Source organism: Clostridium intestinale DSM 6191, from assembly GCF_900130055.1.
In the GTDB taxonomy this organism is placed as follows: domain Bacteria; phylum Bacillota; class Clostridia; order Clostridiales; family Clostridiaceae; genus Clostridium_T; species Clostridium_T intestinale.
The window spans coordinates 57,672-115,342 of the sequence record NZ_FQXU01000005.1; the positions used below are offsets into that span (position 1 = coordinate 57,672).

Consider the following 57,671-nt stretch of genomic DNA (forward strand, 5'->3'; position numbering starts at 1 on the left):
ATAGACTTTGTCATAAGATTTTTGCTTATGAAGGTAGTGGGAAAATTAAAGAATATACAGGTAACTTTAGTGATTATTTAATTAAAAGAGAATTAGGTAATACTGAAGCTCCAGATTCAAAAAATTCATATAAGGAAACTAAGAAGGAAAGAGTAAAAAATAAAGATGAAAGACCTAAGTTTTCATTTAAAGAACAGAAGGAATACGAACAAATTGATGAAGTAATAGAATCAGTAGAAAATAAAATTTCTAAGGTAGAAAAAGATATAGAAAATACCGTAACTGACTATGAAAAACTTCAAAAACTTATAAAAGAAAAAGAAGAGCTTGAGTTAGAATTGGCTGAAAAGTATGAGCGCTGGGAATACTTAAATGAATTAGCTCAAAGAATAGAAGAATATAACTCAAATAAATAGAACTGGATATAAATCCAGTTCTATTTATTTTAAGCTTCTAAGGTTTCAAACCTTTGAGATATAAAGTTAAATTCATCTTCATCAGTTATCTCACCATAGGTATCTTCTTTAATACCAGCATAAAGATATAAAATATATCTGTCATTAATATCCCTGATATTTTCTATGATGATATATTCTTGATCTTTTTCACAGTCCTCTAAGGTAGCTAAAACCTTAAATTTATCCTCTTTTCCAGTATCATTGTTGGTTAAATCTAAAGTAAAGTTATCATGAACTCTAACATTTAACTTATTATGGTCACAGGATTTTATATGAGAATTTCTTCTGCAACTAGTACAAGTTTTGAAAGAACACTCAACTACACAATTAAAACAAGCACATTTTGAGCAGTTTTCTAATTGAGTAAAAGTTTCTCTATTAGAAGCCTTATAGGAATTGATTTTCCCTTCATCAGGAGAGGTAAATCTACTAAAGAAACCTTTTTTATTAGATTTTTGTTCCTCTTCTTCTAAAAGCTTCATGTAGTCTTTAAGAACTTTTCCTTTAGCATAGAACTTTTTTCTTTTTAAAAAATCCTCAGAGAGGAAGGGAGAAATGTTGTCAATAGCATAATATATGTCAGTGTATATCTTTCCCCATCTTTCCTTCTCCTTAGTAATTATTTCAAAGTCACTTTTCATCTGCTTCCCACCAAACTAATAAAATTAAGCATTATTATTTTTATATTTTTCAAGTTCTAAATCTAAATCAGTTTCGTCTAATTTTTCAAATTCAGATTCAAAATCATCAACATCTCTTAATTCTCCAAGACCTGTAGCTAAAGATTCTTTTCTTTGAATTTTTCTCTCTATAGCATCAAGTTGAATAGTGTTAGTTTTTGTTTGAACATTTGCAAGTATTTCATTAACCTTTTGAGATGCTTCAGCAGTAGAGTATCTAGCAGCAGCTTCATCTCTATATTGTCTAGTTTTTGAAATCTCTTCTTCTAAAGCAGCTAGGTTTTTCTTAATAGTATCTGCCTGTGATTTAGCAGCTTCATAGCTTTCTTTAAGAGAAGTCACTTTTTTATCAGCCTCAAGTTTTCTTTGAAGAGCACGTTTTGCTAAATCTTCATTGTTTTTGGAAAGAGCAAGCTTTACCTTATCTTCATAATCCTGAACTTCTTTTTCAGCTGTGTCTAATCTTTTCTTTATTTCGTGAGCATTTCCTATAATTTGAGCTGAGTTTAGTTTAGCTTTTGAAAGCTGATCTTCCATATCTCTAAGTTTTTGATCTAATAATTCTATTGGATTTTCCACCTCGTCTAATGCATTGTTAACTTTTGCTTTAAAAATATTTGATATTCTTGTAAATACTCCCATGATAATTGTTACCTCCTAAAATTAAAATTTAATCATTTTTATAATGTAAATTACTAAAAAAACTACCGCTATTGCAATTATAATCTTTATAAAAAATGCAAAAGGGTTACTGCTTGAATATCCTCTAAAGGGACTAAAGTAACTAGAGGATGAGACTCTTCCAAATATAGGAATGCTCCAGGATGATCCACCACTAGAACCGCTGTTACCAGATGAATTTGTTTGGGAACTACTTTCAGTTTTTTCTTCATCTTTAGGTTTACTAGTGGAAAAGCTTCCAGACTTAGTCCCACTTGATGATGAGTTTGAAGAAGAACTACTTGACCCCGATTCATATTTTGATGGTGAATCAGTAGTACTGCCACTGCTTTTTGAGGAACCGCTACTTCCAGAAAATGATCCTGATTTAGTTCCACTAGATGAACTACTAGAGCTTGATTTTGAGCTAGAACTGGAACTTGACTTAGAGCCAGAACCTGAACTGCTAAAGCTTCCTGATTTTGTGGAGCTTTTGGCCTTTGAAGCACCAGTAGATTTACTAGAAGATTTAAAAGAACCACTTTTGGATTTAGCTGCTGCATAAGCAGACTCACCCTTAACTCCATTTTCAAAAACATTTCCAACATCTAAAGATATTGAAGTGAAAATAAAAATGAAAGTTAGTACAAATGTTAGGATTAAACTTTTCTTTCTATTATTTTTGATATGCCCACCCCCTAATTTATCTCCTTAGAAGAATTATCCATGAGAATATTATATGGTATTATATAACCTTTAACAAGTTTGTTAATATTGCTTTTTGAAGTAAAAAAACTCCACACACCCTAAATAATTTAAATAGCTCACTAATTCTCTATAAAACTAAAAATATCTTCTATTTACTATTATGATTCAAGATTAAATCTAATGAAAATATTTATATTTAAATTATAGCATAATAAATTATATTAATTAATGAAGAACATATTAATTGTAATAAGGATAAAGCTGATTTAAAATAATAATGTAAGTAGTTATGAACAAGTTTAGGAGTGATAATATGAATAACGAAGAAAATAACTCAATGTCTATGGCAGACCTATTAAAAGATTACGATGTCAAAAAACTTAATGTGGGAGATATAGTAAAAGGAGAAATCCTATCTATAAATAATGATGAGGCTATGGTTAATATAAATTACTATAGAGATGGTATTGTTAGACGTAGTGAAGTTTCTCACGATGAAGTTGAAGTATCAGAGGTATTAAATGTAGGAGATACAATAAACTTAATGATAGTAAGCTTAGATGATGGAGACGGAAATGTTTTATTATCTAAAAATAAAGCAGATGAAATTATAGCTTGGGATGAAGTAAAAGCATCCTATAAAAACAATGAAACTTTAACTTTAAAGGTTAAAGAGCAAGTAAAAGGCGGAGTTGTAGCTTTATATAAAGGTATAAGAGTATTTATTCCAGGCTCACAAGTGTCTAGAGAAAGAGGTGTAGAACTTTCTACCCTTGTAGGAAAAGAGCTAGAAGTAAGAGTAATTGAATTTGATAAAAGGGATAAAAAGGTTGTAGCTTCAAGAAGAATTTTAGAAGAAGCACAATATAATGAAGAAAAGAAAGCTTTATGGAATTTAGTTAAAAAAGGTGAAAAAAGAGAAGGAAAAGTTACTAGAATAGCTAAGTTTGGAGCTTTTGTAGATATTGGTGGAATAGAAGGATTAGTGCATATATCTGATTTAGCTTGGGGAAGAGTTAAGAGAGTAGAAGATATTGTTTCTGTTGGAGACGTAGTTGAAGTTTACGTTGGAGATTTTGACAAAGAGAAGGAAAGATTATCTTTAGCAATAAAAGATATTAAAAAAGATCCATGGGAAGACGCAAAAGCAACTTTAAAAGTTAACGATGTTGTTACTGGAAAAGTAGTTAAGTTCTTAAACTTTGGAGCCTTTGTAGAAGTTTTACCTGGAGTTGAAGGGTTAGTTCATATAAGTGAAATAACAGAAGAGAATATAGCTAAACCATCAGATGTTTTAACAATAGGTGGAGAAGTTAAGGTGAAAATATTAGATATAAATTCTGCTGATAAAAAAATGAGCTTAAGTATCAAAGAAGCCGTAGAGAAGTCAAGAGAATATGAAAAATTTAATGATGACTTTGAAGGTGAAAGTTTAGCAGGTTTATTTAAGGATTTTAAATTCTAGTTTTTAATATATTTTAAAATGGCCCTTGCAATAACATTATATTGCAAGGGCCATTTGTATATCTTACATTAAAGCTTCTCAATTTTTAGCATATTAGTTCCACCAACATGAGTAGTTGGCATTCCAGCGGCTACTAATATATTATCACCTGAGGTAGCAAGCTCAAGGCTTGAAGCCACTTTTCTTGCTTCACTTAATATTTCATCTGTGGTACTAAACATATCACAGGTTTCAGGAATTATTCCAAAGTTTAAGGATAAGCTTCTTCTTACTTTTTCGTAAGGAGTTATTGCAACTATAGGGCAACTTGGTTTGTATTTAGATATAAGTTTTGCTGTAGCACCACTTTTAGTTGCAGCAACGATAGCTTTTGTAGGCAATATATTTGAAGTTCTACAAGCAGAGTAACTTATTGCATCTTCAAAAGCTAATAAAGAAGGTTCTCTTAAGTTGTTAGTGAATGATACATAGTCAAAATTAGCTTCAGTTTCTAAAGCTATTCTACTCATGGTTTTTGCAGCTTCTATTGGGTAACAACCGGAAGCACTTTCTCCAGATAACATTATAGCATCTGTACCATCAAATATAGCATTACAAATATCACAAGCCTCAGCTCTAGTAGGTCTTGAATTTCTTATCATTGAGTCTAACATTTGAGTTGCTGTAATTACTATTTTTCCAGCAGAATTACACTTTCTTATAATCATTTTTTGGATTATAGGAACCTTTTCTATAGGAATTTCAACCCCCATATCACCTCTAGCTACCATGATACCGTCAGTAACTTCGATTATTGAATCTATGTTGTCTACACCTTCTTGGTTTTCAATTTTAGCTATTATTTTAATGTGTTCACCATTGTTTTCCTTAAGGATTTTTCTTACCTCTAAAATATCAGAAGCTTTTCTTATAAAAGAAGCAGCAACAAAGTCCACGCCTTCATTACATCCAAAAATTAAATCCTGTACATCTTTTTCTGTAATAGCAGGAAGATTAATATTAACGTTAGGAACATTTACTCCTTTATGGTCTTTGATAGTACCGCCAACAACTACTTCTGTCAGAATTTCTTTTCCCTTTATTTCTTTTATCTTAAATTCTAAAAGTCCATCATCTACAAGCATAACACCGCCGACAACTACATCTTTGCAAAGAGTTTCGTAAGATATTGAACATCTTTTGTTATCACCTAAAATTTCTTCAGAACATAAAAATGAAAACTCATCTCCAACATGAAGAGTAGCTTCACCATTTATAAAATTATGAGTTCTTATCTTAGGACCTTTTATATCTAGCAGTATACTTGTAGGAGTACCTAATTCTTCTCTAAGTTTTTTTATTAAATCCATTTTCTTTCTATGGTCATCTTGTGTGCCGTGAGAGCAATTTAATCTTGCTGCACTCATTCCTATTTTTATAAATTCTCTTAAGACATCTTCATTATCAGAAACAGGACCGATTGTGAAGATCATTTTTGTTTTTTGCATAAAATCACCTCTACTATATTTTTCATTCAAATTATTAACTTTAGTATAAACGAATAACTTTAGATATATTAGTGAGATAATGATAGAATAAACTTGTTATAATATTAGGATATTATAATGTCCTAATGTTATAATATTATAATAACATATTTTTACTGAAAGGATGATTAGTCTATGAGAATTTTAGAAAATATAGAGCCAAAGGAAGTCTTCTATTATTTTGAGGAGATATCTAAAATACCTAGAGGTTCAGGAAATGAAAAAGAGATAAGTGATTATTTATTAGCTTTTGGTCAAAATTTAGGATTGGAAACAATTCAGGACTCAGCTTTAAATATTATTATAAAGAAGCCAGCTACAGAAGGATATGAAAATGCTCCTGTTGTGATAATACAAGGGCATATGGATATGGTTTGTGAGAAAAATAATGATACAGTTCACGATTTCTTAAAAGATCCTATAAAACTTAGAGTTGATGGAGATAATATTTTTGCTACAGGGACAACTTTAGGAGCTGATAATGGTATAGCAGTAGCATACGCTATGGCTGTGCTTTCATCAAAAGAAATTCCACATCCAGCCCTAGAAGTTTTAATAACAACAGATGAAGAAACAGGTATGGGTGGAGCTATGGCTGTTGAGAAAAAAAACTTAGATGGAAAAATTCTATTAAATATAGATTCAGAAGAAGAGGGATATCTACTTGTTTCTTGTGCAGGGGGAATGAGGGCTAATGTTTCATCTGATATTAAGTGGAAGCCTAAGAGAGAAGAAGATTCTATTTTAGAGATTACAGTAAGAGGTCTTAAAGGCGGCCACTCAGGTATGGAAATAGATAAAGAAAGAGGCAATTCTAATAAATTAATGGGAAGAGTTTTAATGGATCTCCTTTCTTTTGAGGACGTTAGATTAGTATCCATAAATGGAGGATCTAAAGATAATGCCATTCCAAGAGAGATGGATGCAGTTATCACTTTAAATAAATCAAATGTAGAGGCTGTAAAAGAAAGAGTAAAACACTTTAATGATGTATTCAAAAATGAATTAAATGCTCAAGATCCAGAAGTTAAATTAGAAGCTAAGGGATTAAATAAAGATTTAGATAAGGTGTTTTCTAGGAAATCCACTGAAAAGGCTGTAAAAATATTATATCTTATTCCAAATGGTATAAATACAAGAAGTATGGCTATAGAAGGGTTAGTAGAAAGTTCATTAAATCTTGGAGTTGTTAAAACAACCGATACTCATGTAGAACATAATTCAGCTATAAGAAGTTCTGTTGGAAGCCTTAAAGAAGAAATGTTAAGAAAAATAGAAGTAATAGCAGAAACCTTAGATGCTAAGGTAGATACTTTTGGAGATTATCCAGAATGGCAATATCAAGAGAATTCTAAAATAAGAGAAATCTGTGAAAGAGTACACAAAGACATGACAGGAGAAGATGCTAAGATAATTGCAATTCACGCTGGATTAGAATGTGGATTATTTAAAGAAAAACTAGGTGAAGATGTGGATATGATAAGTTTTGGACCTAATTTATATGATGTTCATACACCTAATGAACATATGAGCATATCTTCTGTTAAAAACCTATGGGATTATCTATTAAGAGTTCTAAAAGAAATCAAGTAAGCTTTTTAGATAAGGGATATTTATTATTAAAGAAAAAATATTGTTGACCAAATGAGAGATTTTGGTATAATTATGTTAACAATTTTTTTATAAGGAGGATACTTATAATGGATTTAAATGATAAAGTATTAGAAACTCTAAAATCTGCTGGAGAACCTTTAAAAGGTGGAGAAATAGCAGAAAAATCTGGATTAGACAAAAAAGATGTAGATAAGGCTATAAAAGCACTTAAGGCTGAAGGAAAGATAAATTCACCTAAAAGATGTTATTATGGAATAGCAGAATAAGAAACATACTATTGGCTTGGTTTTCTAACCAAGCCAATTTTTTTGCATAAACGCTTGACCTATTCACACTTCTTTTATTATAATAAAAGAAGTGTGAATAGGTGAAAATGTTTACTGTAAAATAAAAGGGAAGATTGTCAAAGGAGAGGGGAAATTATAATGAATAAAAGGGGTAAAATTATAACTAGAACTCTATTGCTTACTATGTCGTTAATTACAGCCACAAGTTTCAACGCAATTAAAACAAAGGCAGACACAACTGGGAATGCGGCTCAAGGAGTTGTTTTAAAAACTACTCAACTTAAGGTTCAAAAAACTATAGTTGCACCAAAGAAAGATGAATCTGGATCATATGGCGGAGGATCACTTTCAAGAGGTAGTGGTGGAGCTGGCGGTAATGTGGTTTCTTATGCATATAATTTTATAGGAAGACCATATGTGTATGGAGCATCAGGTCCAAAGAGCTTTGACTGTTCAGGATTAACTATGTATGTATATAGCAAGTTTGGATATTCTTTACCTCATTATACAGGTTCACAATTCTCTATGGGTTCAGCTGTATCAAGATCTAATCTATCAGCTGGAGATTTGGTTTTCTTCAATACATATGGTTCTATAAGCCATGTTGGTATATACATTGGGGGAGGGGACTTTATACATGCCCCATCGTCAGGTAAAAATGTTACAATAAGTTCTTTAAATGATTCTTATTACTCAAGCAGATATGCAGGAGCTAGAAGAATAGCACAATAGAAAGTTAAAGCATCTAAGATATTAGGTGCTTTTTATTTTTTTTATTTATTTTACATAAGTAATCATAAAACTTCCAGTTACATAATATTATATACAGTAGTAGTTAAGTAAGGAGGGTTTTTATGAAGTACACTAGATATAATTATAAGAAAAAAAATGATAAAGGATTTAAATCCCTGACTTTTTTTATAACCATTGTTATTCTTGCAGTGATTTTAGGAACCATGTTATCTAAATTTATCTTTAAAGGAGATTTTTCTATAGAAGATATAATCGGTACAAAAGATAAGCCAAGTAATAATGAAACACAAGTTACAGACTCAAAAGTGTATGGGACTTTTGAATTAATACAGTGTGGATATTATAGTGAAGAAAAATACGCTTTAGAAACACAGAAAAAATTAAGCGGCACTATACCTGTGTATTTAATAAAAGATGGAGACAAGTATAGAGTTATATCAGGAATATATATGCTTGATAAAGGTGATGAAGATAAAAATAAGATAACATCTCTAGGAACTCAGGCTGTTAGACTAAAAATAGATATTCAAGGAAAATCTTATTACGACTCAGTGATATATGGATTGGTAGATGGATATATGAAAATATTTGATAAATTAAAAGATAGCAGTGTGAAGAGTTATACTACTGAAAAGTTTAAAACTTGGGTATCTGATATTGAAGAAAAAGAAGATAGGGCTAGTGAGATAAAAGCTATAAAAGAACATGTAAATAACCTTCCAGCAGAGATGACAAGGGATAATATATCAGGTGAACTAGAATTTTTATATTCTTTAATAGGACCTTATAAAAGTTCATAAAGTCATAAATGTAATTAATAATAAGACTGTAAAACTAGAATAATTAGTTTTATAGTCTTTTTTATCCCTATTCCATAGGCATGCTTCTTGGCGCCAGTCTAATCCTTTTTTTTATATTGGTAAAAAGGAATTTAATGGAGCTTGAGAAGCAGGAAATATTACAGAAAGGTTAAAAGGTTTCAATATGATTAAAAATTCCTTAAAAAAGTTAAAGGCACTTGTATATAAAATACATAAATGATAAACTATATTAGATGTAAAGGGAGTAAAATGCCTATACAGCAAGGTTTATCCTAATATGCATGTTATAAATGGTATATTATTGGTAATAATATTAAAATAAGATATTAGGAGTGATAAAAGTGGGATTTGTTTTAGCTTCTGCTTCTGAGCGTAGGAAGGAATTATTAACTAGACTTTGCGAAGAGTTTAGAGTAATAGAAAGTTTCTTTCCCGAAGAAAAAGTAGTTTTTAACGGCAACTTAGAAGAGTATGTTAAGGAATTATCACTAGGTAAGGCAAAATATGTAGCAGACAACTTAGACACCGAAGATATCATAATAGCAGCTGATACTATAGTAGCTATTGGAGATTTAATATTAGGAAAGCCTAAGGATAAAGATGATGCCTATACCATGTTAAGATCTTTAAGTGGAAAAGTACATAATGTATATACCGGAGTTACGGTATTGGACCTGAGAAGTAAAAAGATTATAAGTGAAGCAGTATGCACGGAGGTTAAGTTTTCACATCTTAGTGATGAAGAAATTCTATCATATGTTGATAGTGGAGATCCTTTAGACAAGGCTGGAGCTTATGGAATTCAGGGACGCGGAGGGGTTTTTGTAGAGCGTATAGAGGGATGCTACTATAATGTAGTAGGTCTTCCTTTGAATAAATTGGATAAAATGTTGAAATCATTAGTTTAAGGGGGAGGGAAATCTATAATAATAAAGGAGTTTATTATATGTATAACCTAAAGGTTATGGATTTACCCTTAAATGAAAGGCCAGAAGAAAAATTGTTTTTATATGGAGCGGAGTCCTTAAGTAATACTGAACTCATTGCATTAATTTTAAGATGTGGAAGTAAAAATGAAAATGTCTTAGGATTAAGTTCTAGAGTTTTAGAAACTGTTGATGGATTAAATGGAATGTTATCAGCAGGTATTCAGGATTTTCTTCAGATAAATGGAATTAAAAAAGCTAAGGCCTCTAGGCTAATTGCCCTATGTGAATTAACCAAAAGAATTAATTCTTATAGGGGAACTGCAGAAGAAATAAAAATCACAGAGCCTAGAATAGTAGCAAACATTTTAATGAATGAAATGCAGAATCTTCCCCAAGAGGTATTAAAACTCATAATATTAAATACTAAAAATGTAGTTATATCTATTAAGGAAGTTTTTAAAGGAAGTTTAAATTCCTCAATTGTACATCCTAGAGAAATTTTTTCGGAAGCTTTAAAGAAAAATGCGGCATCTATAATTATATGCCATAATCATCCGTCAGGAGACCCTACTCCTAGTAAAGAGGATATTAACATAACTTTAAGGATTAAGGAGTGCGGTAAGATCATTGGAATTGAGCTTTTAGATCACGTAATAATAGGGAATGGTAATTATGCAAGTATGAAAGAGAAATCTATAATATAATTCTGAGAGGAGTATAGTAATGGGATTGTTTGGAATGACAAAAGATATGGGAATAGATTTAGGAACAGCTAACACTTTAGTATTTGTTAAAGGAAAAGGTGTAGTTTTAAGAGAGCCTTCAGTTGTTGCTATAAATAATACTACAAAGAAATCTTTAGCTGTTGGAACAGAAGCTAAACAAATGATAGGAAGAACACCAGGAAATATAGTTGCTATTAGACCACTAAAAGATGGAGTAATTGCAGATTTTGATATAACACAAACAATGATTAAAAAATTCATTGAGAAGGTAATTAATAAAAGTTCATTTACTAGCCCAAGAATCATAATATGTTATCCATCAGGAGTAACAGAGGTTGAGAAAAGAGCTATTTATGAAGCAACAAAAGCTGCAGGAGCTAGAGATGTTCTACTTATGGAAGAACCTATGGCAGCTGCAATAGGCGCTGGACTTCCAGTTTCAGAACCAACAGGAAGCATGATTGTTGATATTGGTGGAGGAACTACAGAAGTTGCAGTAATATCTTTAGGTGGTATTGTTACAGCTAAATCTTTAAGAGTAGCTGGTGATGAATTAGATCAATCTATTATTAGTTATATAAAAAGAGAATATAACCTAATGATAGGAGAAAGAACTGCTGAACAAATAAAAATGGAATTAGGATCAGCATTTAAAATTGATGAAGAAGAAAGAAAAATGGACATTAAAGGAAGAGATTTAGTGACTGGACTTCCTAAGATTATAGAAGTAAGTGAAGATCAAATTAGAGATGCATTAAAAGAGCCAGTAGCGGCTATTATTGAATCTATAAAAACTACATTAGAAAAAACACCTCCTGAATTATCTGCTGATATTATTGAAAAAGGTATTATGTTAGCAGGTGGAGGCGCTTTATTAAAAGGATTGGATGCTTTAATTAACCACGAAACTCATATGCCTGTACATATCGCAGAATCACCACTTGATTGCGTAGTTTTAGGAACTGGTAAAGCTCTTGAAGATTTTGATAATATAGCTAAGCAACAAAGAGGATAAGAATACATGAGACTTTTTAAGAACAAACTGGCAGTAACTATAATAGTACTGTCAGTTAGCTTTTTAATTATAATTGTTTATAGCTTTAGAAAAGAGAATAAAACTATTTTTGAGAGTGGTGCAGGTGCGGCGTTAAATCCTATACAGAAATTAGCATATAAAGTAACGGATAACTTTAAAGGTGCAGTAGATTTCTTTTATAATTTTTCGGAAGTAAAGGCTGAAAATAGAAAGTTAAGTGAAGAAAATAAAGACTTAAGAATTAAGTTGATAGAGTACAATAGATTAAAAGAAGAAAATGAAAGCTTAAGAAAAGTAGTAGATTTTGCTAATCAAGATGAAAATTTCGATTATGTTGGTACCAACATAATTGGACATAGTGGTGGCGGTTTTTCAGGTGGATACATAATTGACAAAGGAAGTAAAAATCAAATAGAGAAGGGTATGGTAGTTGTATCTGATAATGGATTAGTAGGGCAAGTTACATCAGTAGGTGATAACTGGGCAGTGGTTCAATCCTTAATAAATGAGAATATAGCTATAGCTTCTAAGATAGAAAGTACTCAAGAAACCACTGGTGTTTTACAAGGATACAAAGATTCTAAAAATAAACTTTTAACTAAGTTATACAATATCCCAATAGATTCACCTATTAAAGCAGGAGATGTAATTCTTACTTCAGGGGTTGGAGAAATACCTAAGGATATAAGAATAGGAGAAGTAATATCAGTAGAAGACGATAATGTAAAAGTAATGAAAAATGCTGTGGTGCAGCCTTATGTTGATTTTAATAAACTGGAATCATTATTTGTTGTAGTACCTAAGGAAAAAAGAAATATAAAGGTGGATAACTAATAATGAAAAGAGTTGTACTTTTTTTTATCGGCATAATACTTGTGATTATCGATAATTCTATATTACCGTTATTTTCTGTAGGTGGATCTTGGGGGAGTTTATTATTTACATTTGCAATTTGTTATTCAATTATAACCGGTCCATGGGAAGCTCTGTGGATAGGTGTGTATTTTGGAATATTACAGGACATATTTTTTGGAACAGGCTTTGGGGTTAATTGTTTATTAAATATGCTTATTTGTCTAGGAGCAGCAAAGGTTGGGGAAACGATATTTAAAAATAGAAAAACTGTTCCTGTTATGATAGTTTTAGGAGCTACAGTAGTTAAATATATACTTACCTATGTAATATTATATTTACTTCATGTAAAAATAGATGTAGAAAACATAATAGTAATGACTTTAATGAACACTTTATTTGGTTTTATCTTCTATAAAAAGATTTACAAGTTAACTGAAACGAGATTTATGAAGATACCATGGAAATTTAATTAGCAGGTGATTATATGAATAAAAAAAAGAAAAAGTTTAATAGATATACTGCTTTGATTATGATTATGTTTTTTATATTCAGCGCAATATTAGGAAGGCTAATATATCTTCAGATTGTTAAATATGATGACTATAAAGATCTCGCTAATACAAAATCTAGAAGATTTATTGCGGAGAATGCACCAAGAGGTATTATTTATGATGAAAAAGGAAATGTATTAGCTACAAATGTTCAAAGCTATACAGTAACTTTTACAAGTACTGAAGAATCAAATGCAGCTTTTTATGACACCATGAGCAAAACTTTTAAGCTGCTGGATGAAAATGGACAAAAGATTCAAGATGAAATGCAGCTTATGTTAAATGAGAATAAAGAATTTTATTTTGATTTTAAAACTAGTGACCAGACTTCATTGAGAGCTTTAAATATTAGATTTAAAAAGGATAAGGGAATAGATTCTGAATTAAGAAAACAATTATTCCCTGGTAAAGAGGGCGACTTAACTTCAGGTGAGCAAAATCAGCTAGATGATGATATTTTTAACTATTCACCTCAGGATACCTTCTATTATATGGTTAAAAGTTATGCTATATATGATATCTTAAAGCCTACAAAAGAAGAGAGTAAAGAATATTCTAAAATGAGTGGGAAAGAGATATTAGATATTCTTCTTAAAAAATATTCTTTAGAGGAAATAAGAAAATACATAGTTATAAAAGATGCTATTAAGATGCAGAGTTTTAAAGGGTATAAGCCTATAGTTATAGCAAACATAGATAGAAATACATCATTTATATTCTATCAGAAACGTAATGATATGCCTGGCATAGACGTATCTATGGAGCCAGTTAGATCCTATCCTTATGATTCATTAGCATCATCTGTTTTAGGATATATAGGCTCAATAGACGGAAGTCAGCAGACTAAATATGATGAAAAAGGATATGATGCTAATACTGATAAAATAGGTAAAGCAGGTATAGAATCGGCCTTTGAAAGTATATTAAAAGGCACTAAAGGTGGAACTACAGTTAAGGTTAACTCCTCAGGTAGAAAAACTGAGGAACTATTTAAACTAGAATCTTCACCTGGGAACAACCTACACTTAACCATAGATAAAAACATTCAATATTCAGCAGAAAAGATGCTTGAACATCAATTGAAGTATTATCAAAATGTAGGAATTGCTTCAGATGGAGCAATTATTAGAAATGCAACTAGAGGAGCGGTTGTGGCTATTGAAGTTAAAACAGGTAGAGTTTTAGCATTAGCTAACTACCCATCTTATAATCCAAATGACTTCTCTATTCCAGGAAAACTTACACCAGAGTTATCTAAAATGTATTTTAGTCCTGACCTAGAGGCTTTTGGTAATGAATATATAAGAAAAAATCATCTAAACAAGACACTAGATGATTTATTTCCAAAGGATAGTAATGGTTATAGACAAGATCAATATGACCTTTACCCTAAACCGTTTTATAATTATGCTACCATGGGATTAACGCCTCCTGGATCAACTTTTAAACCACTTACAGCAACAGCAGCTTTAGAGGAGGGAGTATTTGGGTTATATGAATCTGTGTATGCGAAACCTCTTTTTGATAAGCGTCCAGACTATTTCGGAACTGCAAACTCACCTAAAGACGACAACTGGAATGGACCTGCAGATGTAAGGCGGGCACTTGAGGTATCATCTAATACCTTCTTCTATGAAGCAGGTATTAGATTATATGAAAAATATGGCGGAACAAGTACTAATAAGAGCCCTGCAGCTTTAGATTCTTTAGCTAAATGGGCTTGGAGATTTGGATTAGGAGTAGATCCTACAGGAAATCAAAAAGCTTCTACAGGTATTGAAATAGCTGAAAATTTTGGGCAGGTCTATAACTTTATATCCTTTAAGAATAGGTCTATAAATTCTTTTATGTTTAATATAGTAGAATTTGCAGAAAATGGTACGTTAAAAGACTATAAAAATACCATGTATCCTATGGATTTAGCAAAAAATGATAGTGATGATGATAAACTAAAAGAAGCAAAGGAAAATGTTAAAAATATAATAAAAGAAAATCTACAAAAGGTTGGAACAGAGGCTGAATTAAGCCAAGGTGATAGCAAAAATGATTTAGTTGCAAAATTAAAGCCTGTAATTCAAGAGATTTATGATAATTCTCCTAAATATCAAGAAAAGGTTAAAAATGCTAATGTTACGCCTAAAACGGCTATAGAATCAGCAGCAGATAAAATAGGTGATTATGTAGTATATTCTGCAGCAGTTGAAATTAAAGCTGTGGCTCAAATATCTTATGCATCTATAGGTCAAAGTATGAATGCATTTACTCCAGTACAGTTAGCAAGTTATATATCTACAGTAACTAATGGAGGAACAAGATATAAAGTTCATTTAGTAGATAAGATTACTGATTCACAAGGAAATGTTGTGGAAGAGTTTAAGCCAGAGGTTTTAGATCAGGTAAATATAAGTGAATCAACTCTTCAAGCTGTTAAAACTGGTATGAAAATGGCTAACGGAAGTAATGCAGGTGGTGGTGGAGCCGGTACTGCTGCAAGTACTTTCCAAAAGCTTAATCCTTATTTAAGTTCTGGCGGTAAAACTGGTACGGCTACCTTTAGTGATAAACAAGATGAAATAGCAAGAGCACCATATGGAGTTTACGTAGGCGTGGCTCCAATAGAAGATCCTCAGATAGCTGTTGCAGTTGTTCTTTACGATGCTGCCCATGGTTCTTATGCGGCACCAGTAGCAAGAGCTATATTTGAAACCTATTTTAGAGATGATTTAAAAGCTAAAGGTTATACAGCAGATTATCAAGAAGATGTAGGTGGGAAGTATGATTATACATTAAATCCTCCGCTTCAAGATAATAATACAGTGAACACTAATAATACTAATACTCAAGGGAATTAAAACTCGGCCTAGTGCCGAGTTTTTATTATATAAATAATAAAATTTAAATAACTTTACTGTTGGAGAAATGCTAGAATTAAAATATAGGATATTTATTAAGGAACAATTGTTAATATTAATGAGGGTTGAGAATATGATGAAAAAAACTAGTAAGATGGTGAAAATAATAAAACTAACTGTACTGATGATAATATTACTTTTGTTAATAAAAGTCCCAACAATAAAATATACAAAGGAAAATAGTGGAGAGATAGATGGATATATAAGCTTAGAAGTAAATAAGTCATGGGATGAATTGGTATATATAGAAGAAGGCAAGGAGAAGTTAGAAGCTTATATACAAGAGCAGAGATTAGATAACATTAAAGACAATGCCTTAATTTTATATGGCAATCTTCCTTGGAATGAATTAAGCGAGTATAAAGATGGTGATCCAATCTTTAACAAAATTAAGATTTATGGAGAATTTACTAACAAAGTAAATAAAGAAAATATTTTATATTTTAGTGTATCTAAGTGGGAGTTAATAGAGAGAAATGTTAACTTAAGCAGTTCATATATATGGAAGAAGATGGGACTACCTTATTATATAATTTTAATTGCAGATATATATTTTATAATAAGTAGCATTAGAGGGCTTATTGGTTATAAGATTACAAACATAAAATGATAATTTCATTAAATGTCCGAACATTCGAATGTTCGGACAAATGGATACAAAACTATTTAACTATTAATTGTTAATTTAATTGTTGTGTATTATAATTAAATTTAAGAGAATATAATAATAAGTTAAATCCTAGTTTGAGAGGTTACATATGCTTGATGATAGAATTGTTATTAAAGGTAATAGAGAAGGCTTAGTGGCTATAATTAAATTTACTGCCTTTAAGGATTTTCAAGATATGCTTGAAGTTTTTTTGGAAAGATTAAATAAAGGGAAAAAATTTTATAAAGGTGCAACAATAACTATTAAGACTGAACTTAAATACATAGATGAAAGAGAAGTTAGATTATTAAAGCATTCTCTGTTTGATGAAGTTGGTATAAAAGAATGCATATTTAAAGATATTGATGAAAAAGATATAAAGATTTTTTCAGGAATATATGAAGGAAGAACCAAGTTCATACGAAAAACTATAAGAGGGGGCCAAAGAGTAGATTATAATGGCAACATTGTTATAGTTGGAGATATTAATTCAGGATCAGAGGTTTATGCCTGGGGAAATATTATTGTACTTGGAAGAATAAGAGGCCAAGTACATGCTGGGATAAATGGAAACACAAAAGCTATAATAGCTGCGTTTTCTTTGGAACCAGAGCTTCTTCAGATAGGAGACATAATTACCATATCACCTGAAGGTGATGATAAGCCTAGATATCCAGAAGTAGCTAAGATTAAAGATGGGGTTATAATGGTAGAACCCTATTTACCTAATAAATTCGCATATAAATAACATAGTGGAGGGATTTTAGAATGGGAGAGTCAATAGTTATAACGTCAGGTAAAGGTGGAGTAGGAAAAACAACTACCACAGCTAATATAGGTACAGCCCTTGCAGCTTTAGGTAAAAAAGTAGTAGTTGTAGATGGTGATACTGGACTTAGAAATCTTGATGTTTTAATGGGATTAGAAAATAGAATAGTTTATACGATAATTGATGTAATAGAGAAAAGATGTAGGACAAAACAAGCACTTATTAAGGATAAAAGATTCCCTAATCTATGTCTATTACCTACAGCTCAAACCAAGGATAAAAATGATATAAAACCTAATCAAATGCTTAGTTTAGTTAATGAATTAAAAGAAGAGTTCGATTTTGTAATTATAGATTGTCCAGCAGGTATAGAGCAAGGATTTGAAAATGCTATAGTTGGTGCTGACAAAGCAGTAGTAGTAGTAAATCCAGAAATTACTTCTGTAAGAGATGCAGATAGAGTTATAGGAAAATTAGATTCAAAAGGTTTAGAAGATCACGTAGTTATAGTAAATAGACTAAATTATGAGATGACCCAAAATGGAGACATGCTTGATATCTCTGATATTATAGAAACTTTATCAATAAAGCTTTTAGGAGTAGTTCCAGATGATAAATCTATAACTGTTTCTACAAATAAAGGAGAACCTATAGTATTAGATGAAAAAGCAATGTCTGGACAAGCGTTTAGAAATATTGCAAGAAGACTTCTTGGAGAAGAAGTACCTTTAATGGATTTAAACACTGATGGCGGCGGATTTTTTGGTTCTTTAAAGAAATTATTTAAACGTAAATAGGGGGCGGAGTAGAAATGGAATTACTGAACAAGTTTTTTAATAATAAACCTACACCGAAAGACGTGGCAAAGGATAGATTGAGATTAATACTTATACATGACAGAGGGGAAATAGACCCTGAACTTATGGAAAGAATTAAAGAAGATATATTAGAAGCAATATCAAAATATGTGGATATAGATTCTTCTAATATGGAGTTTGCTGTAACAAAAGCAGAAGTTGAGGAAGGTATATCTCCAGCTTTAGTTGCAAATATTCCAATAAAAAATGTTAAGGTTAGATAAATGAAAAGTTGTACATGTTTATGTACGACTTTTTTCTTTACAAAAAGATAACTTTTTCTTAAAACTTAATGAATTAATAGTAAGCTTTGTGGTGAAAAATTATAATATGAGTTATAATAGGATAGAAATGATAAAATGGAGGCGTGCTAATGCTTGGAAAATTAAAACTGGATTTAAAAATCCTAAAGGAATTGGATTTCACACTTTTGCTTGCATCAATTATGACAGTTCTTTTTGGCTGCCTCAATATATATTTAGCAACAAAAGGTTCACCGGAAACTTTAAATTCCTTTAAAAAACAATTGTTATTTTTAGGACTTTCTATAGTAGTAATTTATTTTATGTTACTTATAGATTATATAATGCTCAAAAATTATGCCTTGATTTTTTATATATTATCAACATTGCTTTTAGCAGTTACTCCTTTTTTAGGAAAGACTATAAATGGAGCTACTGGTTGGATAAGAATAGGTGGATTTTCTATGCAGCCTTCAGAACTAGCCAAGATAGCTATTATAATATTAGTGGCCAAAAAGCTTGAAGATATGGATGGAAAGATTAATGATGTTAAGAACTTCTTTATACTAGCAGCTTATATAATTGTTCCAGTATTATTCATAGTGAAACAACCAGATATGGGAATGACTATGGTTTGTTTCTTTAGCGTTTTAGGAATGTTTTTTATAGCTGGTTTGGATATGAGAATAATAGGTGGAGGATTATTATCACTAGTAGTTGCAATTGTAATAGTATGGAATTCAGGACTTATTCATACATATCAAAAAGCTAGACTTACTAGCTTCTTAAATCCAGAAGCAGATGAACTTAACACAGGACTTCAGCTTACTCAGTCTATGATAGGTATAGGTTCAGGAGGTTTATTTGGTACTGGTGCAGATTTAAACATTAATGCTACAACTGGATATGTGGCTCAGAATGTTCCAGAAAAACAGACAGACTTTATATTTGCTGTAGTTGGAGAACACTGGGGAACTCTAGGAGCTATATTTCTATTAACCTTATATGGGATAATAATTTACAGAATGCTTGTAATATCTAGGACAAGTAAGGATATATTGGGAAAAATGATATGTGTAGGTTTTGCATCTTATTTCTTGTTTGCTATACTACAAAATATAGGTATGACAATAGGACTTATGCCAATAACAGGAATTACTTTACCACTTGTAAGTTCTGGCGGTAGTTCACTATTAACTACCATGATGTCCATAGGTCTTGTTTTAAATATAGGAATGAGAAAAAAGAAAATAAACTTTTAAAAATAAAGGGGAATGGGAAATATGAATATAGCTTTAATTGCTCATGATAATAAGAAAATAGATATTATAAATTTTGCAAAAAAACATCAGCATGTATTAGCTAATGGTCATAATTTATATGCAACAGGAACAACAGGGCTTAAGATAATGGAGGCTACTGGATTAGTTATAGAAAGATTTTTATCTGGACCACTGGGAGGAGATCAGCAAATAGGTGGAAAGATAGCTCAAGGGGAAATGGATTTGGTTATTTTTCTAAGAGATCCACTAACTTCTCAGCCACATGAACCAGATGTAACGGCTTTAATTAGAATATGTGATGTTCATGAGGTGCCAATAGCAACTAATATAGGTACCGCAGAAATATTAATAAAATATATTAAATAGTGTAATAAAGAATCAGCTTTCAGCTGGTTCTTTATTTTTGTTCTAGGAATTTAAAAAACTAAATATATATTTAGAGTAGACTTTAATAGAAAGGAGAGTATTGGAGGTTTTATGAATGGGAAGTTATAACTCTGAATATGAGAGCTATTATGCAAAAATAATGGGCAAAAAAAGAGGTCCAGATAGCTACAGGAGAGATTATTCTGTAGGAAATGTAACTGGAACTCAAAGTAAAAATGTTGGAGATATCATAATTAAAAGGGTAATCCAAGAACTGGCGGGCACCTTCATTTTATTCATGTTAATATTTATGTTTAAAATGATTAAAACGCCTGAAACTATAACGGCATATGCTATGGCTAAAGATATAGTTAATAAAGGATATAGTGTAGAGGACACTATAAATTACGCTAAGACTATGGATTTATCTAGCATCAAAAGCAGTGCTGAGGTATATGTAGATGATATAAAAGAAAAATTAGGTGCTGGAGATAGTATTAAAAAAAGAAGTAAAGAAAATTTTATTAAACCATTATTAGGAGAATATAAGGTCTACGATGAAAAACAAAAGATATACTCAGTTAGTGTTTCGGAAGCAACTGATGTTAATTCAGTATATGATGGTAAGGTTAAAAAGATTGGAGAGGATGAGACCTTAGGAAAGTATATGATAATAGATAATGGAAGTGGAATAGAGACAGTATATGGAGGTTTATCGGAATTAGTTTTAAAAGAAGATCAAGATGTAGCCAAGGGAGAAATGATTGGCAAGGTAAGTTCTTCGTTTTTATTTCAATTAAAGTATATGGGAGAAGGACGAAATATTGAAGATTACATGAACATGGATTAGTAATTTATTTAGGGGGAAGAATGAGCAGAAAGGGTTTAATGTTTATATCCGAAGTACTTATTCTTTTTTGTATTAGCCTGCAATATGAACTTTTAGTAGCTTTTTTATGTATTTTTTTTCATGAATTATCTCATGGTTTAGTTGCTCTGATTTTTGGTATGGACATTAAGTATTTACTTATACATCCATTAGGTTTTTTTATAGAGATAGAAAAATTAGAGGAGTTTTCAGATGAAAAACAACTAGGGGTTTATTTTGCAGGTCCTATATTTAACTTGATTCTATCGCTTATATTTTTGATATTATTTAATAAGCAGGGAGTAAATATGTATAAAGACTTATTTACGATTAATATAACTTTGTGCTTATTGAATCTTTTACCGGTGTTCCCTTTAGATGGCGGTAGAATTTTTAATATTATTTTATCAAGGAAACTAACATATAGAGCTGCAACTAAACTGATAGTTTATAGCAGTTTTGTTATAGGAACTGGATTTGGAATACTTTTTCTCTATAGTCTGCTCCTATTACATAAAGTCAATTTAACATTTTTAATGATTAGCTTTCTTGTGATTTACTCAGCATATAAGGAAAATGGAAGGATAATGTATATTTTAATGGGAGATGTGATTAAAAAGAAAAGTAAGTTTAATAAGCAAAAGTATATAGAAAATAGAAGTATATCTGTTTGTTATAAACTAGGACTAATTAACCTGCTTAGAATGATAGATAAAAATAAGTTTCACAGTTTTTATGTTTTAGATGAGAGTATGAAGCTCCTTGAAATATTATATGAAGATGAGCTTATGGAAGCTTTGAAGCTTTATGGAAATATAACATTAGAAGAATATTTGGAAATAAAGGAACATACTTAGGTAGTGCAAAAATATAAATTGTGGTAGAATAACAAAGTAATGAAGAATAGTATATTGGGGATGTGGATTTAATAATTACACATTCCCAATTTTTAGATGAATTCAGGAGGTAAATTGATGAATAGAATTACTGATGATATTTTATTTAGAGTTGAAAAACCAGCTAGATATATAGGTGGTGAGCTAAATCAAGTAGTTAAAGATAAAAATGAAGTTGACATAAGATTTGCATTTTGTTTTCCAGATGTTTATGAAGTAGGAATGTCCCATTTAGGTTCAAGAATTCTCTACCACACAATTAATGAAAGAAAAGATACATATTGTGAAAGAGCATTTGCACCATGGCCAGATATGGAAGGGCTTATGAGAGAAAATGATATTCCTTTATATACGTTAGAGACTAAAGATCCTCTTAAGGATTTTGATATAGTTGGTTTTACACTTCAATATGAAATGAGTTATACAAATATATTAAATATGCTAAACCTTGGAGGTATAACAATAAGAGCTTCTGAAAGAGGAGAGGATGAACCTATCGTTATGGCAGGGGGTTCCTGTGGGTATAATCCAGAGCCTTTATGGGATATAGTAGATTTCATTGAACTTGGCGAAGGCGAAGAGATGATGAATGATGTTATTGAAGTTTACAAAAAGTATAAAGGTAAAGGAAAGAAAAAAGAGTTCTTAAGAGAAATATCTAAAATAAGAGGTATATATGTACCATCTTTATATGAGGTTAGCTATAAGGAAGATGGTACTATTAAAGAATTTAAACCTAAATATGATGATGTTCCAAAGAAGATTCAAAAGAGAATAGTTCCTGACTTTGATAAAGTTGAATTTCCTACTAATATAATAGTTCCTTACACTGAAATAGTTCATGATAGAATAGTCTTAGAATTATTTAGAGGATGTACTAATGGTTGTAGATTCTGTCAAGCAGGTATGATTTATAGACCTATTAGAGAAAAAAGTAGAGAGACTCTTTTAAAACAAGCCAGAGAAATGCTTAAGGCAACGGGATATAGAGAAATATCCCTATCTTCTTTAAGTACATGTGATTATTCAGATATTCAAGCATTAGTGGAAGATTTAATGAGTGAGCATTTAGATAACAATGTTAGTTTAGCATTACCATCAATTAGAGTAGATGCTTTTTCTGTGGATTTAATTAAAGAAATTCAAAAAGTAAGAAAGACAGGTTTAACCTTTGCTCCTGAAGCTGGTTCTCAAAGAATGAGAGATGTTATAAATAAAGGGCTTACTGAAGATAGAATATTAGAGGCTTCAAGATCTGCTTTTGAGGCTGGTTGGAGTACTATAAAACTTTACTTCATGATAGGCTTACCTTATGAAGAAATTGAAGATGTTAAAGGTATAGGAGACTTAGCGGAAAAGATATCTGCACAGTATTTCATGGTACCAAGACATATAAGAAATAAAGGTCTTAGGGTTACAGTAAGTACATCTATATTTGTACCTAAACCATTTACTCCTTTCCAATGGGCTCCTATGGATAGAATGGAGAATGTTAGTGAAAAGATTAGTGCAGTAAGAGATTCTATAAAAGCTAAAAGCATAGTTTACAACTATCATCATCAAAAAACTTCTTACATGGAAGGGGTTTTTGCAAGAGGTGATAGAAGAATGTGTGATGTTCTTATAAAGGCTTATGAAAAAGGTGCTAAGTTTGATGGATGGTCAGAGTATTTCAATTTTGATACATGGATGGAAGCATTCGAAGAATGTGGAGTTGATGGAGACTTCTATGTATATAGAGAAAGAAGTTATGATGAAATTCTTCCTTGGGACTTCATAGACATTGGAGTAAATAGAGAGTATATTGAAAAAGAAAATGAAAGAGCTAAAACAGCAAGTTTAACTCAAAACTGTAGACTTGGATGTACTGGTTGTGGAATAAATGTAAACTTTAAGGAAGGGAAGTGTTTTGCAGGTGCGATATCTAATTAAGTTCACAAAAGAAGGAAATATAAAGTTCATATCTCATTTAGATTTAATGAGATCTATTCAAAGAGTAATTTTAAGAAGTGAATTAGATGTTGAATACTCTAAGGGTTTCCATCCTCATATGGCTTTATCTATAGCTCAGCCGCTATCTGTTGGAATAAGTTCTGTTGGTGAATATATGGATTTAGTTTTAAAAAATCCGATGGATGAAAAAGAAATTATAGAAAGATTAAATCAAAATACTTTAGTTGGAGTAAGATTTTTAGAAGCTAAAGGAATAGAAGTTATACCAAACACTAAAAAGGTTCCACAATCTATGGCTATGGTTGATCAAGCAGTTTATACTATAAAGATCAAGTACACTGATATAAAATCAGCAGAGGAAGAGTTTAAAGAACTTTTAGGAAAAGATGAATGGATTATAACTAAAAAGAATAAAAAAGGTGAAGAAAAAAGTGTTAATATAAGACCTTTTATAAAAGATATAAAATATTGGGTTAAAGATAATTATTTAGTATTAAATACAAGGATAAGTTGTGGTAGTAGAGAACATCTTAATACAGAGTCCTTTGTTAACTATATAAAAGAAAATACTCCAAATGTTAATAATGAAGCTTTTGTAGATATTAATAGAGAAGAGATGTACGCTGAAATTGATGGTAAGTTGCTACCTTTATATAAAGTGAAACTTGATTCAGGTGGCGTTTAATCCTAGCTGAATCGTAGTTGAACTAATCTAGGATCGTGTCACTGTTAGCTCCACTTAAATAGTGTGGGGCTATTACAGTGACTAGATATCAGATAAAATAGTATAGAAGGTGTAAAAAAATGAGGGCAATATTTATAGAAAGAAGCGAAGACATATTAAGAATAGCTATTAAAGAAAACAGTGAATTAACTGAGTGTTTTGTAGAAGAAGAAACTAAAGAACCATTACCAGGAGAAATTTACAAAGGGATAGTTAAGAGTATAGTTCCGGCTATTAAATGTGCCTTTGTAGATATAGGGTATGAGAAAAATGCTTTTATGAGCTTAAGTAGAGAAGTGAGACTTAAGCAAGGGGATGAAATAGTAGTAGAAGTAATAAAGGAAGCTATTGGAGATAAAGGGCCAAAGGTTATTATGGACTTTTCATTGCCTGGGAAATATTCAGTTATAAACTCTAAAGGAAAAGGGATAAATATTTCTAAAAGAATAGAAAATGAAAATAGAAAAGCTGAATTGCTTAAAAATATAAAATCTTTTGAAGATGCAGCAATTACAATAAGAACAAGTGGAGCTTATTGTGAAATAGAGAGTATAATAAATGAATTAGATGAACTATACGAAGAGTATAAAACAATAAAACAAAAAGCAAAGTATCATAAAAATCCTCAAAAACTATATGGTGATAATCCATTATTACATAAAATCTTAAGAGATAAGATGGATAAAAAAACTAAGAAGATATATGTAAATAAAGAAGATGATTATAAAGTTGTTTTGAAGTATCTAGAGGAAAAACAAGATATTCAGGTTGAACTATATGATCAAAAAAGAACTTTATTTGATTTCTATGGAATAGAGAGGGAAATACTTTCCTTAAGACATAATAAAGTGAGCCTTAATTGCGGTGGATATATAGTTATAGATAAGACAGAAGCTATGCATGTTATAGATGTAAACTCTGGAAAAAACACTAAGGGCAAAAATCGTGAAAAAACTGGAGAAGAAACCAATAAGGAAGCAGCAAAAGAAATTGCAAGACAGATAAGAGTAAGAAATCTAGCGGGTATAATCCTTATAGATTTTATAGATATAACAAGCGAAGAGTCTAAAAAAGAAATTTTAGATATTTTAAGAAGTGAACTTGAGAGTGATAAAAATAGAACTCAAGTATTTCCCTTTACGGAGCTTAATTTAGTCCAAATATCTAGGAAAAGAAGTGGCAGAAGTATATTCGACATGATTGAAGAGAAGTGTTTAACCTGCAATGGTATGGGAGAAAGACTGGCACTTTCTTATGTAAGTATATTAATAAGAAATGATATAATAAAGTTTAATGGAGAGAACTCTATTAGTGATTTTTATATACAAATAAACTCTCAATATGAATCTTTAATAAAAGAAGATTTATTTAAGTTTTTAACTAAAATTGAAGCATTAGATTGCAACATCTACATAAACTATGTAGATGAAGTTGAATATTTCAAAGTTGAGCCTCTTTTATTTAAAAATCAGATAGAGAATGTAGAAAAATATTTAATTACCCTATAATATAAGATTAAATGTCCAATATTATGAAAACTTTTCTTTACAAAGTATAAGCTATATGATAGAATTTCATAGTAACCGCACATAACAGGTTTTTAATTAAAACAAAGTTAAATCTTTGTACCTAAAATGGCGAGACCGTAATGAGGAGGTGTTTTTAATGTACGCAGTATTAACTACAGGGGGAAAACAATACAGAGTTCAAGAAGGAGACGTTCTATTCGTTGAAAAATTGAATGCTGAAGTTGACTCAACAGTTGAATTTAACGAAATCTTAGTTGTATCTAACAACGGTGAAGTTAAAGTTGGTAAACCAGTGGTTGAAGGTGCAAAGGTTGTAGCTAAAGTATTAGCTCAAGGAAAAGCAAAGAAAGTTGTAGTTTTCAAGTATAAACCAAAAAAAGACTACAGAAGAAAAGCTGGACACAGACAACCTTACACTAAGATCCAAGTTGAAAAGATCGAAGCTTAATTATGATTAAAGTAGTAATTAAATTTCAAGATGATAATATAATTGCAGTTGATATAAAAGGTCATGCTGTTAGAGATGCTGAAGCTGTTATAATAGGTGAAGCTTATGATATGGTATGTAATTCTGTATCTGTACTTTCTCAAAGTTTACTTATAGGCTTAGAGAGTGTACTAAAAATAAATTGTAGTTATGAAATCTATGATGGATACATAAGCTTAGATTTAAGCGACATAGAGAAAGAGGAATTATTAAAGGCACAAGTGCTTTTGAAGACCTTTGAACTTAGCTTAGAAAGTATAATGATATCCTTAGAACAAAGTTTTGGAAAAAATAAACGTGATAAATATATATTTCTTTTAAAAGAGGAGGTGTAACACCATGTTAATAATGAACCTTCAATTGTTTGCTCATAAAAAAGGAGTAGGTAGCTCTAAGAACGGTAGAGATTCTGAATCTAAAAGATTAGGAGTTAAATCAGCAGATGGTCAATTTGTTTTAGCTGGAAACATCATAGTTAGACAAAGAGGAACTAAAATCCATCCAGGTACAAATGTTGGAAGAGGTAAAGATGATACTCTTTTTGCAAAAGCTGATGGACTTGTTAAATTCGAAAGAGTGGGTAAAGATAAGAAAAAAGTTTCTGTTTACCCAGTACAGGTTGAAGAGATAGCTGAATAATTTACTCAGTAGCAAAGCACCCTAAGTTAGGGTGCTTTTTTAAATTTATTACAAAAGTAGCTTAAGAAAAAAATAAGTTAATTGTAACTCTTATGTATTTGCAAAATAAATTTCCATGTTGTAATATTTAAGAGATTAATAAAAAAATACCTGTTAATAATATATATAGAAAATAAGGTAAGGTGATTATATGTTTATAGATACAGCCAAAGTTTTTCTAAAATCTGGTGACGGTGGAAATGGTTCTATATCTTTTAGAAGAGAAAAGTATGTTCCTCTAGGTGGACCAGATGGAGGAGACGGTGGAGACGGCGGAGACATAACATTTGTAGTAGATACCAATATGACTACTCTTTTAGACTTTAAATATAGTAGAAAGTTTATAGCTGAAAGAGGCGTTAATGGTTCGGGTTCTAAATGTTATGGAAAAGATGGAGAGGATTTAATAATTAAGGTTCCAATGGGAACTATTATTAGAGACGTAGAAACTAATAAAATTATGGTAGACCTTTCTCATCCTGGAGATTCTTATAAAATCTGTAGGGGCGGAAAAGGTGGAAAAGGTAATGCTAAATTTGCAACACCTACAAGACAAGCGCCTAACTTTGCAGAACCTGGAATGCCAGGTGAAGAAAGATGGGTATTATTAGAACTTAAACTTTTAGCAGATGTAGGTTTATTAGGATTCCCTAATGTAGGAAAATCAACATTGCTTTCAATAGTTTCTAAAGCTAGACCAAAGATAGCTAACTATCATTTCACAACTTTAAAACCTAATTTAGGTGTAGTTAGTGTACCGGGAATAGAACCATTTGTTATGGCAGATATACCAGGGATAATTGAAGGAGCTTCAGAAGGTGTAGGCCTAGGAATAAAATTCTTAAGACACATAGAAAGAACAAGACTACTTATACATGTAGTAGACATATCAGGAGTTGAAGGAAGAGATCCTATGGAAGACTTCCTAAAGATAAATGAAGAACTTAAAAAATATTCTATAAAACTTTGGGATAGACCTCAAATCGTTGTGGCAAACAAAGCAGATATGTTATACGATGAAGAAGTATATACACAGTTTAAACAAAAGCTAAATGAAATGGGATATGATAAAGTATTTAAAATGTCAGCTGCTACTAATACTGGAGTAGAAGAGGTTATAAAAGAAGCTGCGAGAATGCTTCAAAATATTCCAGTTATGGAACTTGAAATCTCTAAAGAAGACATGTATGTACAAGAAGAAAGAAGATTTACTTATGAGATTAGAGTTGAAGAAGGCGAAGAAAACGAAGATGGTAACAAGGTAAATGTCTATGTAATAGAAGGTAGCTTCGTAGATAGACTATTAACTGCTGTTAATGTTAATGATGCAGACTCGTTAAGATATTTCCACAAAGTTTTGAAAAATAAAGGAATTTTAGATGAACTTAGAGAAATGGGAATAGAGGATGGAGACTTCGTTAGACTTAATGACTTTGAATTTGAATACTTAATGTAATAAGAAGGGATGATTTTATGATAACTAGTAAGCAAAGAGCTTATTTAAGATCTCTTGCAAATAATATAGATCCTATATTCCAAATAGGTAAAAATGGTATAGAAGAAACCTTTATAAAACAGGTTGAAGATGCCTTAGAAGCAAGAGAATTAATAAAGATAAAAGTACTTGAAAACTCAGGATTAGAGACAAGGGAAGCCTCTGACATAATATGTGAAAAAGTAGGATGTGAAGGCGTTCAGGCTATAGGCAGTAAATTGGTACTTTACAAACAAAGTACTAAAAAACCTAAGATAGAGTTAAAGACAAAATAATGAAGAAAATTGGTATATTGGGGGGGACTTTTGATCCTCCTCATAATGGCCATATATATATCGCAGAACAAGCCTACAAAAGATTAAAACTAGACAAAATTATATTTATGCCTGCCGGAAGTCCTCCTCACAAAACTCATAAACAAATTACAGATGAAAATATAAGATATAAAATGGTTAAGCTTATTACAAAAGGTTACCCTTATTTTGATGTAAGTGATTACGAAATAAGCAAGGGTGGATTAAGCTATACTTATCTTACATTAAAACATTTAAATGAAGTAAATAAAGATTGTAAGTTTTATTTCATAGCTGGTGCAGATAGCTTACTTCAGTTAAATAACTGGAGAAATGTACAGGGAATATTGGATAATGCTGCCTTAGTGGTGTTTGGTAGACCTGGTTTTCCTAAAGAGAAATTATTAGAAGAGAAAAAGAAAGTTGAAGAAAAATACAATCATGATATTATATATTTGGACTTATTAGAATTAAATATATCGTCTTCTCAAATAAGGGAAGAAATAGAAAATGGGTTGCCTATACCTGATGAAGTGTTAACAGAAGAGGTAAGGGAGTATATTGGATATATGGGATTATATAAGGAGAGATAATTATGTGGAGTAATGAAGAGATACTAGAATATCTTAAAGAGAATTTAAAAGAGAGTAGATACGAACACACACTAGGTGTAGTTAAGACAGCTAAAGCATTAGCAAAAATAAATGGTGTTGAAGAAGAAAAAGCAGAACTTGCAGCTTTAATTCATGATAGTGCTAAAAATATGCACATTAATTCTATGAAGAAGATGCTAGAGGAGAATTTTGAACAAATAGATGATATAGAAGAAAAAACACCTCAGCTTTTACATGGAAAAGTTGCAGCGATTATAGGTAAAAATATAATGGGCATTGAAGATGAAGAAGTATTAAGTGCAGCAGCTTATCATACAACAGGTAAAGGAAATATGACGCTATTAGAAAAGATAATATATATAGCTGATTATATAGAGCCTAACAGGGTTTATCCTGGCGTTGAAGAGTTAAGAAAATTAACTTTTGAAGACTTGGATAAAGGTGTGATAGTGGGATTAAATAATACCATAAATTATATTTTAAAACAAGGTGGACTTATTCATCCTAATACTATAGAGGCTAGGAATTATCTTATCATCAATGGTAAGGGAGGCTTAGAATAGTATGGATAACGGTGAAGAATATAGAAACAAAAAGAAAAAAGCCTACTACGAAAAACAAAGAAAAAGACGATTGATGATTATGAGTGGTGTATTGACTGCAATAATAGCAGCAATTGTTTTTACTGTTATTTACTTTTATAATTTCTTTGGAAAATTTAGTACAGATGGGGTTTCAGTAGCTCCAAATGAAGTAAAGGCAAAAGAGCCTGTTAATATACTTGTACTTGGATTAGACATAGGAGATGTTAATCAAAAGGATAATGAAAGCATAAAGAGAACGGATACTATTATGGTGCTTCATTATGAACCTAAAAATAATGCAGCAAGTCTTATTTCAGTTCCTAGAGATATGTTAATAAAGGTTAATAAAAAAAATAATAAGATAAATGCTGCTTACGCTATAGGAGGAGAAAAACTCATACAAAGCGAGGTAGAAAAACTTATAGAAGCAGATATTAACTATATTGTAAAAATAGATTATGAAGGATTTAGAGCTCTGGTAGATGCTGTTGGCGGAGTTGAAATGTATATTGAAAGAAATATGTATTACGATGACGATGCGCAAGATCTTCATATTAGATTCAATAAAGGTGAAACTGTTCTTTTGGATGGTAAAAAGGCAGAAGAATTCTTTAGATGGAGAAAAAACAATGATGGAACAGGTTTTGCAAATGGGGACCTAGATAGAATAGAAAATCAGCATAAGTTCATAAATAAGCTTATAGAAAAATGTACATCACCAGCTATAATTACAAACATAAAAGGAATACTAGATGTGTTGCCTGCTTATGTTAAAACTAATATGTCACCAAGTAAGATTATATCTTATGGTTTAGGGCTTAAAGATTTAGATAAAAGCAATGTAACTACAGCTACTTTACAAGGAGATCTTAAAACTATAGGGGGAGCCTCCTATGTGGTATACAATAGAAATATGAATATTGAAACCCTTGGATTACTAAGTGGATCAGAGGCTAGTAATGGCACTATAAAGAAGAAAAACTTAAGGATAAATATCTTAAATGGAACTAGAATTACAGGATTAGCATCAAGGATGTCGGAAAATTTAAAAACAAAAGGTTACAGTGCTATAGACACAGGTAATACTCAAGAAAGAAGCAAAACTATTATAAAAACTAATAATAAGGAAATGGGAAAGCTTATAGTAGAGGATTTAGGAACTGGAACCATTCAAGATTTAGATGATAATCCTCAAGGATATGATGCAGTAATATTAATAGGAAGCGACTATAAAGAATAGATTTATTAAGGAGCAAAAATGAGTAAGATACAAAAGACAGTACCAGCTGAGTATGATAAACGAAAAATTAGAGAATATTTAAAAGAAGATTTAGGTTTATCAACAAGGCTAATAAGAGGGGCTGCTTTAGATAAACGAATATTAGTAAATAAAAAAGCAGTAAAAATGAACTATATGATATCAGAAGGTGAACATATAGTAATTATATTAGATAAAGAAGAGAGCCAAAATATAGAACCGGAAAAAATGGATTTAGATATTGTATATGAAGACGAGGATATTATAGTAATCAATAAAAAGCCATATATGGTGGTGCATCCTACTAAAAGTCATTTTAATGGGACCTTATCTAATGGAGTTATGTATTACTTTAAAGAAACGGGACAAAATTCTATTGTTAGACTTGTAAGCAGACTAGATATGAATACATCAGGACTTATAATTATTGCTAAAAATCAATTTGCACACATGCAGCTCTCTAAAGAGATGAGAGAAGAGCATTTTCAAAAAAGATACTTAGCTTTAGTTCATGGTAACTTAAAAGAAAGAGAAGGTACCATAAATAAACCTATTTATAGAGAAAGTGATGATGTAATAAAGAGAGTGGTAGACCCTAGAGGACAGGAAAGCATAACTCACTATAAGGTTTTGGAAAGATATGAAAATGCTGACCTAGTAGAATGTCTTTTAGAAACAGGAAGGACTCATCAGATAAGAGTTCACCTAAGTTATTTAGGAAACCCTATTTATGGAGATTTTCTATATGGGGAAGAGGAAGATGAATTAATACCAAGGCAGGCTCTTCATGCATACGGATTAGACTTCTATAGTCCTAGAACAAGAGAGAAATTGAGTTTAAGAGCAGAAATGCCTGAGGATATGAAAGAACTTATAGAAAAAATTAAAAAATAGAGCATTTGCTTTTTTGCAAATGCTCTATTTTCTCATCTTCTTATTAAATATATTAGGATATTTTGCCTTAAGTTTTTTTCTCTTAATATGATTTTTATATTTGAGAAGAAAAAGAATTCCTAAAAAACTGCCTACTGATAAAATTACAGGAAGTGAATTTTTGTTTAAAATACTTTCCTTTACTGTTGTAGTTACTGGTTTAACTTCTCTATCTTCTCCAGAAGCTAAAGGAAGAGCTATGTAATTTTCGTTGTTTACTTTTACTTCAGAATTTAAAATAACCTCTCCTCTTTTAAAAGAAGTTTTAGATAAATCTTTAGTTTCGCTTTCAACTTTAGAGTTTACATTTTTTTCTTGTCCTTTATCAGTAACGTAATAAACATCTTGAGTAGCTAATAAAGGGATTGTAGTATCCTTATCAACTTCATAACTTGAAACTTCTTGACCTTTAGAATAAAGTTTTACTAAGCTGAAATTATTAAATCCATATTCATATAAATCTTTTGCGTTTAGAAAAAAGGAATTTTTAATATCAGAACGCATAAAAGTAGCTATTAATCTTTGACCGTCCTTTTCAGCTACAGAAGTATAAGAATGTTTAGCGTCTATGGTATAGCCAGTTTTACCAGTAAGAGCATAAGGATAATAATACATACTATTTTTTCTTATAAGACTATTTTTGTTATCCGCCCATTTTTTCTCACCATTTATATTAGATGGAGGAAATTCATAAACAGCCGCTTGAGAAATTTCTAAATAATGAGGTGTTTTAGCAGCTTCTCTAGTAATTAAAGCTAAATCATAAGGAGTAGTTTTATGATTTTCATCATAAAGACCAGATGGATTAGTAAAATGGGAGTTATTAGCTCCTATTTCTTTAGCTTTTTTATTCATCATTTCAGCAAAACCTTCCACTGATCCTCCTACATATTCAGCTAAAGCTACAGCACAGTCATTACCTGAAAGTAGAAGCATGGCATGAAGTAAATCATTTACAGTGAAAACTTCTCCCTCAATCAAACCAAGTCTAGTTCCATCAACTGCTGGAGGATTTTTACCTATAGTTACTTTTGCATTTAAATCAGCATTTTCTAAAACAACTAAAGCAGTCATTACTTTTGTAGTTGATGCTGGAGCTAAAGATTCATTAGGGTTTTTTGAGTACAATAGCTTTCCGGTAGCAGCATCCATTAAAACAGCACCTTCAGAATCAACATTAGGAACTTGAGCGGCTTTTGCAGGATTTCCTAAAAAAATAGTGAAAAAAAACATTAATGCAATAAAATAAACAAATCTTTTCATTTTATCCCCCGTCGGTTAATATCATTTAAAAATAAGTATAACAAATTATTAAACATATTTCTATATTATGTTTAAATTATGTCAATAATCATAAAGTGAAACTTAGCTTCAGAGGGAGTTTTAATCTCCCACTGAAGGTTAGTTGAACTTATCTAGGGTCGTGCCACTGTTATGTCTCACTTTCGCCTTTAGGCCAGATGGGAGTGTTACAGTGGCTAGACATCAGATAAATAAATGAAAGATCTAGTATAAAAGTTGGAGGTCTTATGAGAATTAGAAAAAAAGAAAAGATTATTGGAATAGGAATACTTGTAACTCTATTAGTAGTTATAGGCGGGTTTTATTATTATATAAATAGACCAAAGCCCCTAACTAATGAAGAGATTGAAAATATGTTTGTTGAGGAAAGTACACAAGATAAAGAGGTTAAAACTCAAGAAAAGGTAACTCAGACTGAATCCATAGTTGTAGAAATAAAAGGGGAAGTTAAAAATCCAGAAGTATACACATTGAAAAAAGGAGCTATAATAAAAAACTTAATTGAAGAAGCTGGTGGACTTACTGAAAAAGGAGATACCTCAGCTATTAACCTTGCAAAAGAACTCCAAAACCATGAATGTATAGTGGTTGGGAATATAGATGATAAAAGCGTTCAAGCTCAAAGTGTATCAGTATCCGGAACAGGTGGACAGAGTACTTCCAAAACAGATGGGAAGATTAACTTAAATTCTGCTACTGAAGCTGAATTAGACACTCTTCCAGGAGTAGGTAAGGTTATGGCAGGAAAGATAATTGAATATAGGGAGAAAAATGGTGGATTTAAAGACATAGAGGAACTTAAAAATATAGATAGGGTTGGAGAAGCTACCTTCGAAAAGTTAAAGGATAAAATAAGTATTTAGAAATAACAAATAATTAATATAAAAAATAGTAGAATATGTATAAATAGTATATTAAAATTATAACTATAATATATAAGGGGGAAGGTTTCATGGATATACTTATTAACGTTGGATTAAGCTTTCTTTTTGGAATAGTTGGAATAGCAATAATGCTTATAGGTTATATACTATTTGATAAAGTTATAAAGGCTGATTTTGATAAAGAATTAGAAAATGGTAACATAGCGGTAGCTATTGTTGTAGCAGGAGTACTTATTGCAATAGGAATAATAGTTTCTCAAGTTATAGCTTAATAAAATCAGCGTATTCTATATAAGAATGCGCTGATTTTATTAAATAAGCAATAATATTATCAAGTGTAAACATTTAAATAGTGATAGAAAATTAATATTTATATAAAAATATTAAATAATTCATAAAAAGAGAAAATACCTATTGCATATAGCCTTACTATATATTATAGTTATAAACATAAACTAAATAAAACTTTTTTGTTTCTTATCGTGAGAGGTGGAGGGACTGGCCCTATGAAACCCAGCAACCAACATAAATTCCATTTAATTTATGCATGGTGCTAATTCCTGCAGCTATTTTTTAGCTGATAGATGAGAGGATAGATTTCTAGGGCTGTTATTATCGCGCGGAGTTTATTCTCTAGCGCTTTTTTTATTGCAATCGATGGCTTAAAAGTCGGCGTGGCGATATTTTTAACTTTACCTAGGTATAACAATTTGGAGGAAATAAATGATAGAAATAAAAGGCTTAAGCAAAAGTTTCCATGGAGCAGAAGTATTAAAAGATATACACCTTAAAATTCAAGAAGGCGAGATTTATGGGATTATAGGACATTCAGGAGCAGGAAAATCAACTCTCCTAAGATGCATAAATGGACTAGAAACCTATGATTCAGGTAGTTTAGAAGTTATGGGGCAAGAAGTAGCTGAACTATCTCCTAAAGGATTAAGAGAATTTAGAAAAGATTTGGGGATGATATTTCAAGGATTTAATTTGTTACAAACAAAAACAGTCTTTGATAATGTTGCATTACCTTTAGAAGTATGGGGCTACAATAAGCAAGATATAAAGGAAAAAGTATATAAATTATTAGATTTAGTTGGACTTATAGAAAAAGAAAAAAGTAAGCCAGCAAGTTTAAGCGGTGGTCAAAAGCAAAGAGTAGCAATTGCTAGAGCTTTAGTTTTGGAACCAAAGATACTTTTATGTGATGAAGCAACCTCAGCACTAGATCCTAAAATGACAAAAGATATATTATCTTTATTATTAAAGATAAATAAGGAACTAGGAATAACAATAGTTGTAGTAACACATCAGATGGAAGTTGTTAAAGAAATATGTGAAAAAGTTGCTTTAATTGAAGGTGGAGTAATTAGAGCAGAAGGAAATGCAGAAGAATTATTCTTACGTCCAGGCTTGAGCCTTAAAAAGTTTTTAGGTGATGAGGAAGAAGAAACACTTCCAGAAACAGGAGTAAATATAAGATTATATTTCCCTAAAGATTTAAGTGAGAATTCAATAATAACTGCAATGGCAAGAGAATTAAATATAGACTTCTCAATTGTATGGGGCAAACTTGAAAAGTTTAGAGATGATGTTTTAGGAAGTCTTGTTATAAACATCAAAGAAGAATATAAAGATATAGCAATAAATTATCTAAAATCTAAAGATATAATCTGGGAGGTGCTATAGGATGTGGAATGATATATTACTTAAAGCTATAAATGAAACACTAATAATGGTTTTTGTTTCAACATTCTTTGCTGTACTCATAGGATTTATACCAGCGGTAGTATTAATTCTTACTGCACCAGATGGGTTAAAACCTAACAGTATTATATATAAGACTTTAGATATAATAGTAAATGTCTTAAGAAGTATACCATTTATAATTTTGATGGTAGTAGTTGTTCCTATTACAAAATCAATAGTAGGAACTAGTATAGGAATCAAGGGGGCAATTGTTCCATTAACTATAGCGGCTGCACCTTTTGTAGCTAGAGTACTAGAATCTTCCTTAAGAGAAGTTGATAGAGGAGTAATAGAAGCTGCAAAATCATTTGGAGCCACAAACTCACAAATAATATTTAAAGTTATGCTAAAAGAGGCCATGCCTAGTATAATTTTAGGAATAACACTAACAATAATAAGTATAGTAGGATACTCAGCAATGGCAGGAGCTGTTGGTGGAGGTGGACTTGGAGCTGCAGCAATCCAATATGGATATAACAGATTCCGAGGAGATGTAATGTTTTATACTGTATTAATTTTAATTGTATTTGTTCAAGGATTACAGTCTTTGGGGAATTATATTTATAAAAAGAAAACAAAATAAAAAATTAGGGGGTTCTTAATATGAAAAGAAAAGGATTATTATCAATATTATTAGTAGGGGCATTAGCATTTAGCTTAACTGCATGCGGAAAAAAAGAAGATAAAACTATAAAAATAGGTGTTACACCAGTACCACACGAAGAAATAGTTAATGAAATTAAACCATTAGTAGAAGCAAAAGGTTACAAACTTGAGATTATAGAATTTAATGATTACGTTACTCCAAACACTGCTTTAGCAGAAAAAGAATTAGATGCAAACTTCTTCCAACACGTACCGTATTTAGAAGAAACAAATAAGGAAAAAGGACTAGACCTAACTTGGGTAGCGAAAATCCATATAGAACCAATGGGTCTATACTCTAAAAAAGTTACAAAATTTGCTGATATAAAAGATGGAGCAAACATAGCTATACCTAATGATGCTTCAAATGGATCAAGAGCACTTAAATTATTAGCAGATAACGGATTATTTAAAGTTAAAGACGCTGAATTAATATCTCCAGCTGATATAACAGAAAATCCTAAAAATATAAAAATAACTGAATTAGATGCAGCTCAACTTCCAAGAACTCTAGATGACGCGAAAGTTGATGCCGCTGTTATAAATACAAACTATGCACTAGATGCAGGCTTAAATCCAGTAAAAGATGCTCTAGTAATAGAATCAAAAGATTCACCATATGCTAATGTTTTAGCTGTAAGAAAAGGTGATGAAGAAACTGAAAAAACTAAAATATTAAAAGAAGCATTAACTTCTTCAGATGTTAAGACATTTATAGAAAAGAAATATGATGGATCAATAGTTCCAGCATTTTAATAACTAGAAATACAAAAAGCTATCATGAATTTAATTTGTGCACCTTGTTGCTGTAGAGGCTGCTCCTAAAGCCTCATTAAATTCATTATTTATAAAATATAAGACTGAAACTAGGAACCGCTTCTACCGCAACCTTACTGCTGTAGAAGCGGTTCTCAGCTTTATTAAATTATTATGTTTAATAAGACTCTAATCTGTAGGAGTCTTTTCTCAGTTTCATAAAAGTCATTTTAATTGATAATTATGTTTAATAAGAAGTTAAGCACCTATAATCTGTAGGAGTCGCTTCTCAGACTCCATTAAAATCCTTTTAACTTCTAATCTGTAGAGCCCGTTCCTCAGGGCTCATTAAAATCCTTTTAAAACTTATGTTTAATAAGAAGTTAAGTACTTAAATAGAAAAGTAGAAAATTAGAAAAATAGAAAAGTAGAAAAATAGAAAAGTAGTTTCTTCTAAGAAAATGTAGTCAATTATTAAAAAATAAATTTTAAAAAGTGTTATTTGAGAGAAGTTAAGGTAATTCCCTATAAAAATAAGCTCTTGATAAGACGTTTAAGATGTTTGAAAAATTTGTGCAGGATATAAAAACGCTAAAGCGGGAATAAAAATAATGTCGAGAGAAATAACATAATATAATTATTAAATAATATTGATTATTAATATCAACTATGATAGAATAAAATCATAGAAATTAAGAAACACGGAGGATTTTAATTATGAAACATGAATTACCAAAACTAAAATATGAATATAACGCGTTAGAGCCATATATAGACGAAACAACAATGACTATACACCATACTAAACATCATGCTACTTATATAAACAATTTAAATGCAGCACTAGAAAAATATCCAGATCTTCAAGAAAAATCAGTTGAGGATTTAGTTAAAGACTTAAATGCTGTACCAGAAGACATAAGAACTGCTGTAAGAAATAATGGTGGAGGTCACTATAATCATTCGCTTTTCTGGCAACTTATGGGTCCTAATAAAGGTGGTAACCCAACAGGAGATTTAGGAAAAGCTATTGATGATAAATTTGGAAGCTTTGATAAATTTAAAGAGGAATTTGGCAAGGCAGCTGCTACAAGGTTTGGTAGTGGATGGGCTTGGTTAATTGTAAATAAAAACAATGAGTTAGAAGTAGTATCAACAGCTAATCAAGACACTCCAGTAAGTGATGGAGCTAAGCCTGTATTAGCATTAGATGTATGGGAACATGCATATTACTTAAAATATCAAAATAGAAGACCAGATTATGTTGGATCTTGGTGGAGCGTAGTTGATTGGGATTACGCAGCAGAATTATATAAAAATGCAATAAAGTAAAGTTATTTCTTTCCCTTAAAAAGTCCCCTTTTACTACCTAAGTTTTATACTTAGGTAGTTTTTTATTTACATTAAGGTTAACTTTATTTACATAAAAAGCTTTTTATAGTATATTAAAAGAATGTTATGAAGTGGAGGTATAAATATGGACAATAACGAGGGAATTGTTAAGGAAGTTGCTAAAGAAGAAAACAGTAATAAAAAGAATGGTGAAATAGGTTTCTTTGGAAGATTAATAATATCTATAGCAGATCAAACTATAGTGGCATTTTTAGCATTTATATTATTTTTTATAGTTAGTTTAATTTTAAAGGTAATAGGATATAAGATTGTCGTTGAGATAGGGATATATTTCTTCACATATGTTACTTCAAATATACTATATTACACAATTACAAAAAATAGCTTAGGAAGAACATTAGGAGAAAAAATATTTAATGTTCAATAAACTTACGGAGGAAAATCTAATAGATGAAAAAAGGTAGTGAAATAACCTTAACGATAGAAAAAACTGAATTCCCATCTAAAGGAATTGGATACTTAGAAGGAAAAAAGATATATTCTAAAAATTCTTTTCCAGGGCAAGTGATTAGGGGAAAAGTTACTAAAAAGAAACAAGAGTATGGAGAAATAAAACCTCTAGAGGTTGTTGAGAAAGCTCCTTATGAAATTGAGGCTAGATGTTCAGTATTCAATATATGTGGAGGATGTTCTTCACAAAATCTTAATTATGAAAAGCAACTAGAGCTTAAAAAGGAAGAAGTTAAAGAGTTATTCCTTGATGCAGAAGTAGACATGGGAGAATTCTTAGGAATAGAAGGAAGTCCAGATCAATGGAAATACAGAAATAAAATGGAGTTTACTTTTGGCGACGAGGAAAAAGGGGGAGAACTAACCCTTGGAATGCATATAAAAGGAAAACCGTTTGGAATTGTAAATGTAGATGTTTGTGAGATAGTTGATGAGGATTTTAGAGAGATTTTAAAAGCAACTGTTGAATATTTTAGAGGCAAAGATCTTCCTTATTATAGAGTAATGAAAAGAGAAGGATATCTAAGACATCTTGTAATAAGAAAAGCTTTTGCTACTGAAGAAATAATGGTTAACTTAGTTACAACAACTCAAATAGATTTTTCTTTAGATGAGTATGTTGAACTTATAAAATCATTAAATTATAAAGGTAAATTAAAATCAGTACTTCATACAGAAAATAACTCCTTTTCTGATGCAGTTATACCTGAAAAAGTTAATTTATTGTATGGAGAAGACCATATAACAGAAAATCTTTTAGGGCTTAAGTTTAAAATATCACCTTTTTCATTTTTCCAAACTAACTCTAAAGGTGCTGAGAAGTTATATTCTCTTGTGAGAGATTTTATGGGAAGTGGAGAAGATAAAGTAGTTTTTGACCTATATTGTGGCACAGGAACTATAGGACAGATAACAGCTCCTAAAGCTAAAAAGGTTAGAGGAATAGAGCTAATCGAGGAAGCTGTAGTTGCTGCTAATGAAAATGCTAAACTAAATGGATTAGATAACTGTGAGTTTATAGCTGGAGATGTAGCTAAAGTAATAACACAGTTAAAAGATAAACCAGATATAATAATATTAGATCCTCCAAGAAGTGGAGTACATCCAGTTGCACTTAAATATGTAGTGGATTTTAAAGCTCAGGATATTATATATGTAAGTTGTAACCCTAAAACTTTAGTTGATGATTTAAAATATTTAATAGCTTCTGGATATAAAGTTCAAAAGACTTTATGTATGGATATGTTTCCTAACACGCCACATTGCGAGACTATAGTGAAGTTAGTTAAGAAGTAGATAATAAGCTATGTCTTATATTAAAAGTAAAAATAGTAAAAGATTTTAAAAATCCTCCAAGCCATAAGGTTTGGAGGATTTTTATATGAAAAAATCTCCACATATTTAAGAAAATTATATACTTTTAAAATATATAACTATTAAAAAATAATAATTATTTGATATAGTTTATAATAAGTAAATATGATAAAATTTTAATATAAGATGATGAACTTTTTAGTCAACTAGGTTGGGGGAGGAGAATAATGGAGAGTTCTAAGCCGAAAATATTAATAGTAGAAGAATCAGAAGGTAGTGAATCAGAGGTTTACTTATCAAAGGATTTATATGATGTTAATGAAGCAGATAATTTAGAAAGTATACTTAAATTAAGTAATTTATATTCTCTAGATCTTATTTTATTGGATTTGACTATGGTGAGCTTAAATGGATATGAGCTTTTAGAAGAATTAAAGTTTATAAATCAAGTTAAAGATATACCAGTTATTTTAATAACTGAAAAAAGTGATGAGAATTTACATAAAGGCTTTGAGCTAGGAGCGGTAGACTATGTAGTTAAACCTATAAACTCAATCCTTTTAAATGCTAGAATTAAAAATAATATAATTGTAAGACAATCACAAAATTTTCTTAAAGATAAAAATAAGTATCTTGAAATGGAAATAGATAGACGTACTAAAGAGGTTGCTTTAATACAAGAGGTTTCAATTATGGCAATGGCGTCTTTGGCAGAAACAAGGGACAACGAAACTGGTAAGCATATATTAAGAACAAAGCTTTATGTTAACGAATTAGCTAATTTACTTAGTAAAGATGAAAAATATAAAAATTATTTAACTAAAGAAACTATAGATCTTATGGTTGCATCTTCTCCATTACATGATATAGGGAAGGTTGGTATTCCAGATGATATTTTGTTAAAAGCGGGACCTCTTACAAAAGAAGAATTTGAGATTATGAAGACTCATACTATGATTGGAAAAGAAGCAATAGTAAGAGCTGAAAGGATATTAAATAAACCAGAAACCTTCTTAAAGTTAGCTAAGGAAATCGCTCACTACCACCATGAAAAATGGAATGGTAGAGGATATCCAGAGGGATTAGCTGGTGAAGACATCCCTATTTCTGCAAGAATTATGGCAGTTGCGGACGTGTATGATGCATTAACAAGTAAGCGAGTTTATAAAGAAGCTTTTTCTCATGATGAATCGGTGGAGATAATTTTAAATGATAGTGGTATACATTTTGATCCAGGAGTAGTAGAGGCCTTTATACAATTAAAGGACAAGTTTAAAACTATTGGAGAGAGATGTAGAGATTAAAAAATGAGAAAATCCTTCTAGGTCTTAAAGGGCTTAGAAGGATTTTTATAACAATATTGAGAGGAGAATAAAAGTGAAAGTATTATATGGTACAACTAATCCAGCAAAGATTCAATATATGAAGGAAATTCTTAAAGGATTAGATATAGAGATTGTTGGATTAAAGGATGTAGATTTAGACATAGGAAGTGTAGAAGAAGTAGGTAATAGTCCATTAGAAAATGCAAGGATAAAAGCTATCAATTATTCTAAATATGTTGATATGCCTGTATTCTCCTGTGACACAGGATTATATATTAAGGGACTTGAAGTAAATAAACAACCTGGAGTTTATGTTAGGAGAATAGATGGAGAAGAATTAAGTGATGAAGAAATGATAACATATTATAGCCATCTTGCAGAAAGTTTAGGAGGACAAGTTGCTGCTAAATATATGAATGCTATATGTTTAGTGGTAAATGGAAGTAAAATTTATGAGTATGATGGAGAAGATATAGCTTCAAGGGAATTTATAATAACTAAAGATCCTCATAATATTAGAACTAAGGGATTTCCTTTAGACTCAATATCTATAGACATGAAAACTAAAAAATATTTTGTTGAATTAGATGAAGAGAATGATGATGAATACATAGAAACTAACACAGATGCATATAGGAGTTTTTTTAGAACATCGTTAAAAATAAAACAAAGTTATTGACAAAATAGACAAAGTGGTCTAAAATTTAATTAAAGGAGAGATCTTATGGTAAAACTTACAAAAGGAGAACAATCTAAAAATAGAATAATAGAGTGTGCTGCAAATCTCTTTATTGTGAAAGGCTATAATGCAACAGGCGTTAATGATATCTTAGAATTAACTAAATTGCCAAAGGGATCGTTTTATTTTCACTTTGCTAGTAAAAAAGCATTAGCTATTGAGGTATCAAAGTATTTTGATGAGAAAATAAATGGATGGGTAGAAAATCTTTCTAAAAAAAAAGATTGGAAGGAATTTATAGATTCTTTACTTAACGAGATGATTAGAGGTGCAGAAGTGGATAAACATTTTGGATGTCCATTTGCCGTACTTGGGTTAGAAATAGCATTTTCTGAACCTGAAATATCAGACTATTATTTAGAGGCTATGAAAAAACTTATAGATAATTTCAAGAATATCTTTATATTTTCAGGATTAGATGCATTTAGGGCGGATGATTTAGCAAATAAAGCTTTTTCAATATATGAAGGTTACTTAGTGTATTATAGAATAAGTAAGGATATTGATGTGCTAAAAAGAATGAAGACAGATCTAAAAGAATTGTATTAATTAATAAAGATTATAAAAGTAAAATTTTATAATCTAATTTTTAAAAATAAAAATAGACAAATAAGTCTATTAGTAATTGTTAAAAAAATAACTAAATATTGAGGAGGAGTTTAAAATGAAAGAAGTAGTTATTGTTAGTGCAGTAAGAACAGCCATTGGAGCATATGGAAAAAGTCTTAAGGATGTTCCAGCAGTTGAGTTAGGGGCTAAAGTTATAGAGGAGGCAGTAAGAAGAGCTGGAATAAATCCAGAGGAAGTTAATGAAGTTTTTTTCGGTAACGTACTTCAAGCTGGATTAGGACAAAATCCAGCAAGACAAGCTGCTATAAGAGCAGGTTTGCCTGTAGAAGTTCCAGCATTAACTATAAATAAGGTATGTGGATCAGGACTTAGATCAATAAGTCTAGGGGCTCAAGTAATTAAAGCCGGAGATGCTGAGGTAGTTGTTGTAGGTGGAATGGAAAACATGTCTCAATCACCATATTTATTAAATAATTCTAGATGGGGATATAGAATGGGTAATGGTGAGTTGATAGATGAGATGTTAAAAGATGGTCTAACTGATGCTTTTAATAATTATCATATGGGTATAACTGCTGAAAATGTAGCCGAACAATGGGATGTAACAAGAGAGGAACAGGATAGATTTTCACTTGAGTCACAATTAAAGGCAGAAAAGGCTATAAAATCTGGAGAATTTAAAGAGGAGATAGTTCCTATAACAATAAAAACTAAAAAAGGTGATATTGTTTTTGATACTGATGAATTCCCAAGATTCGGGAATACTATAGAAGCATTGAACAAATTAAAGCCTATATTTAAAGAAAATGGAACAGTTACAGCAGGAAACGCTTCTGGAATTAATGATGGTGCAGCTGCTTTGGTATTAATGAGTGCTGATAAGGCAAAAGAAATAAATATAAAACCTTTAGCTAAAATTGTTTCTTATGGATCAGCTGGACTAGATCCGTCAATTATGGGATACGGGGCTTTTTATGCAACTAAGATAGCTTTAGAAAAAGCTAATCTAAGAAGTGAAGATATAGATTTAATTGAAGCAAATGAAGCATACGCATCTCAAAGTATAGCTATTTCAAAAGACCTAAACTTCGATAAATCTAAAGTAAATGTAAATGGAGGAGCAATAGCACTAGGACATCCAATAGGTGCATCTGGAGCGAGAATAGTAGTAACTTTATTACATGCTATGAAGAAAAGGGATGCTAAAAGAGGATTAGCTACTTTATGTATAGGTGGGGGAATGGGAACAACATTAATTATAGAAAGTGTATAATTAATAGAAGAAATGTGCATATTAATAACATGCACATTTTATTATTTCAACATAAAAATTTAGCATGCAATCATTCAATAAAATTGTCAAAACAATTATACATTAATTATAAGGAATATTAAGTTAAATATACGTTATCTTAAAAAAGAATAGAAAAACAGTTAAATATTAGATAAAATATTAGTAGTTATATTAATAATTTTAAAAAATAACTTGAAATAGGATAATAGTAGTGATATAATCAATATATATTCTTTAAATGGTAAGTAAATAATTGAACAACAATATTTTCGGTAAGTACTTAATTTAAATGTACTATACTATTGAAGAAATTTTATTGCTGAATTTTTACAAATATTTTAAGAAAATAAAATTTTGGAGGTACTCATCAAATGAATGGTACAGTTAAATGGTTTAATAGAGAAAAAGGATTCGGTTTTATAACTGGTGAAGATGGAAAAGATGTATTTGTACATTTTTCTCAAATAAAAATAGATGGTTATAAGACACTTGAAGAAGGTCAAGAAGTTTCTTTTGACGTTGCAGAAGGACAAAAAGGACCACAAGCAGAAAACGTAACTATAGCTAGATAGTTAAATTCAAACCTTTAAGAAATTATTCTTAAAGGTTTTTTTATTGCAATTAATTAGTCTTTTTTACTTTATTAAGGTAAGAGAGACCTTTTTTTTATACATTCATATATTAAATTAAGAGAACTAAATTGATAAAACTAAAATAATAAAAACATTGGAGGAATTAAAATGATTAAAATTAAACATATTTTAGAAACAATATCATTATGTATAGAATTGATGTTTTTTTCAAAAGTAACTTTAAATAAAGATAAAAGTTTATTTGAAGAAGTAGAAAATTGCGGTGTTAAGATAAGATAGAAAATGAAAATGTTAATTTAGGAATAAAAAATATAATTAAATTATTTATAAGAGAAAAAAAGAATAATTAAATGTTAAAATTCATAAAAAATTATGTGTAATGTGTCAAATAAATCCTAAATATGGTATTGTATTTATATCGTACATTTAGGAGATGCTGATATATCTATAAGGCCTCTCTACGAAGGGGAGATTAGGGTGCGGTTATTAAAAACTCGGGGTAAGTTTAAAAATAAATTAACTATTCTATTAGTTTCGGTAGTTATAATGGTTTCAACATTTCTAGGTGTTTTTCAATATATTTTAATTAAAAATACCTTAGAAGATAATTTTGTGCAGAGTAGGAGATTAGTAAGAGAAAGAGTGATGAACATACTGAGTTCATCAGATAAAATGCAATCAATATTGGAAAGTCAGTTAGAAGAACAAGGAAAACCTATATTACAAATGTTAAACGAGGCTTATGTTGACAGAGGAAATGTTGACTTTAATTTAGAAGATTATCTTGATAATAGATCAGATATAGATTTATATATAATAGATGTTAATGATACAGTAATTAGAAGTACTGACAGAAATGATTTAGGGTTAAAGTTTAAACCATGGTCAGATTTTACTTTGTTTTTAGAGAAGGTTAGAGCGGAAAAAAAGTTTGTTTCTTCAAGAGTAAGCTTATCAATAAAAAAGTCTGAAATGAAGAAGTATTGCTATTTACCAAGTGAGGATGGAAAATATATATTTGAGATTGGCTTTTCCATGGAGGAACAAAATAAAAAATTGGATGGTATGGGACTTGATAACTTTGAAGAAGCTGTTGTTAAGGATAATAAATTTGTAGATAAAATACTTTTATTTGATTATCAGGGAATATCTTATAAAAAAGATGGTGATAACAATAATATTTATGTAGGAGAAAAGAATTTAGCCTACTTTGAAGAATCAATTAAATCTATGAATGTAATAGAGGTTGTAGCAGATTTTAATGGAAGAAAATCGTATTATGATTATGTACCCTATGAAATAGTTGGAGCAAAGGGTGCAAATGAAAGAAATGTTGTTCAAATTGTTTATAATGATGCGGAACTCCAAAAAAGTCTAACTAATAGTAAAATGATTGTAATAGCGGTAGTTATATTAGGAACAATTATGGTGGCGGCATTTGGTTTTGTAAGAGGAAAGAAACTCATACATCCTATAGAAAAAATTATAGATAGTGTAAATGAAATTTCTAGAGGTAATTTTAATATTAAGATAAACATAAACTCTGGAGATGAAATGCAGATACTAGGAAATAATTTGGAAAAGATGTCAATAGAGATTAAAAATCTACTAGATGAACAATATAAAGATAAAGAAAACTTAGAGAAACAGAACTTTGAAATATTATCTCAAAAAGAAGAGATAAATGCATTATATGAAGAGACAACAGCCATGAATGAAGAACTTACTGCTTTGCTTAAGGAAAATGAGAATAGTTATTTTGAAACAGTTAGAGCCTTAGCTAATTCTATTGAAGCAAAAGATTCTTATACAGGTGGACATTGCGAAAGAGTTATGAAGTATTCTTTAGGAATAGCGGATCAATTAGAGCTAAGTGATTATGAAAAAAATAAATTAAGGTTTGGTAGTATTTTGCACGATATTGGGAAAATAGGAATACCAGAAAAAATACTTAATTACTCAGGTCACTTTTCAGAAGAAGATTATGAAGTTATGAAAAAGCATCCTGAAATTGGTGCAAATATTTTAAGAGAATTAAGTTTTCTTGATGAAAGTGTAAGAATAGTATATGAACATCATGAAAGAGTTGATGGAAAAGGATATCCTAGAGGATTGAAAGATGAGGAAATTGATATGTTAGCAAAAATAGTTTGTGTAGCTGATGCTTATGATGCAATGACAAGCAGCAGACCTTATAGAAAGCAAGCTATGACAAAAGAAGTTGCTATAGATGAATTAATTAAAAATTCAGGAACTCAGTTTGATAAAACTGTAGTTAATGCATTTGTGGAATATTTAAAGGATGAAAAATCAGATAAATAAAGGTGGCTGTGGCACTAATTACTTAGTGCTACAGCCATTTTTATGTAATTTATTAGTTTGTAGCTCTCTTTCTTCTTTTTGTTAATATATATACACCAAGAGTGGATTTATATGCAAATAATAAGCAATTAATGGTAAAAAATGAATAAATATAATTAAATTTTAAAGCAAACTAACAACATATAATGGCAAAAATGGTTAGTATTATAACGTAGATCTTTATTTAAGTACCATTTTTATATTTATTTAAATTTATAAATCGGTAGAAAAAATATCATTATAGATTAAATTTTGCAATAAAACTTGCAAGAAAATATATATTTATTAAAAAAACTTGAACAAAACTACCATTTGTGATATTCTATGAATAAATATAAAATAGATATGAGACAAAGGAGTCGAATTATCTCTGTGAGGTTTTAGGCTCCTTTTTTAAATATGTATCATAATGTATATATATTTATTGAGGCAGTAATGAATAAGGGGGAGTCATATTTGATTAGTTTAAAGAAAGTAAACAAACACTTCGGTAAACTTCATGTATTGAAAGATATAGATTTAGAAGTTAAATCAGGTGAAAAGTTAGTGGTTATAGGTCCAAGTGGTTCTGGAAAAAGTACTCTTATAAGATGTATGAATTATTTAGAAGAACCTTCTTCAGGAAATGTTATAGTCGATGGGGTAGACTTAACAGTAAAAAAAGCACCTGTTGCAAAAGTTAGACAATCTGTAGCAATGGTGTTTCAAGGATTTAATTTATATCCGCATAAAACGGTTTTAGAAAACTTAACTTTAGCACCTATTAAAATACAAAAGGTACCTAAAGCAGAATCAGAGAAGACAGCTCTTGAGTATCTTGATAGGGTTGGGTTAAAACATAAAGCGAATGCTTATCCTTCACAACTATCAGGTGGACAACAACAAAGGGTAGCAATAGCAAGGGCATTAAATATGCATCCTAAGGTAATACTGTTTGATGAACCAACATCTGCTCTTGATCCAGAAATGATTCAAGAAGTTCTAGATGTTATGGTTGGGTTATCTCATGAGAATATAACCATGGTTGTAGTTACTCATGAAATGGGTTTTGCACGTGAAGTTGCAGACAGAGTTATATTTATGGATGGTGGAGAAATAATTGAGGAAGGAAGTCCTGAACATTTCTTTAAAAATCCAACACATGAAAGAACAAAATTGTTTTTAAGCAAAATATTAAGATAATAATTTTAAAGGGGGATTAAAAAATGAAAAAATTATCAACTATTCTTGTGCTAGCTTTATCAGTAGCACTTGCGGGATGTTCTACTGGAGGAAAAACAACTGGAGATGGAGGCACAAAAGACGAGGTACAAGCTATAAAGGATAAGGGAACTTTGAAAGTTGGGGTAAAGGTTGATGTTCCTAACTTTGGATATAAGGATCCTTCAACTGGAAAAATAGAAGGTTTTGAAATTGATATAGCTAAAGCAGTAGCTAAAAAAATTCTTGGAGATGAAAATAAGGTTGACCTTCAAGCTGTTACGGCTAAAACAAGAGGTCCTTTGCTTGATAGTGGAGAAGCAGATATGATAGCGGCTACTTTTACAATTACTGAAGAAAGAAAACAAAGTTACAACTTCTCTGAACCATACTTTGTAGATGCTGTTGGATTACTTGTTAAAAAGGATTCAGGAATTAAGTCTTTTAAAGACTTAGATGGTAAAAAGATAGGGGTTGCTCAAAGTGCTACTTCAAAAACTGCTCTACAAGCAGAAGCTGATAAACTTGGAATAAAAGTAGAATTCTCAGAATTCGCTAGTTACCCAGAAATAAATACTGCATTAACTTCTGGTAGAGTAGATTGTTTCTCTGTTGATGGATCTATCTTATCTGGATATGTGAATGATAGTACAGAAATATTGCCAGACAAATTTTCACCACAAGATTATGGTATAGCCTCTAAGAAAGATAATACTGCACTTGCAAAAGTTATTGACGATACAATTAAAGAATTAAAATCAAATGGAGAATTAGATAAGTTGAAGACTAAGTGGGGTCTTAAGTAATGACAGGACCATTTGCGTGGTTTAAATGGGAAGCTCTTTTTAAAGATTGGACAATATTTAGAGATGGTTTCCTAACAACATTAACAGTATCTCTCTTAGGGTTAGCTTTAGCTCTGGTATTAGGAGTATTTTTTGGTATATTATCAGCTTCTAAGATTAAAATTTTAGAAGTAATAAGTAGAGTGTATGTAGAATTTATTCAAAATACACCATTAGTAATTCAAGTATTCTTTTTATTTAATGCGTTACCTTTAATAGCTAATATAGTGTTGCCAGTAAAAACAATAGGAATATTGGCAGTAGGAATATATCATGGAGCATATATTGCAGAGGTTGTTAGAGCTGGTATATTATCTATAAATAAAGGTCAGCTAGAGGCTGCTTTTTCTCAAGGATTTAACTATTGGGAAGCTATGAGGTATATAATATTACCTCAAGCTAAAGTGGTTATGTTACCTCCATTAACTAATCAGGCTGTTAACTTAGTTAAAAATACTTCAGTTTTAACTATGATAGCTGGAGGAGATTTAATGTATAGATCTGACTCTTGGGCTAATGAAAAAATGTATTATGGACCTGCTTATGTAATAACAGGATTGTTATATTTAGCAATATGTCTACCTTTAGCGACTTTAGCAAGAAAGCTTGAGTCGGCTGATTATAATAATGTTCAACATGTAGTAGAGGATGAACCGGAACTAAGTTATAAGAGGGAGGCGACAGCATGATAAAAGAAGTGTTAAATCCTGTTAATATTAAGTTTTTACTACAAGGTTTTTCATTAACTCTCTATATATCTGTAATATCAATACTTTTAAGCATAGTTTTTGGAACTATTTTAGGTGTTTTAAGAAGTTCAAGTAAGGGTATATTAGGAAAGTTATCTTCAATATATATTGAAGTGGTTAGAAATACCCCTCTTCTTTTATGGATATTTTTTATAAGGTTTGTATTTAGAATGCCAGCTGTAAATGCAGGAATACTAGCATTTACAATCTTTACTACTGCTATAATAGGTGAGGTGGTAAGAGGAGGATTAAGTTCAGTTAAAAAAGGTCAGTGGGAAGCTGCCCAGTCTCAAGGATTTAACACCTTTCAGACCTTAAGATATGTAATACTTCCACAGGCTTTTAAAAATATGATACCAGCAATACTTTCTCAGTTTGTAACGGTAATAAAGGATACATCATTTTTATGGGCTGTAGGCGTTGAGGAGATAACAGGTAAAAGTATGATTTTAATGGGAGCTTATGCTACACCTACACAAGTATTTACATTATATACAACAGTGGCTTTAATATACTTTGTGGTTAATTATTTGATATCAATTGTGTTTAGAGCGCAACATGCTAGATTATCATTGCAAGGATAGTGTATTTAGTATAAAAAGAGTGATTATTAATTTATATAAATTAATAATCACTCTTTTTCTTGACATTTTATTCTAGTTTAAATATAATTTAAATTAACAAAACGTGATAAAAGATAACATCACGTAACATTAATAAGTTAATTATAAGCACGGAGTTGTGTTATGTTATTTTTCATATACAACAAGGTGCTTTTTTTGTTTGTAATTAGCTAAAGCTATTTATATATAAATTAAAGGGGGATATAAAATGAAAAACAAAAAAATTATTACTACTACAATTTTAGTACTAGCTATGCTTTTTTCAGTAATAGGGTGCAGTAAAAAAGATGATTCAGCATCTAAAGAGCAGGCAAATGAACCAGAAGTAACAATTACAGTATCCGCAGCAGCAAGTTTAAAGGATGCCATGACAGAATTACAGACACTATATAAAAAAGAAAAATCTAATGTAACCATTACATATAATTTTGGTTCATCAGGTTCATTACAACAACAGATTGAACAAGGTGCGCCAGCAGATATATTTATGTCAGCTGCTCAAAAACAAATGACTGCGCTAACAGAAAAAGACTTAATACTCAAAGATAGTAAAAAAGATTTATTAGAAAATAAGGTTGTACTTATAACGGCTAAAGATAATACTAATATTAAGGATTTTAGTGATTTAACTAGTGACAGTGTTAAAAAGGTTGCATTAGGCGAAACAAAAAGTGTTCCAGTAGGGCAATATTCAGAAGAAGCTTTAAAAAAGATTGGGATATTTGATAAAATCCAAGGTAAAACAGTTTATGCTAAGGATGTAAAAGAAGTTCTTGCTTGGGTAGAAACAGGGAATGCTGACGTCGGAATGGTATATGCTACAGATGCTAAAGTATCTGCTAAAGTTAAGGTAGTTAAGGAAGCGGAAGAAGGAAGTTATACTAAGGCTATTTATCCGGTAGCAGTTTTGAAAGATAGTAAAAATGTTGATGCAGCAAAAGCTTTTGTGGATTTTATATCTAGCGATTCTGGAAAAGCTATATTCGAAAAATATGGATTTAGCGCTTTGAAGTAATTAATAATTTAAGGTGGTGTAATAGTGACTATGGATTTAACGCCTATATGGATTTCTTTAAAAACAGCATTTGTTTCTACTATAATAACATTTTTTATAGGAATTTTAATTGCACAGCTTATGAATAAATATCAAGGGAGGCTTAAAGGTTTATTTGATTCAATACTAACATTGCCATTAGTATTACCACCTACAGTAGTTGGATTTTTTCTATTACTTATATTCGGGAAAAATGGACCATTTAAAACAATACTTGAAAAATTAGATACTCAGATTATTTTCTCATGGTCTGCAACTGTTTTAGCAGCTGTAGTTGTAACCTTTCCGCTTATGTATAGAACAGCAAGAGGAGCTTTTGAGCAAATAGATTCAAATGTTTCTAATGCTGCAAGAACATTAGGGGCTTCTGAGTGGACTATATTTTGGAAAGTAACAGTTCCACTTGCTTGGCCAGGAATAGCAGCAGGGACTATACTATCCTTCACTAGAGCGTTAGGAGAATTTGGAGCAACATTGATGATTGCAGGTAATATACCAGGGAAAACTCAAACTATACCCGTTGCTATATTTTTTGCAGCGGAAGGTGGAGAAATGGACAAAGCTTTGATGTGGGTATTACTTATAGTAGGAATATCTTTTACAGTAATAATTTTAATGAATTATTGGTCTGAGTATCAAGGTAAATACCTGTCTAAGAAAAGAGGAAAGAATTATGGCGTTATTAGTTGACATAGAAAAGGTCCTTCAAGGTTTTACTTTAAAAGTTAAGTTAGATATAGGTAATGAAACACTTGGTTTATTGGGGCAATCAGGGTGCGGGAAAAGCATGACCTTAAAATGCATAGCTGGAATTGAAACTCCTACAAAAGGAAAAATAATATTAAATGGAAAAACATTATTTGATTCAGAAAAAGGAATTAATGTACCTATAAAGAATAGGAAAGTGGGCTATTTGTTTCAAAATTATGCATTGTTTCCTAACATGACAGTTTTGAAAAACATTCAATTTGGATTAAAAGATTTATCGGAAAAAGAGAGAGAAAAAATAGCTCAAGATAAAATCAATATGTTCCAGCTTAATGGATTAGAGAATAGATATCCTTCACAATTATCAGGAGGTCAGCAACAGAGAGTAGCTATTGCTAGGGCTTTAGCTGTTGATCCAGAGATTTTGTTATTAGATGAACCATTTTCAGCTTTAGATAATTTTCTAAAAAGTCAGGTTGAAAAAGAATTAATGGATGGTATTAATTCGTATGGAAGAACCGTGATATTTGTTTCTCATAACATGGATGAGGTATATAGAATATGTGATAACATTAAGATTATCTCTAATGGTAGAGAAGAAGCAAGTGGAACTAAAAAAGAAATATTTGAAAGACCTCCAACATTAATTTCAGCTAGGTTAACAGGGTGTAAAAATTTCTCTAAGGTAAAAATAATATCAGATAATGAACTAGAAGCATTAGATTGGGGATGTAGAATATACACTAAAGAAAAAACAAAAGAAAACATATCCTACATAGGGATAAGGGCTCATCATATAAAGATAGCAGAAAATAATTCTGAAAACAATATATACAGAAGTAGAATTGTAGAATTTAGTGAAACACCTTTTAGTACTACAGTATATTTAGAAATTATAAGGGACGGAAGAAAAAATAAATTTTTACATTGGGAGATATCAAAGGATTTGTGGGAGAAACTTCAGGGGAATACAGAAGAACTTAATATAATAATACCAGATGATAAGGTTATTCTAATGAGAGAAACCTAAAGTGATAAGGATGTTTAACTAATATAAGTTAAACATCCTTATTTTATGTTAGAGAAAATTTTTTATCATAATCGAAGTCATTAGAATCTTGTTTAGTAGTACCTTCTTTAAATTTATCTAATCCTATTCTAAGAATAAAATCACTAGCCTTTTCACCAAAATTAGCATTAAGTTGGTAATAAGTAATAGCTTTTTCAAAAAGATTATATGCTTCGTCTTGAGGTAAATCTATTCCTATAATATCAGCAACCCTTGGGTGAAATCCAGAAGAACCACCAACAGTAACTCTAAATCCTGTAACATCTGCAATTATTCCAAAATCCTTAGAATATACACCACCACAAGCATTTCTACAACCTGCAATTCCTATTTTGGTTCTGTTAGGCATAGCTGAACCATGATATTTTTTAGAAATTATCATACCTAGACCCATGATGTTAGCTTTAGACCTTTTGCAAAAAGCAGATGGACATATCTCAACATTTTTAACGGAATAAATATTTTTTACAGCAGGCTCCATCCCGAGTTCAGCCCATATATAAGGAAGATCTTCTTCCTTAAGATTAGTAATTAAAATTCTTTGACCAGAAGTTAATTTTAAAACTCCCTTATATTTTTTAGCTACCTTACCTATTTTAATTAGGTTATCAGGAGTTATAAAACCTCCTGGAATATGTGGAGTTATACCAAAGGTTCTTACACCATTTCTAACTTTTTGTAAATTACCGTAATAAGCCATAAAAATCCCCCATAAAAAGTTCTTTATGTATATATTTTAATTTAAAATATAGGTTTTGTAAGTATCTTAGGTTACAGAACTTCAACATTGTCTTTATACTCTATATTAGTAACTTCACCAGCTTCACTTATTTTTAGACCTTTGCCATGTTTCATATCATTAACCCAAGTACCCAAGTACTTATCTCCCTCAACATATGACAAAATCCCATATCCGTGGCAAGCATCATTTAACCATTCCCCTGTATAACTATCACCATTTTCCCAGTTATATATTCCTTGACCAGACTTAACATCATCTTTCCAACTACCTATATAGCTTTCTCCATCAGGCCAAGTATAGATTCCATATCCATCTTTTAGATCTTTTTTCCAAGAACCTATGTATTTTTCTCCATCAGCCCAAGTTAAAGTTCCTTCACCATCCATTAAATCGTCTTTCCAGAAACCTTCGTATTTACTTCCATTAGAAAATATAAATGTTCCAAAGCCATGTTTTTTACCATCTTTTCGTTCGCCTTTATAAACGCCAGAAGTAACGTGATGACTATTATTGTTTGAAGTAGGTACAAAATTAATTTTTGCTGCATTTAAGTTTTTTATATTAATAGATTTCATGATATCAATCTCCTTGTAATCATTTGTTTTATAATCTATAGTATAGCATATTATTTGTAAATATATAAATGATTATATATTTCAATATTTTATCAGTTATGGTATTATATTTTAGTGAAACAAATAACAAATAAATGGGGGATATATTATGATGAGTTGTTATATTTACTTAACACCGGCAGCATATAATTTGGAAAAACCTGATGTAGAATTAGAAGCTTTTTCAGTTAGAAGAGATGGAGATTATCTTATGATTGAAGATAAGGATGGTTATAGTCATATAGTGAATTTGATAGATGTATTTGCAGTAACATATAAATAGAGGAGTCCTATGATTAATATTAACATGTATGAGGTCTATGAAAATTGGAGAAGTGGATTAGGTAAGTTTAAGTGGAGTTTAGTTTCTACTCCATTTGCGTCTTCAAAACATATAGTTAAGGATTTAATTTTGGATGATGATTTAAAAAAGAAAACCATTGATGATATATTAGATGATTTCTCTAAAGATTTAATAGTAAATCAGAAAGAAGATGAGATTATTATTTTTGATTTTGATGGAGAAAGGTCTTTAGATTTAGCTTTTAATTTAAATAAGGAATACATGATTAATCCAATACTCATATTTGCTCATATATTTCATTCAAATGGAATTGTTGGAAGTAAGGATATGCTTAATAAACTGATTAAATATTCTTATGGATTAAAAAATGAAAATAGTAAGTATGGAATATTTTTAGACTATGATAGATTTAGTGATAGAGAATATAATCCTAGAGAGTATTTTAACAATCAGTACAGGCTCACAGAGGAGGAAATGCCTTACATTGAAGATTTTATCAGGGCTGGAATAGATAAAGTCATAGTGATTTCTAAAGCGCCAATAAAGATAGATATTAAGGAATATATAGATTATATTAAAAGTAGTGAACTTAAACTTGAAGTACACTTAATAGAGTAATTTATATAATGAGGAGAATTAATGGAGAAAAAGTGGAAGAAAAAAGCTATATCACTTACATTGATAACTACTGTAACAGTAGGAGCACCTAGTATTTTTCTTGGGTGTAATGATCCTAAGATTCAAGAGACTATAGGAGAAGATACAGAAGACACTGCATATCACGGAACTGGAGACACACCTTTTATTTTTCCTAAAAACTCAGAAATAGATGAACAAAATAATAATAGCAGTGGGGGTTCTTCTACCCATGTTATAGGGTATAGAAGCACAGGATGGCTTACATGGAAAAATGCATCAACAAATAATGATGATACTAAATATAATTCAACAGATAAGAATTCAAAATCTAAAGGATATTCATCATTTATTAGAGAAAGCTCATCTTCTTAAAGGCATAGGAAGGATATTATTATGTATAGAGATTATTGGGACAAACTTCTTTTTCACTATAAACTTATTCATTCTAAGAGCTTTAAAAATGTATACTCAGATATTCCTTATTTTATGAAGCCTAAAATCTATGAAGAGTTCATAGAAACTGCTAAACATATAAACAATATAGCACTAAGGGTTCAAAATGGAATCAATTCTGAGTTTAGTGATTTTAAAAAATATATTCCAAAGTTTAACTACATGGAGGAAATAATATCTCTTACAAGAGAACCTATACCTGTTTTTTGGAGTAGATTTGATGGATTTATAAGAGCTGAAAATAAGGATAAGCGTATATTTTATAGTGAATTAAATTATGATAAGCCATGTGCTGAGAGAGAATGTATGGTAGCAGAAGAAACGTTAAAACATAATAACGTAAATAACGGCTTCTATAACAAGATAATAGGGAATTTCTATGATATTAAAGATAAGTATTATGGATCTAAAAATATAAATGTTGCATTTTTAGTAGATCCAGCACATTATGAGGAGGCACATTTAGCACTATTATTTCAAGAACAGTTATATAGAGATGATATTAAAATTATTATAACTGGAGCTGAAAATATATATGTGGATAATGATGAGACTTTTTGTTTTGATAACAAAATAGATATAATATTAAGGCTTTATCCAACTGAATATTTATATGAGATAAAAGATATACGCAAGTTGCTAACTTTATTTAATGATAATAAGATTTTAATATTAAATGATCCAAGAGTAATAATTTCTCAGTGTAAAAATCTTTACTCATACCTTTGGAAGTTAGTTGATAATAAGGATACTAGATTAAATGAAAAAGAGAGAGAAGTAATAATTAAAACCCTCCCATATACAGAAGAATTAACAAACTT

At 30.5% G+C, this 57,671-nt stretch carries 65 protein-coding genes and 1 riboswitch (2 of these 66 cut by a window edge); of the genes, 59 read left to right on the forward strand and 6 right to left on the reverse strand.

Features of this window, described 5'->3' with window-relative positions; translation table 11 throughout:
• Positions 1-416: the 3' end of an ABC-F family ATP-binding cassette domain-containing protein gene (locus BUA92_RS06910; RefSeq protein WP_073018114.1), read on the forward strand. 1,498 nt of this gene lie to the left of the window's left edge; 416 of the gene's 1,914 nt are visible here — the last part of the coding sequence; its start codon lies off the left edge, out of view; the stop codon is at positions 414-416.
• 29 nt (positions 417-445) lie between these two features.
• Here the strand turns inward: BUA92_RS06910 and BUA92_RS06915 are convergent, their stop codons facing one another.
• Positions 446-1,099: a DUF1292 domain-containing protein gene (locus tag BUA92_RS06915; protein WP_073018117.1), complete on the reverse strand. Its 654-nt coding sequence runs from the start codon at positions 1,097-1,099 to the stop codon at positions 446-448.
• Between the two features lie 24 nt (positions 1,100-1,123).
• Positions 1,124-1,780 carry a PspA/IM30 family protein gene (locus tag BUA92_RS06920; protein ID WP_021800606.1) on the reverse strand — a complete coding sequence of 219 codons (657 nt, stop codon included), beginning with the start codon at positions 1,778-1,780 and terminating at the stop codon, positions 1,124-1,126.
• 172 nt (positions 1,781-1,952) lie between these two features.
• On the opposite strand from BUA92_RS06920, the gene BUA92_RS22980 reads away from it, so the two are divergent.
• Both BUA92_RS22980 and rpsA read left to right on the forward strand, forming a co-directional pair.
• Positions 1,953-2,363, forward strand: a complete 411-nt coding sequence (locus tag BUA92_RS22980; RefSeq protein WP_139259318.1) for a hypothetical protein — start codon at positions 1,953-1,955, stop codon at positions 2,361-2,363.
• 456 nt (positions 2,364-2,819) lie between these two features.
• On the forward strand, positions 2,820-3,971 hold the full coding sequence (rpsA, locus tag BUA92_RS06930; RefSeq protein ID WP_073018120.1) for a 30S ribosomal protein S1: 1,152 nt from the start codon (positions 2,820-2,822) through the stop codon (positions 3,969-3,971).
• 68 nt (positions 3,972-4,039) lie between these two features.
• On the opposite strand, the gene pyk is transcribed toward rpsA, so the two are convergent.
• The gene (gene pyk / locus BUA92_RS06935) at positions 4,040-5,458 is read right to left on the reverse strand and encodes a pyruvate kinase (protein ID WP_073018122.1); all 1,419 of its coding nucleotides are present in this window, start codon (positions 5,456-5,458) and stop codon (positions 4,040-4,042) included.
• Between the two features lie 174 nt (positions 5,459-5,632).
• On the opposite strand from pyk, the gene BUA92_RS06940 reads away from it, so the two are divergent.
• From BUA92_RS06940 to BUA92_RS07085, 30 genes are all read left to right on the forward strand, one after another.
• Complete coding sequence (locus tag BUA92_RS06940; protein ID WP_073018124.1) at positions 5,633-7,090, forward strand: aminoacyl-histidine dipeptidase; 1,458 nt, start codon at positions 5,633-5,635, stop codon at positions 7,088-7,090.
• Positions 7,091-7,197: 107 nt separating this feature from the next.
• Positions 7,198-7,377, forward strand: coding sequence for an HTH domain-containing protein (locus BUA92_RS06945; protein WP_073018127.1), 180 nt, complete (start codon positions 7,198-7,200; stop codon positions 7,375-7,377).
• Positions 7,378-7,536: 159 nt separating this feature from the next.
• Positions 7,537-8,130 (forward strand): C40 family peptidase, encoded by a 594-nt coding sequence (locus tag BUA92_RS06950; RefSeq protein WP_073018129.1) that lies wholly within the window; start codon positions 7,537-7,539, stop codon positions 8,128-8,130.
• A gap of 122 nt (positions 8,131-8,252) precedes the next feature.
• Positions 8,253-8,951 (forward strand): hypothetical protein, encoded by a 699-nt coding sequence (locus tag BUA92_RS06955; RefSeq protein WP_073018131.1) that lies wholly within the window; start codon positions 8,253-8,255, stop codon positions 8,949-8,951.
• Positions 8,952-9,313: 362 nt separating this feature from the next.
• The gene (locus BUA92_RS06960; RefSeq protein WP_073018133.1) at positions 9,314-9,880 is read left to right on the forward strand and encodes a Maf-like protein; all 567 of its coding nucleotides are present in this window, start codon (positions 9,314-9,316) and stop codon (positions 9,878-9,880) included.
• A 38-nt stretch (positions 9,881-9,918) separates the two neighbouring features.
• Entirely contained in the window at positions 9,919-10,605 is a 687-nt protein-coding gene (gene radC / locus BUA92_RS06965) for a RadC family protein (protein ID WP_073018135.1), read from the forward strand.
• Positions 10,606-10,624: 19 nt separating this feature from the next.
• On the forward strand, positions 10,625-11,641 hold the full coding sequence (locus BUA92_RS06970; protein WP_021800615.1) for a rod shape-determining protein: 1,017 nt from the start codon (positions 10,625-10,627) through the stop codon (positions 11,639-11,641).
• Positions 11,642-11,647: 6 nt separating this feature from the next.
• A complete protein-coding gene (mreC, locus tag BUA92_RS06975) occupies positions 11,648-12,496 on the forward strand; it encodes a rod shape-determining protein MreC (protein WP_073018137.1) in 849 nt (282 codons plus the stop codon).
• Positions 12,497-12,498: 2 nt separating this feature from the next.
• Complete coding sequence (mreD, locus tag BUA92_RS06980; protein ID WP_073018139.1) at positions 12,499-12,990, forward strand: rod shape-determining protein MreD; 492 nt, start codon at positions 12,499-12,501, stop codon at positions 12,988-12,990.
• Positions 12,991-13,001: 11 nt separating this feature from the next.
• Positions 13,002-15,920, forward strand: a complete 2,919-nt coding sequence (locus BUA92_RS06985; protein WP_073018142.1) for a peptidoglycan D,D-transpeptidase FtsI family protein — start codon at positions 13,002-13,004, stop codon at positions 15,918-15,920.
• A gap of 133 nt (positions 15,921-16,053) precedes the next feature.
• Complete coding sequence (locus BUA92_RS06990) at positions 16,054-16,590, forward strand: hypothetical protein (protein ID WP_073018145.1); 537 nt, start codon at positions 16,054-16,056, stop codon at positions 16,588-16,590.
• Positions 16,591-16,738: 148 nt separating this feature from the next.
• On the forward strand, positions 16,739-17,377 hold the full coding sequence (gene minC / locus BUA92_RS06995) for a septum site-determining protein MinC (protein ID WP_021800620.1): 639 nt from the start codon (positions 16,739-16,741) through the stop codon (positions 17,375-17,377).
• 20 nt (positions 17,378-17,397) lie between these two features.
• A complete protein-coding gene (minD, locus tag BUA92_RS07000) occupies positions 17,398-18,195 on the forward strand; it encodes a septum site-determining protein MinD (RefSeq protein ID WP_073018147.1) in 798 nt (265 codons plus the stop codon).
• A 14-nt stretch (positions 18,196-18,209) separates the two neighbouring features.
• Entirely contained in the window at positions 18,210-18,479 is a 270-nt protein-coding gene (gene minE / locus BUA92_RS07005) for a cell division topological specificity factor MinE (protein ID WP_073018149.1), read from the forward strand.
• Between the two features lie 149 nt (positions 18,480-18,628).
• Positions 18,629-19,759 (forward strand): rod shape-determining protein RodA, encoded by a 1,131-nt coding sequence (gene rodA, locus BUA92_RS07010; RefSeq protein WP_073018151.1) that lies wholly within the window; start codon positions 18,629-18,631, stop codon positions 19,757-19,759.
• Positions 19,760-19,780: 21 nt separating this feature from the next.
• Positions 19,781-20,146 (forward strand): methylglyoxal synthase, encoded by a 366-nt coding sequence (gene mgsA, locus BUA92_RS07015; RefSeq protein ID WP_073018154.1) that lies wholly within the window; start codon positions 19,781-19,783, stop codon positions 20,144-20,146.
• A 115-nt stretch (positions 20,147-20,261) separates the two neighbouring features.
• Positions 20,262-20,996: a M23 family metallopeptidase gene (locus BUA92_RS07020; protein ID WP_073018156.1), complete on the forward strand. Its 735-nt coding sequence runs from the start codon at positions 20,262-20,264 to the stop codon at positions 20,994-20,996.
• Between the two features lie 20 nt (positions 20,997-21,016).
• On the forward strand, positions 21,017-21,871 hold the full coding sequence (locus tag BUA92_RS07025) for a site-2 protease family protein (protein WP_073018158.1): 855 nt from the start codon (positions 21,017-21,019) through the stop codon (positions 21,869-21,871).
• 117 nt (positions 21,872-21,988) lie between these two features.
• Positions 21,989-23,842, forward strand: coding sequence for a TIGR03960 family B12-binding radical SAM protein (locus BUA92_RS07030; protein WP_073018160.1), 1,854 nt, complete (start codon positions 21,989-21,991; stop codon positions 23,840-23,842).
• Positions 23,826-24,548 carry a TIGR03936 family radical SAM-associated protein gene (locus tag BUA92_RS07035; protein ID WP_073018163.1) on the forward strand — a complete coding sequence of 241 codons (723 nt, stop codon included), beginning with the start codon at positions 23,826-23,828 and terminating at the stop codon, positions 24,546-24,548. The genes BUA92_RS07030 and BUA92_RS07035 overlap by 17 nt, the downstream gene beginning before the upstream one ends.
• A 119-nt stretch (positions 24,549-24,667) precedes the next feature.
• Positions 24,668-26,095 carry an Rne/Rng family ribonuclease gene (locus BUA92_RS07040; RefSeq protein ID WP_073018165.1) on the forward strand — a complete coding sequence of 476 codons (1,428 nt, stop codon included), beginning with the start codon at positions 24,668-24,670 and terminating at the stop codon, positions 26,093-26,095.
• 157 nt (positions 26,096-26,252) lie between these two features.
• Complete coding sequence (gene rplU, locus BUA92_RS07045; protein WP_021800629.1) at positions 26,253-26,564, forward strand: 50S ribosomal protein L21; 312 nt, start codon at positions 26,253-26,255, stop codon at positions 26,562-26,564.
• Between the two features lie 2 nt (positions 26,565-26,566).
• Positions 26,567-26,938 carry a ribosomal-processing cysteine protease Prp gene (locus tag BUA92_RS07050; RefSeq protein ID WP_021800630.1) on the forward strand — a complete coding sequence of 124 codons (372 nt, stop codon included), beginning with the start codon at positions 26,567-26,569 and terminating at the stop codon, positions 26,936-26,938.
• A 4-nt stretch (positions 26,939-26,942) separates the two neighbouring features.
• Complete coding sequence (rpmA, locus tag BUA92_RS07055; RefSeq protein WP_021800631.1) at positions 26,943-27,242, forward strand: 50S ribosomal protein L27; 300 nt, start codon at positions 26,943-26,945, stop codon at positions 27,240-27,242.
• Positions 27,243-27,432: 190 nt separating this feature from the next.
• Positions 27,433-28,737 (forward strand): GTPase ObgE, encoded by a 1,305-nt coding sequence (gene obgE, locus BUA92_RS07060; protein ID WP_073018167.1) that lies wholly within the window; start codon positions 27,433-27,435, stop codon positions 28,735-28,737.
• 17 nt (positions 28,738-28,754) lie between these two features.
• Positions 28,755-29,051 (forward strand): ribosome assembly RNA-binding protein YhbY, encoded by a 297-nt coding sequence (gene yhbY, locus BUA92_RS07065; RefSeq protein ID WP_073018169.1) that lies wholly within the window; start codon positions 28,755-28,757, stop codon positions 29,049-29,051.
• Positions 29,051-29,662 carry a nicotinate-nucleotide adenylyltransferase gene (gene nadD / locus BUA92_RS07070; RefSeq protein WP_073018172.1) on the forward strand — a complete coding sequence of 204 codons (612 nt, stop codon included), beginning with the start codon at positions 29,051-29,053 and terminating at the stop codon, positions 29,660-29,662. The genes yhbY and nadD overlap by 1 nt, the downstream gene beginning before the upstream one ends.
• Positions 29,663-29,664: 2 nt before the next feature.
• Positions 29,665-30,246 carry a bis(5'-nucleosyl)-tetraphosphatase (symmetrical) YqeK gene (gene yqeK, locus BUA92_RS07075; protein ID WP_073018174.1) on the forward strand — a complete coding sequence of 194 codons (582 nt, stop codon included), beginning with the start codon at positions 29,665-29,667 and terminating at the stop codon, positions 30,244-30,246.
• A gap of 1 nt (position 30,247) precedes the next feature.
• Positions 30,248-31,507, forward strand: a complete 1,260-nt coding sequence (locus BUA92_RS07080) for an LCP family protein (protein WP_073018176.1) — start codon at positions 30,248-30,250, stop codon at positions 31,505-31,507.
• Positions 31,508-31,525: 18 nt separating this feature from the next.
• Positions 31,526-32,419: an RluA family pseudouridine synthase gene (locus BUA92_RS07085; protein ID WP_073018178.1), complete on the forward strand. Its 894-nt coding sequence runs from the start codon at positions 31,526-31,528 to the stop codon at positions 32,417-32,419.
• Between the two features lie 24 nt (positions 32,420-32,443).
• Here BUA92_RS07085 and BUA92_RS07090 read toward each other — a convergent pair whose 3' ends face one another.
• On the reverse strand, positions 32,444-33,721 hold the full coding sequence (locus tag BUA92_RS07090) for a D-alanyl-D-alanine carboxypeptidase family protein (protein WP_073018180.1): 1,278 nt from the start codon (positions 33,719-33,721) through the stop codon (positions 32,444-32,446).
• A gap of 266 nt (positions 33,722-33,987) precedes the next feature.
• On the opposite strand from BUA92_RS07090, the gene BUA92_RS07095 reads away from it, so the two are divergent.
• The 22 genes from BUA92_RS07095 (at position 33,988) to BUA92_RS07195 (ending at position 54,059) form a co-directional block, all read left to right on the forward strand.
• Positions 33,988-34,623, forward strand: coding sequence for a ComEA family DNA-binding protein (locus BUA92_RS07095; protein ID WP_073018182.1), 636 nt, complete (start codon positions 33,988-33,990; stop codon positions 34,621-34,623).
• Between the two features lie 89 nt (positions 34,624-34,712).
• Positions 34,713-34,916 carry a DUF350 domain-containing protein gene (locus BUA92_RS07100; RefSeq protein ID WP_073018184.1) on the forward strand — a complete coding sequence of 68 codons (204 nt, stop codon included), beginning with the start codon at positions 34,713-34,715 and terminating at the stop codon, positions 34,914-34,916.
• Between the two features lie 202 nt (positions 34,917-35,118).
• A riboswitch (SAM riboswitch) is annotated at positions 35,119-35,235 on the forward strand.
• Between the two features lie 132 nt (positions 35,236-35,367).
• Positions 35,368-36,330 carry a methionine ABC transporter ATP-binding protein gene (locus BUA92_RS07105; RefSeq protein ID WP_073018186.1) on the forward strand — a complete coding sequence of 321 codons (963 nt, stop codon included), beginning with the start codon at positions 35,368-35,370 and terminating at the stop codon, positions 36,328-36,330.
• A gap of 1 nt (position 36,331) precedes the next feature.
• A complete protein-coding gene (locus BUA92_RS07110; protein ID WP_073018188.1) occupies positions 36,332-36,973 on the forward strand; it encodes a methionine ABC transporter permease in 642 nt (213 codons plus the stop codon).
• Between the two features lie 20 nt (positions 36,974-36,993).
• Positions 36,994-37,791 (forward strand): MetQ/NlpA family ABC transporter substrate-binding protein, encoded by a 798-nt coding sequence (locus BUA92_RS07115; protein ID WP_073018190.1) that lies wholly within the window; start codon positions 36,994-36,996, stop codon positions 37,789-37,791.
• Positions 37,792-38,508: 717 nt separating this feature from the next.
• Positions 38,509-39,123 carry a superoxide dismutase gene (locus tag BUA92_RS07120; RefSeq protein ID WP_073018192.1) on the forward strand — a complete coding sequence of 205 codons (615 nt, stop codon included), beginning with the start codon at positions 38,509-38,511 and terminating at the stop codon, positions 39,121-39,123.
• A gap of 145 nt (positions 39,124-39,268) precedes the next feature.
• Complete coding sequence (locus BUA92_RS07125; protein WP_073018195.1) at positions 39,269-39,571, forward strand: hypothetical protein; 303 nt, start codon at positions 39,269-39,271, stop codon at positions 39,569-39,571.
• A gap of 23 nt (positions 39,572-39,594) precedes the next feature.
• Positions 39,595-40,950, forward strand: coding sequence for a 23S rRNA (uracil(1939)-C(5))-methyltransferase RlmD (gene rlmD, locus BUA92_RS07130; RefSeq protein ID WP_073018197.1), 1,356 nt, complete (start codon positions 39,595-39,597; stop codon positions 40,948-40,950).
• A gap of 245 nt (positions 40,951-41,195) precedes the next feature.
• Positions 41,196-42,272 carry an HD-GYP domain-containing protein gene (locus BUA92_RS07135; protein WP_073018199.1) on the forward strand — a complete coding sequence of 359 codons (1,077 nt, stop codon included), beginning with the start codon at positions 41,196-41,198 and terminating at the stop codon, positions 42,270-42,272.
• Positions 42,273-42,345: 73 nt separating this feature from the next.
• Positions 42,346-42,972, forward strand: coding sequence for a non-canonical purine NTP pyrophosphatase (locus BUA92_RS07140; RefSeq protein WP_073018201.1), 627 nt, complete (start codon positions 42,346-42,348; stop codon positions 42,970-42,972).
• Between the two features lie 45 nt (positions 42,973-43,017).
• Positions 43,018-43,581: a TetR/AcrR family transcriptional regulator gene (locus tag BUA92_RS07145; protein ID WP_073018203.1), complete on the forward strand. Its 564-nt coding sequence runs from the start codon at positions 43,018-43,020 to the stop codon at positions 43,579-43,581.
• Between the two features lie 115 nt (positions 43,582-43,696).
• Complete coding sequence (locus BUA92_RS07150) at positions 43,697-44,875, forward strand: acetyl-CoA C-acetyltransferase (RefSeq protein ID WP_073018206.1); 1,179 nt, start codon at positions 43,697-43,699, stop codon at positions 44,873-44,875.
• 392 nt (positions 44,876-45,267) lie between these two features.
• Positions 45,268-45,468 carry a cold-shock protein gene (locus BUA92_RS07155; RefSeq protein WP_021800652.1) on the forward strand — a complete coding sequence of 67 codons (201 nt, stop codon included), beginning with the start codon at positions 45,268-45,270 and terminating at the stop codon, positions 45,466-45,468.
• 168 nt (positions 45,469-45,636) lie between these two features.
• Positions 45,637-45,768, forward strand: a complete 132-nt coding sequence (locus BUA92_RS23720) for a hypothetical protein (protein ID WP_275299520.1) — start codon at positions 45,637-45,639, stop codon at positions 45,766-45,768.
• 393 nt (positions 45,769-46,161) lie between these two features.
• Positions 46,162-47,811, forward strand: coding sequence for an HD-GYP domain-containing protein (locus BUA92_RS07160; RefSeq protein ID WP_207650342.1), 1,650 nt, complete (start codon positions 46,162-46,164; stop codon positions 47,809-47,811).
• A gap of 495 nt (positions 47,812-48,306) precedes the next feature.
• A complete protein-coding gene (locus BUA92_RS07165; protein ID WP_073018238.1) occupies positions 48,307-49,032 on the forward strand; it encodes an amino acid ABC transporter ATP-binding protein in 726 nt (241 codons plus the stop codon).
• Positions 49,033-49,055: 23 nt separating this feature from the next.
• Positions 49,056-49,856: a transporter substrate-binding domain-containing protein gene (locus BUA92_RS07170; RefSeq protein WP_073018240.1), complete on the forward strand. Its 801-nt coding sequence runs from the start codon at positions 49,056-49,058 to the stop codon at positions 49,854-49,856.
• A complete protein-coding gene (locus BUA92_RS07175; RefSeq protein ID WP_083553444.1) occupies positions 49,856-50,584 on the forward strand; it encodes an amino acid ABC transporter permease in 729 nt (242 codons plus the stop codon). The genes BUA92_RS07170 and BUA92_RS07175 overlap by 1 nt, the downstream gene beginning before the upstream one ends.
• Entirely contained in the window at positions 50,584-51,228 is a 645-nt protein-coding gene (locus tag BUA92_RS07180; protein WP_390888065.1) for an amino acid ABC transporter permease, read from the forward strand. Before BUA92_RS07175 ends, BUA92_RS07180 begins: the two co-directional genes overlap by 1 nt.
• A gap of 247 nt (positions 51,229-51,475) precedes the next feature.
• Positions 51,476-52,282 (forward strand): molybdate ABC transporter substrate-binding protein, encoded by an 807-nt coding sequence (gene modA / locus BUA92_RS07185; RefSeq protein WP_073018244.1) that lies wholly within the window; start codon positions 51,476-51,478, stop codon positions 52,280-52,282.
• Positions 52,283-52,312: 30 nt separating this feature from the next.
• Positions 52,313-53,011: a molybdate ABC transporter permease subunit gene (gene modB, locus BUA92_RS07190; protein WP_073018916.1), complete on the forward strand. Its 699-nt coding sequence runs from the start codon at positions 52,313-52,315 to the stop codon at positions 53,009-53,011.
• Positions 52,995-54,059 carry a sulfate/molybdate ABC transporter ATP-binding protein gene (locus tag BUA92_RS07195; protein WP_073018246.1) on the forward strand — a complete coding sequence of 355 codons (1,065 nt, stop codon included), beginning with the start codon at positions 52,995-52,997 and terminating at the stop codon, positions 54,057-54,059. Before modB ends, BUA92_RS07195 begins: the two co-directional genes overlap by 17 nt.
• 43 nt (positions 54,060-54,102) lie before the next feature.
• Here BUA92_RS07195 and BUA92_RS07200 read toward each other — a convergent pair whose 3' ends face one another.
• Both BUA92_RS07200 and BUA92_RS07205 read right to left on the reverse strand, forming a co-directional pair.
• On the reverse strand, positions 54,103-54,798 hold the full coding sequence (locus tag BUA92_RS07200; RefSeq protein WP_073018248.1) for a nitrite/sulfite reductase domain-containing protein: 696 nt from the start codon (positions 54,796-54,798) through the stop codon (positions 54,103-54,105).
• Between the two features lie 71 nt (positions 54,799-54,869).
• Positions 54,870-55,415, reverse strand: a complete 546-nt coding sequence (locus BUA92_RS07205; RefSeq protein WP_073018250.1) for an MORN repeat-containing protein — start codon at positions 55,413-55,415, stop codon at positions 54,870-54,872.
• Between the two features lie 148 nt (positions 55,416-55,563).
• Here BUA92_RS07205 and BUA92_RS23235 point away from each other — a divergent pair, with 148 nt between their 5' ends.
• The 4 genes from BUA92_RS23235 to BUA92_RS07220 all read left to right on the forward strand — a co-directional run.
• The gene (locus BUA92_RS23235) at positions 55,564-55,737 is read left to right on the forward strand and encodes a hypothetical protein (RefSeq protein WP_156337811.1); all 174 of its coding nucleotides are present in this window, start codon (positions 55,564-55,566) and stop codon (positions 55,735-55,737) included.
• Between the two features lie 9 nt (positions 55,738-55,746).
• Positions 55,747-56,376 carry a hypothetical protein gene (locus BUA92_RS07210; RefSeq protein ID WP_073018252.1) on the forward strand — a complete coding sequence of 210 codons (630 nt, stop codon included), beginning with the start codon at positions 55,747-55,749 and terminating at the stop codon, positions 56,374-56,376.
• Positions 56,377-56,397: 21 nt separating this feature from the next.
• Positions 56,398-56,769, forward strand: coding sequence for a hypothetical protein (locus BUA92_RS07215; protein WP_073018254.1), 372 nt, complete (start codon positions 56,398-56,400; stop codon positions 56,767-56,769).
• 114 nt (positions 56,770-56,883) lie between these two features.
• On the forward strand, positions 56,884-57,671 hold the beginning of the coding sequence (locus BUA92_RS07220) for a glutathionylspermidine synthase family protein (protein WP_207650343.1). 1,543 nt of this gene lie beyond the right edge of the window; 788 of the gene's 2,331 nt are visible here — the first part of the coding sequence; its start codon is at positions 56,884-56,886; its stop codon lies off the right edge, out of view.

Coding starts and splice junctions, on each gene's coding strand:
- BUA92_RS06915 (WP_073018117.1), bottom strand. CDS start 1,099: ATGAAAAGTGACTTTGAAATAATTACTAAGGAGAAGGAAAGATGGGGA.
- BUA92_RS06920 (WP_021800606.1), bottom strand. CDS start 1,780: ATGGGAGTATTTACAAGAATATCAAATATTTTTAAAGCAAAAGTTAAC.
- BUA92_RS22980 (WP_139259318.1), top strand. CDS start 1,953: ATGCTCCAGGATGATCCACCACTAGAACCGCTGTTACCAGATGAATTT.
- rpsA (WP_073018120.1), top strand. CDS start 2,820: ATGAATAACGAAGAAAATAACTCAATGTCTATGGCAGACCTATTAAAA.
- pyk (WP_073018122.1), bottom strand. CDS start 5,458: ATGCAAAAAACAAAAATGATCTTCACAATCGGTCCTGTTTCTGATAAT.
- BUA92_RS06940 (WP_073018124.1), top strand. CDS start 5,633: ATGAGAATTTTAGAAAATATAGAGCCAAAGGAAGTCTTCTATTATTTT.
- BUA92_RS06945 (WP_073018127.1), top strand. CDS start 7,198: ATGGATTTAAATGATAAAGTATTAGAAACTCTAAAATCTGCTGGAGAA.
- BUA92_RS06950 (WP_073018129.1), top strand. CDS start 7,537: ATGAATAAAAGGGGTAAAATTATAACTAGAACTCTATTGCTTACTATG.
- BUA92_RS06955 (WP_073018131.1), top strand. CDS start 8,253: ATGAAGTACACTAGATATAATTATAAGAAAAAAAATGATAAAGGATTT.
- radC (WP_073018135.1), top strand. CDS start 9,919: ATGTATAACCTAAAGGTTATGGATTTACCCTTAAATGAAAGGCCAGAA.
- BUA92_RS06970 (WP_021800615.1), top strand. CDS start 10,625: ATGGGATTGTTTGGAATGACAAAAGATATGGGAATAGATTTAGGAACA.
- mreC (WP_073018137.1), top strand. CDS start 11,648: ATGAGACTTTTTAAGAACAAACTGGCAGTAACTATAATAGTACTGTCA.
- mreD (WP_073018139.1), top strand. CDS start 12,499: ATGAAAAGAGTTGTACTTTTTTTTATCGGCATAATACTTGTGATTATC.
- BUA92_RS06985 (WP_073018142.1), top strand. CDS start 13,002: ATGAATAAAAAAAAGAAAAAGTTTAATAGATATACTGCTTTGATTATG.
- BUA92_RS06990 (WP_073018145.1), top strand. CDS start 16,054: ATGATGAAAAAAACTAGTAAGATGGTGAAAATAATAAAACTAACTGTA.
- minC (WP_021800620.1), top strand. CDS start 16,739: ATGCTTGATGATAGAATTGTTATTAAAGGTAATAGAGAAGGCTTAGTG.
- minD (WP_073018147.1), top strand. CDS start 17,398: ATGGGAGAGTCAATAGTTATAACGTCAGGTAAAGGTGGAGTAGGAAAA.
- minE (WP_073018149.1), top strand. CDS start 18,210: ATGGAATTACTGAACAAGTTTTTTAATAATAAACCTACACCGAAAGAC.
- rodA (WP_073018151.1), top strand. CDS start 18,629: ATGCTTGGAAAATTAAAACTGGATTTAAAAATCCTAAAGGAATTGGAT.
- mgsA (WP_073018154.1), top strand. CDS start 19,781: ATGAATATAGCTTTAATTGCTCATGATAATAAGAAAATAGATATTATA.
- BUA92_RS07020 (WP_073018156.1), top strand. CDS start 20,262: ATGGGAAGTTATAACTCTGAATATGAGAGCTATTATGCAAAAATAATG.
- BUA92_RS07025 (WP_073018158.1), top strand. CDS start 21,017: ATGAGCAGAAAGGGTTTAATGTTTATATCCGAAGTACTTATTCTTTTT.
- BUA92_RS07030 (WP_073018160.1), top strand. CDS start 21,989: ATGAATAGAATTACTGATGATATTTTATTTAGAGTTGAAAAACCAGCT.
- BUA92_RS07040 (WP_073018165.1), top strand. CDS start 24,668: ATGAGGGCAATATTTATAGAAAGAAGCGAAGACATATTAAGAATAGCT.
- rplU (WP_021800629.1), top strand. CDS start 26,253: ATGTACGCAGTATTAACTACAGGGGGAAAACAATACAGAGTTCAAGAA.
- BUA92_RS07050 (WP_021800630.1), top strand. CDS start 26,567: ATGATTAAAGTAGTAATTAAATTTCAAGATGATAATATAATTGCAGTT.
- rpmA (WP_021800631.1), top strand. CDS start 26,943: ATGTTAATAATGAACCTTCAATTGTTTGCTCATAAAAAAGGAGTAGGT.
- obgE (WP_073018167.1), top strand. CDS start 27,433: ATGTTTATAGATACAGCCAAAGTTTTTCTAAAATCTGGTGACGGTGGA.
- yhbY (WP_073018169.1), top strand. CDS start 28,755: ATGATAACTAGTAAGCAAAGAGCTTATTTAAGATCTCTTGCAAATAAT.
- nadD (WP_073018172.1), top strand. CDS start 29,051: ATGAAGAAAATTGGTATATTGGGGGGGACTTTTGATCCTCCTCATAAT.
- yqeK (WP_073018174.1), top strand. CDS start 29,665: ATGTGGAGTAATGAAGAGATACTAGAATATCTTAAAGAGAATTTAAAA.
- BUA92_RS07080 (WP_073018176.1), top strand. CDS start 30,248: ATGGATAACGGTGAAGAATATAGAAACAAAAAGAAAAAAGCCTACTAC.
- BUA92_RS07085 (WP_073018178.1), top strand. CDS start 31,526: ATGAGTAAGATACAAAAGACAGTACCAGCTGAGTATGATAAACGAAAA.
- BUA92_RS07090 (WP_073018180.1), bottom strand. CDS start 33,721: ATGAAAAGATTTGTTTATTTTATTGCATTAATGTTTTTTTTCACTATT.
- BUA92_RS07095 (WP_073018182.1), top strand. CDS start 33,988: ATGAGAATTAGAAAAAAAGAAAAGATTATTGGAATAGGAATACTTGTA.
- BUA92_RS07100 (WP_073018184.1), top strand. CDS start 34,713: ATGGATATACTTATTAACGTTGGATTAAGCTTTCTTTTTGGAATAGTT.
- BUA92_RS07105 (WP_073018186.1), top strand. CDS start 35,368: ATGATAGAAATAAAAGGCTTAAGCAAAAGTTTCCATGGAGCAGAAGTA.
- BUA92_RS07110 (WP_073018188.1), top strand. CDS start 36,332: ATGTGGAATGATATATTACTTAAAGCTATAAATGAAACACTAATAATG.
- BUA92_RS07115 (WP_073018190.1), top strand. CDS start 36,994: ATGAAAAGAAAAGGATTATTATCAATATTATTAGTAGGGGCATTAGCA.
- BUA92_RS07120 (WP_073018192.1), top strand. CDS start 38,509: ATGAAACATGAATTACCAAAACTAAAATATGAATATAACGCGTTAGAG.
- BUA92_RS07125 (WP_073018195.1), top strand. CDS start 39,269: ATGGACAATAACGAGGGAATTGTTAAGGAAGTTGCTAAAGAAGAAAAC.
- rlmD (WP_073018197.1), top strand. CDS start 39,595: ATGAAAAAAGGTAGTGAAATAACCTTAACGATAGAAAAAACTGAATTC.
- BUA92_RS07135 (WP_073018199.1), top strand. CDS start 41,196: ATGGAGAGTTCTAAGCCGAAAATATTAATAGTAGAAGAATCAGAAGGT.
- BUA92_RS07145 (WP_073018203.1), top strand. CDS start 43,018: ATGGTAAAACTTACAAAAGGAGAACAATCTAAAAATAGAATAATAGAG.
- BUA92_RS07150 (WP_073018206.1), top strand. CDS start 43,697: ATGAAAGAAGTAGTTATTGTTAGTGCAGTAAGAACAGCCATTGGAGCA.
- BUA92_RS07155 (WP_021800652.1), top strand. CDS start 45,268: ATGAATGGTACAGTTAAATGGTTTAATAGAGAAAAAGGATTCGGTTTT.
- BUA92_RS23720 (WP_275299520.1), top strand. CDS start 45,637: ATGATTAAAATTAAACATATTTTAGAAACAATATCATTATGTATAGAA.
- BUA92_RS07160 (WP_207650342.1), top strand. CDS start 46,162: ATGCAATCAATATTGGAAAGTCAGTTAGAAGAACAAGGAAAACCTATA.
- BUA92_RS07170 (WP_073018240.1), top strand. CDS start 49,056: ATGAAAAAATTATCAACTATTCTTGTGCTAGCTTTATCAGTAGCACTT.
- BUA92_RS07175 (WP_083553444.1), top strand. CDS start 49,856: ATGACAGGACCATTTGCGTGGTTTAAATGGGAAGCTCTTTTTAAAGAT.
- modA (WP_073018244.1), top strand. CDS start 51,476: ATGAAAAACAAAAAAATTATTACTACTACAATTTTAGTACTAGCTATG.
- modB (WP_073018916.1), top strand. CDS start 52,313: ATGGATTTAACGCCTATATGGATTTCTTTAAAAACAGCATTTGTTTCT.
- BUA92_RS07195 (WP_073018246.1), top strand. CDS start 52,995: ATGGCGTTATTAGTTGACATAGAAAAGGTCCTTCAAGGTTTTACTTTA.
- BUA92_RS07200 (WP_073018248.1), bottom strand. CDS start 54,798: ATGGCTTATTACGGTAATTTACAAAAAGTTAGAAATGGTGTAAGAACC.
- BUA92_RS07205 (WP_073018250.1), bottom strand. CDS start 55,415: ATGAAATCTATTAATATAAAAAACTTAAATGCAGCAAAAATTAATTTT.
- BUA92_RS23235 (WP_156337811.1), top strand. CDS start 55,564: ATGATGAGTTGTTATATTTACTTAACACCGGCAGCATATAATTTGGAA.
- BUA92_RS07210 (WP_073018252.1), top strand. CDS start 55,747: ATGATTAATATTAACATGTATGAGGTCTATGAAAATTGGAGAAGTGGA.
- BUA92_RS07215 (WP_073018254.1), top strand. CDS start 56,398: ATGGAGAAAAAGTGGAAGAAAAAAGCTATATCACTTACATTGATAACT.